The organism is Enterococcus sp. DIV1083b (assembly GCF_051713705.1).
Taxonomy (GTDB): Bacteria; Bacillota; Bacilli; order Lactobacillales; family Enterococcaceae; genus Enterococcus_D; species Enterococcus_D casseliflavus.
In genome coordinates this window covers 2,833,699-2,889,870 of the sequence record NZ_JBIOQJ010000001.1, presented here as the reverse complement: position 1 = coordinate 2,889,870, position 56,172 = coordinate 2,833,699, and the positions used below count along the sequence as shown (strand labels likewise).

Here is a 56,172-nt window from a genome sequence, read left to right as displayed (position 1 = left end):
AAATGTATTGGATTTTATGAAGAAGTAGTGTGTGACGTAGAAGATAAAGAATATTTTATGGCTAGTATGAAGGAACTTGAAAAGCCAGATGCGGTCACAAAAGTTGCGAATACAGTGAGTGAAGAAACAGGGGAGCCAGTCGGTAGTGAAGAGGCAGAGGTGCAAGTTTTTGATTGTATTAATGACAATGAACCGACATTATTGGCAGTTGACGGATCGCTGGTTTAGTCAGTTATCCACCAAAATTGTGGAAATAAAAAAACTACCCTAAAAGAGTAGCAACAGAATCATAAATTATTTTTTTTGGAATCGGAAATTCCGTGTTTAACTGCCAATCTGATGATTCCATAAAGCATAAATCCTATAAAAATATACCAAATAAAAGCTAAAAAAGTTCCCAAAGCAATACCTCCTTTTAGGTATTTTAACATATTTTACATTTTACCAAGTCAGTTATCCGACGAAATAACTAACTAGAAAGGAATGATATCAATGGAATACCACAAAGATACAATTGAAAAACTAAAAGAGATAGTTTTGATGAAAAGAATCAATGAGCTATCAAACAATAGTCTAGTCTTAGTAGATGGTACAACCATCAATTTTGAATGTACTGATGCAGATTGTTGCGCTTCTGCTGACGGTACTTGGGAAACAGCTAAAGCCGATGGTCTTATAACCGATGTGCAACTAATCGATGTGAAAAAAGATGTGGAAGAGTGGGGAGAAACTCAAATGGTCGCGAAGTTAGTAGTAATGCATGATCAAAATCCTATCGCCCAAGCTCAACTGAGAGCAGACAACGGAAATGGGGATTATTATTTCAGTGTTTTATCCGATTTTGTTAACGGAGAAGAGGTAGGGAAGATTTTGGAAAGCTATTATGACTAATCAGCAATCGTCAGCGATAGCAAACAGGAGGGATAAAATGATACCAAAATTTAGAGCGTGGGAACCAGATACGAAATTTATGAACGATCAAGTCCGAGTGACGAGTAACCGATTCGGCGATGGTGAGATTTTGGTAGAGGCTACCGATGGTTTTGGTTGGATAGAAGTGAAACCAGAGTGTCTCATGCAATCAACAGGTTTGAAAGACAAGAACGGCATGGAGATTTTCGAGGGGGATATAGTAGTAATTAAGTATTCTGAACATGGATATCACTACTATGAAAAGATAGTTTTCGAGAATGGAACTTTCACAGCAGGGGATGAGGATTGGCTATATAACATCAAAGATTATTGTGTTGTATGTGGCAATATCTACGAGAACCTAGAACTATTGGAGCCAGCCAATGAAATTTAATCATTATACAGTATTAGCTATGATATCGATACTGCTGACGATTGCAGGGTTAAGTTGGCTATCCTATAAAATAGTTGATCAACAGGAACAAATTGAGCAGCTAGAACAACAGCTGCAGCATGAGAAGATGAAGTATAAGATTATTATTAATGATCCGCTAGTACGAGATGCGATGGAAAGTGGAGGATGATTATGACAATTGCAGTTTTAGGGTTCACAGGATTCGTAATGATAATGGTCATTGCAGTTATTGTCGGAAAGAAGATGGACGATAGAGAAGGAAAATAAAAAAGCCACTACCTTTTGGGTAAGTGACCAGTGACATGATTATTTTACCATAAAGGGGTGGCGATTGTGAGATTTCAATGGCTAAAAGATTATCAGGAATTAGAAAATCAAATTTTATATCTAAAATGGAATCTTAGCAAAAGCAGACTGGAATTAAGCCGATGGATATTTGGAGATTTATCTGATGTAAGACTTGAAAAAAACTCTAGATCATCGTCACTCGAAGAAAACATTGCTAAGATTGAGAACGAGATAGAAATACTAGAAGAGCAAAGGAAAGAAATGCTTGCTATTATTAATTCGTTCAATGGTATAGATAATGAAATAGTTCGTAAGAAATACATTGAAGGTTGCTCATTAGATATAATCGCTGAAGAAATTGGATATAGCTCATCTTATGTGCGCCAAAGACACGCCGAGATAAAAAGAACATTAAATTTCTTAGATCAGTACGAGTCTGAAAAGCAGGATAAGCGAAACAAGGTTAATGATATAGATGCCTATAATAGAGTTGCCAATGAAACAAAGCAAATATCGCTCTTTTAAATGTTCGATAAATGTTCGATAGTTTTAACTATTCAATTATTGATTTAAACGGTTTATATTAATAGCGTAGAAGAAACGAGAGATGGTTGTTGGACTACTCACACTAATCCAAATACCGAAAGGGGGCTAATCCCTCATCGCTTTACTTCTTTGACGGATAAGAAAGACAGCACAATTTTTTGAAGCTAGGCGAAACTCCTTATTTCAGAATTCGCTAGTGCTGTCTTTTTGTAATTGTTTTCATTTCCATCATAGAGTATGCTTATCTTGAATGGAGGTGATAGTATGCAAGTCGTAATGATTTCAAATACGCTTGAAGCAAGTTTTGAATCAGAGTTAAACAAACTTTTAACCGAATTAACAGAAGAAGGTAAAGAAGTTATTAACATTAAGTATCAGACTGCAGCTTTTGTAAGCAATGAAGTGCCACGGGTAAATCATTCCGCTTTAGTCTTTTACAAATAATATTTAGGACATCCAATAGGGTGTCTTTTTTTTGTACATAAAAAGGAGAGATGAGTATGAAAAAACCAAAGAATCATAAAAAGAAATCTGTTCCAGAAAAGCAAAACGACTTCATCAAGATGCTAACTCAGTTGCGAGAAGAGAAGGACATAGATGCTATTGCTGATCTGTTCTGGAAAGTTATTACGGCATACGGACTGAAGGTAGATGAACTTGCAGCATTGAACTACTACATGATGAAGCGATCACTTGAGGCACCTGTGAATGCTACGTTTATAAAAGAACGTATGAATCTTGATGTCACTCAGCTTGGGGTAGATGGTATCTTACAAGTTCAGCGTGCGTTGGTAAATGTTTACGTTGAGCAACTTGCCAAAGATCAATGATACCTGTTGTCAAAACCAAAGCAGATCGAGCTAGGTTTTATGGGTCGACCAAGTGGCGCAATCTAAGGAAACAAATACTTGAGAGAGATCACTACGAATGCTTGTGGTGTAAAGCAGAAGGCAGACTAACTACACAGTATGATTCGATGCTGGAAGTCGATCACATCAAAGAATTGGAAACAAATCCAGAGCTTGCGTTTGATCCAGACAATCTAAGGACGTTATGCAAAGACTGTCACAACAAGCGACACGATCGGATGAACTATCGTGGGCAACCAAAGAAAAGAAAGTGGGATGATGAATGGTGGTAGGTATTTTCAAAAGATTATTCAGCAGACAGAACGACTGGGTTCCTGAACCTATATTGGGTGTGGGAGGTATTAATTACGAGGGAGTGTTGAGATTGAATAGCGAAGACGTTAGCTTCGATTTGAACGGGAAAGTTCCTAAACTTTATATCAAAGGTCGAGAAGTTGGAGTCGTGGTTATGACTAATCATTATGTCACAAAGCACGATAGTGGTGAAGGTGTTAACCTGATCACCTTTGTTTATTTAACGGAGGGTTATTCTGAAGAGAAAGTATTGTCTATCGATCGTATTACTGGGGAGGTATTTAACCAATGAATAAAGATACAAGAGTAAGCAAGAAAGAACTTGATCAGAATTTAATTGACAAAGCTATCGGTAAGTTACAAATGTTGAGAGCAGCAGTAAACGAAGGTAGTATATTGTTGGTTGATGGACGAGTCGAAGACACTTGGAACTTATTGCAGTCTGATGAGCTTGTATGCAATCTACTATCGATTGACATTGATTATGCAGACGTCATTTTCACAGAACCAAATCCCAAAAATGATTAGAAAATCAAACCAAAGTGGGGAATAACATACCCCCGGTCGAATTATTTTGGGGTAAAATCCCAATCTAGGGAACCGGTGGGAGGGGTCAACTGTCCAAATTTATGACTAAAATTTTTTTGCTAGGGGGGTGAGAGCCTTTGAAGATGTCAGATTTAAAGAAACAGTTGCTGAGACAGATTGACGTAAACGATCAGATGGAACTTGAAAAAGTTGAGAGATACCTTGATTTAGTTAGGCTTTATCGAAAAATGGATAAAGCTGTTAAGCAATACGGACCAATTGTCGAAGGCTTCAACGGCACTCAAACGTATCTTAAAACTAACCCAGCAATCGCTCAAAAAGTTACGATTTCTCGTGCAATTATTGCTCTTGGCAAAGACCTTAACCTTGATGATTTGAACGGTAAAGTAGTAACTGATAATCAAGATGATTACGATGAGAGTGATCTAACATGATTCATCAAAAACACGTTGATTACTATATTGAGCAATTCAAATCAGGGAAAATAAAGTTTAATAAAGAGCGAGCAAATTTAATTGAGTATTTAGAACGTGATGTTCTTATTCGGGATGATATTTACTTCGATGATGTGATGATTGATAAGTGCATTGCTTATGGTGAGAAATGGTATTTCCCAATGCAGCCATTCCAAAAGTTCTTAATCGCATTTATCTTTTTTTATTTCAAAAAGAATGACCGGAATGTCTACCGAAAGTTCCTTTGGATGTTTGGTCGTGGCGGTGGTAAAAACGGATTGTTATCAGTCGTGCTGAATTTCCTTCAGACTGAAATGCACGGCATCATGGACTACAACGTTTCGATCGTTGCCAATAGTGAGGATCAAGCGAAAACTTCATTCGAAGAGATATACAATACAATCAAACGGAATAAGACGTTACAAAAAGCTTTCGAATATGGGAAGTCAGTGATCACCAGCAAAAAGACTGGAAGCAAGATAAAATTTCGTACTAGTAACGGCGATACAAAAGATGGGTTGCGTGATGGAGCAGTAGCTTTTGATGAAATCCATCGATACGAATCGAACAAAGATGTAAAAGTCCATATTAGTGGGCTTGGTAAACGTCCGAACCCGAGGGAGTTTTATGTGGGGACTGACGGTTATGTTCGTGAGGGATTCTTAGACAACATGAAAGAAAAAGCAAAAAGAGTGTTGAGCGGTTCAGTCCGTTTCAATGCTCTTTTTCCTTTCATTTGCAAACTGGACTCAGAAGAGCAGGTCAATGATCCTGACAACTGGGAATTAGCCAATCCTATGTTTCATCATCCGCTATCTGAGTACGCGGACAATCTCTACGAAACTGTTATGGAAGAATACGAGGATTTGGAAGATGACCCGAGCAACCGAGAAGAGTTCATGACTAAGCGCATGAATTTACCTGTCACAGACTTAGAGCGATCGGTGGCTAGTCGTGAAGAAATTCTAGCAACAAACAGACCGTTTCCAACGAATCTAATTGGCAAACAAGCTATCGGCGGTTTAGACTATGCTAGTTTGCGAGATTTCGCCGCCTGTGGGCTTTTGTTTCGTGATGGGGATGATTATGTATTCAAGACCCATTCGTTCGTTAGAAAGCAATTTGTGGACATTTATTACGGGTATTCTCGAAAGGCTTCTGAAACTACAAAAGAAAAATTTGCTCCAATACGAGAATGGGAAGAAAAAGGATTGCTGACCGTCATAGACGGGCCCACAATCGATCCTAAAACAGTTGTTGGTTGGTTTGTTGAGCAACGTGAAAAATACGGCATAACGAAAATAGTAGCCGATAATTTTCGGATGGATTTACTGAGACCATTGTTTTTGGAGGAAGGTTTTGAAATCGAAGTGATCAGAAATCCAACAGCTGCAGATAATTTACTAGCGCCAAGGATTGAAGATGCATTCGCAAATAATCACATTATCTTTGGTGATAATCCATTGATGCGCTGGTACACAAACAATGTACTAGTTAAGACTAACGGTGATGGGAATAAATCATACAAGAAGAAAGAAGAGGTTCGTCGTAAGACAGACGGCTTCAAGGCTTTTGAATACTGTTTATGGCGAGCTGACGAGATCATTGACTACGATTATGATGATGCCTTTGATATGTTGGATGAAATCGAATTTTAGAAAGCGAGTGATCTAATTGAAAATCGATTATAAAACTGCAAAAAAAATCGAAAATGCTTTGGGTTTCGAGTTGAGGTACTTTCAAATGCAGTATCTGCTTGGTGAAACAACATTAAATAGTGATTATAGGTATCAAGGTAATTCTACAATCTTCGCTGTTAAGAAATTAATTTGCAAGGAGGGGGAATACGATTTAAACACTAGTGATGTTGGTCTGTTCATTGACTACCGAGGAGGTAGTTTTAGAATGCAAAAAATAATGCGTCCAATGATTAAAGAACTAAACCAAAAATTAATTTCAGCCGGATTCAAAACGTGTGCAATAGGAGAGTGATCATTATGTATAAACCTCAATATCTTAATGTAGAGCGTGTAAAAAATAACGTAATGGCTGGCAACACAGTTTATTTCACTAAAGTAACTACAACGCCTTTGGGTTACAAGAAGAAACCACCTGAACAGATTCAAATTAAATCAGGTAGGCGATTTGCCGGAAAGTGAAGGTGATCCATATATCTAATCCAATTGAAAGGTGGTGAAAATATGTGAGTTTATTTGATGTCTTTAAGCAGTCCATACGAAATGAAGAACCTTCAGACTGGATTCCTGATCTCGTCTATGGTGATGATGAATCCGCTCGAGCGTATCTGAAAATCATGGCTAAGAACACAGTGCTTGATTTTGTAGCAAGAACAATGTCCACATTGGAAGTAAAGTTCAAAAACAAAGATGGTACTGCTGATTGGGAATACATTTTGAATGTTCGACCCAACAATGATATGTCGGCTGCGACGTTCTGGGAAAAGTTTTTCTACCGACTTATGGACGACAACGAAGTGCTGGTCATTTTTACTGAAGATAACCAATTACTGATAGCTGATGACTTCGTTCGTACTGAATATGCTATTTACGATGATGTGTTTACTGATGTTACCGTTAAGGGCTATGTATTTAAAAAAAGCTTTAGTATGTCTGACGTGATCTACATTGAATACAACAATGACAAGCTTGATCGATTTACAAAAGGCTTGTTCGAGGACTATTCCGAATTATTTGGGCGAATCATTGAAGTTGCTATGCGAAACAACCAAATTCGTGGATCAGTATCTATTAATGCAACTGGTACTGCCAATGAAAAGAAAGATGAAAACGGCAAGACTCGAACAGAAAAACTTCAAGAATATGTCGATAAAATCTACCAAGCCTTTAAGACAAAATCAGTAGCGATTGTGGCAAAAGTGAAGAATATTGAGTATGAGGAATATACCAACAAACAAGGGGTTTCCAATCAATCTCTTGACGAGTTAAACAAAATGAAAACATCGTTAATTGATGATGTAGCCAACGCCATAGGAGTTCCTACGGCGCTTATTTATGGTGAAAAAGCTGAACTTGATTCTAACCTTCAAGCCTTCAGGAAGCTGTGTCTCGCACCGTTGATGAAGAAGCTTCAGGATGAGTTGATGGCCAAGATTATTACAAAAAAAGAATACAAGAACGGCGAGCGTATCAAAGTTTCTAAAGTATTGCCTGTCAGCATTCTGGAAAATGCTACTCAGATTGACAAGATCGTTTCTTCTGGAACTTTCTTGCGTGATGAAGTGCGTGAAGTGACAGACTATGATCCATTGCCGAATGGCGAAGGACAGCAACTGATTATGACTAAGAACTATGAAAAAGTAACGAAAGGGGGTGAGAACGAAAATGCCGAAAGTTAAAAAAGTACCGTTTCAATTTACCAATGAGATCCAAAATGGTAAGCACATTCTCACCTTGAGTGGCAATGTCCAAAAGAAATACTGGCGTGATGATGATGTCATTAATGCGAAAGATATCCGAGAATCACTGGATAAAGTCACAGATGATATTGTGATCAAACTGAATAGTCCTGGCGGCGATGTGTTTGAAGGGATTGAAATTTACAACTACCTAAAAGATCACCCATCAAATGTCACTGTCGAAGTAACTGGTTTGGCAGCCAGTGCCGCAACTTTCATCATTGCTGGCGCTGACGAAGTGATCATGAATGTTGGCACTTCATTGATGATTCACGAAGCTTCAACATTTGCTTGGGGAAACAAACAGGATATCCAAAAAACTTTGAATGCATTGGAGACCATCGATGATTCAATTCTGGCAATTTATTCTGATAAGACCGGTCAATCTGCTGACCAATTACGTGAATGGATGAATGAAGAAAAATGGTTCACGGCAGATGAAGCTGTAGAGTTTGGATTTGCTAATTCTGTAAAACGTGCCGAACCTCAAGAAGAACCGCAGGATATTGCATCAATGATTCAAGATGCAGTTGCTGTTGCTATGGCTAATTTAAGCCAACCCGTAACAAATCAAGTGGAACAAGAACCGAAACAAAAATCATTAATCGCACGATTGCGAAAAGGAGAATAAATTATGTTAAGAATTACAGACAAAACTGCAGATGCGAAGAAAATCTTTAACGCTATTTCTGCAAAAGAAGATGCAACACCTGAACAAGTAAACGATGCTTTAGAAGCTTATGTGACTGCGATTGCAGAAGATGCAGGATCTCAAGTTCGTGCTGAGTATGAAGAATTGAAGAACGTCACTGACAACCAAATCCTTCAATCACGTGGCATTCCAGTTTTAACAGCAGAAGAAACTAAATTCTACAATGAAGTAGAAAAAGCCGGTGGTTTCGACAAGGACATTACATGGCCAGTAACCATTTTCGAACGTGTATTTGAAGATCTTCAAAAAGAACATCCTATTTTACGTCTGGTGAATTTCACGCCTACTGTTGGTTTAACTAAAACAATTCGTTCTCGCCGCAAAGGGGTTGCCGTTTTCGGTCCGTTGCATAAAGATCTTGAAGGGCAATTAGATGCTGAATTCGGAGTGGAAGAAGCAACACAGATCGCCTTAACTGCTTTCTTCTTAATTTCAAATGATACATTGCACTTAGGCGCTCGATGGATTAACCGTTATGTACGCCTTTGCTTAACAGAAGCGGTTAAAGATGCTTGGGCAACTAAAATTGTTACTGGTACCGGTAAAGACGAACCGATTGGTTTGTTGAAAGATTTAGATGGAGCCGTTGTTGGTGGGGTTTATCCGGATAAAGCCAGCGTTGGTACTTTGACATTCAAAGACGCACCTTCAATGGTTACTGAATTTGCAGCTGTTATGAAAAAAATGGCTTCTTACAAACATTCAATTGGTACTGGTGACACAAATGCTACTGATGAAACACGTGTGGTTGACGGTAAGATTTACTTAATTATCAACCCAGTCAACTACTACGATATTGTTGCACGCCTAACGATCCAAAATGCAAATGGGGTATTCGTGACGAACATGCCTTTCATTTCCCCAGATCACATTATCCAGTCGGTTGATGTTCCTGTGAACAAACTAATTGTATTTATCGAAAATGGCTATGATGCTACTCAGTCTCAGCCTGAAAAAATTTCTGAATACAAAGAAACCTTTGCGATGAAACGCGCAACGCTTTATGCAATTGACATGTTGGGTAACGGTAAGCCTGTTGATAATTATGCAGCACAAGTCTATGACATTGCTATTCCAACTAGCGGTGGCTCGGGGGAGTAACAACGCCTAACGCTCGTATGGCGACTGTAGACTATTCTAGCCTTACGGTTCCAGAACTAAAGGCGTTGTTAGACGAGCGTGCAATTGATTATGCAAGCAACGCTAAGAAACAAGATTTGATTGATCTATTGGAGGGATGACGAATGAACGAAAAAGTCTTTATTGATGAATTCAAGGAGCGCTTTCGTATTTTTCATTCGTCCGAAGATCTCAGTATTGGCAAACAACTGGAAAGTGGGTTTGCCGATATAAAATCAATCATTGGAGAGTTCGATCCTACAAAGTATGAAAAGGGCAAAGAGTTGGTTTATGAGCGTACTCGTTATTTAAGAAACGAGGCGCTCGAATACTTTTATGACAACTTTCAGATGATGATTATGGATGCTTCGATAGATTTAGTAGGTGATCAAGTTGCCGATTAAAACAAAATATGAAAGACCAGAAATTGTAGCCGGTGATTTGAATACGCCGGTTACTTTTTTTGAAGTAAAACCAAACGATGGGCCTGAACCGGGTGAACAAGAAAACAAGAAATTGTATTACTGCACTTGCTTAGTCTACAATCCTTCTTCTAAGGATAGGGATATTCTTAGCGGCAAAGGAACAAAGAAAGCTGTCACAATCAAGATTCGAGATCCATTCACAGACTATTTGCCAAACAATGCGCATAAAGTAGTCTTGGATGATTTCCGATACAGAGATGATGTATGGGATATTGTAGATTTTGCGCCTGATGTTGAGAATAACGATTTTCTTAAAATCATCTTGGGGGTGACCTCATGAGTGTGTCAGTTAAGGGCGTGGACGAGATACTAAAGAATCTAGAAGCCAAGCTTGGTACGGCAAGAACCAATCGAATCGTAAATAAGTCGCTTAAGAACTATGGGCAAAAATTGCAACAAGATGTGCAAGAAGCGGTATCCAGCTATATGGACACTGGCGAAACGTATAATACAGTAATTTCTTCCGGAGTAAAAAAAGGACCGCCTAAAACGATCGAAGTTGGTTGGGGTCAAGGTTCAAGATGGCGCTTAGTTCATTTAAATGAATTTGGCTATACTCGTTTTGGTAGATATGTCAGTCCTAGAGGAATGGGGAAATTACAAGGGGTTGTTGATAAAACAGAAGGATCTGCATTTGAGGAGATGCGTTCAGAATTGGAGGAGTTAGCACGATGAAAGATATGATGATGGAAGTCTACAATGTTTTATCTGCTGATCCTACGATTGCAAAAGAGGTGACTGCAAAGAACATCAAATTCTATGAAGTACCTGAAAGCTTCGATTCAACCAAACCTTTTATTATCATCGATACACCACTTGGACCGCCAAATAGTGCTTACTATGCTGCCAACAAAGAGATGTCGCAAACGTTCAGTTATCAAATTAACGTTGAAACTCAATCAAGGATTTTGACGAAAGAAATTGCTAAAGCAGTGAAAGCTGCGATGTGGGAATTCGGTTATGTACAGTTAAATGGTGGGCTTGACGAATATTTCCCGGAAACAAAGCGCTTTGTGGATGCAAGGCGGTATAGAAAAAACACACAAATTCATGACACTGATTATTAATCGGTGTCTATTTTATTAGGAGGAATTTACAAATGGAAACTTATGGGTTTGATAAATTATCGGTTCGAAAACTTACCACAGCATTGGAACCAGATACAGCAGCGGAAATTCACGTCTTAGAAGGTAAACAAAAAGAAGGTGGACCAACTGCCTTCGACTTAACTGGTCTATCCAAAGAAGCAGTGAAAGTATTTGCCGGTAACGTTGAATATTACCTGTCCAAAAAAGGTACCGGATCAGTAGCTGCAAACTTCGGTTTACTGGATGTCCCTGTGGAAGTTGAACAAGAAATCTTAGGATTGATCAAAATGGCGGAAGGTATTGACGGTTTCGGTGATGAAACGGATCCTCCTTATATGGCTGCAGTCGCTGAAGCGGAAGATTTATATGGTGAACCAGTTGCTTTTGCTATGGTAGCAGGTTCGTTTAACCGTGATGGTTTTTCATTGGCCACTAAAAACGATGAAGATTTTACACCAGAAGCGGGCGAGTATGTTTACAACGCAATCTCTCGGAAAGTCAAAATTGACACAAATGAAAAGACGGTAAAAGTATTGCGTGCTTTTGGAGAAGAATCAGTTGCGAAAATGAAAACTGCTGTACTTGGTGAGCCTGTTACTCCTCCAAGTGGTGGCGGTGAATAATGAAGGGAAAGGTTAGTCTTCGGACTAGCCTTTTTATTTTTGATTAATAGGAGGAATTATACATGTCAGAAATTGGAAAAGAAATCAGATTGGATCTAATGATCAATGGAACAAGAAAGACCTTCACACAAAGCCACGTACCGTATTCAAAAGCTTTAGATTACACGGATGGTGAAGCAAAACTTTTTAAGAAAGATGACGATGGCAATGAGATTGCTCCTTCAGCCAGAGCGCTTACTGAATTCCGTGCTGAGTTTGTAGCAGGCTTGTTTGATGATAAAGATTTAACAGGAACTGTCCTTTTAGATGGTATCGATGCATGGGACAGAGACTTGATCATGGAAATCATTATGTACCGTGTCTTAGGTTACGAGAAAGACGTGGATGAACCAGATCCAACAGACAAGAAAGACCCAAAAGGAAAAAAGGACGGAAAATAAGTTCGTCCGATCATCATGAGTTACAGCTAGATGTTGTGAGATCTATATTGAAGATTTATCCCAGTTGGACAATCAATGACGTTCTAAATACAGATACGCTGTACCTTTATGAAATTATGTTTAAACAAACGCCAAAAGTAAAGAAAAACAAGAAACGCAAAGAAATTAAGCCGTTGGCTGATTTAGTGAAAGGGGGCGGATGATTTGGCTGGTGCAACTCCATTAGGAAATATGGTCATAAAGCTAGGTTTGGATGATGCTGATTTTGGGAAAGGCGTTGCTAATTCTAAAAAGCAAGTACAATACCTAGCAAAAGAAATGCAAGCAAATATGAAAGTTGCTGACTTGGCAGGGAACAAACTTGGCAAATTAGGCACTCGATACGATGGTTTAACACAGATTATCAAAGCACAAGAAAATCAAGTGACCGCCCTCAAGAAAGCTTATGATGGTTCATTTGTTGATAGTAAAGCTACAGACTCCACTAAGCGGCTAGCTAATCAATTACAAGATGCTAACGGTAAACTGGCAAACTATAAGCTACAGTTACAAAATACCGCAGGAGCGATTGCTGACTATCAAATCAGAAATGAAGGTTTAACTGGTTCAATCAATAAAGCAAGCGATGTTTTAATAAACAACGGCAAAAGACTAGGGGACATAGGGTCTAGTTTGACAAAAGGCTTAACTGTACCTATTGCGGCTGGTGTGACTGCTGTGGCTGCCGCTGCTATTAGTTGGGAATCAGCATTTGCTGGTGTAAAGAAAACATCAGACGAAGTGGTGGATAGCAATGGTAATGTTGTTTATTCATACGATGATCTTGAAGCGAGTTTAAGAAATCTTGCAAATGAACTACCGTCAACCCATAGTGAAATAGCTGCTGTTGCCGAAGCTGCAGGGCAGTTGGGGATTCAAACAGACAATGTTTCTGCATTTACTAAAGTAATGATCGATCTAGGCGAGTCAACAAACATGAGCGCTGAAACAGCTGCTACTGAGTTGGCTCGTTTTGCTAATATTACTCAAATGTCGCAAGATAAATTTAGCAACTTAGGTTCTGCATTGGTTGACTTAGGTAATAACTTTGCAACAACAGAATCTGAAATATCGGCGATGGCATTACGGTTAGCAGGTGCCGGCGCTCAAATTGGCATGTCCGAAGGGGATATCTTAGGTTTTGCGGCTGCTTTAAGTTCTGTTGGTGTAGAAGCAGAAGCGGGTGGATCAGCATTTTCTAAGGTCATGATCAACATGCAGTTAGCTGTTGAGAAGGGAACAGGCGCTTTTGAAGAACTGAAATCTCATGCGGACGATCAGGGTGTATCGTGGGAGCGCCTTGTTTCGGCCGTTCGAAATGGTGGAAAAGAATTAACTGGCGTATCCAAGGAAATGGGCTTTACATCTGCTGAACTCAAAAAGATGTACAAAGAAGCTGATAATTCAAAAACAAGCTTAGAACAGTTTGCCGATGTTGCTGGGATGACGAGTGATAAATTCTCAGATATGTTCAAATCTAATCCTTCTGAAGCAATCATGAAGTTTGTCGAAGGTCTTGGAAAAGCCGAAGAACAGGGATCGTCTGCAATTAGTGTTTTAGATAGCATGGGAATTACAGAAGTTCGACTGAGAGACAGTTTGCTTCGTGCAGCCAATGCTAGTGGAGTTTTCGCCGGTGCTGTAGAAATGGGGAACGAAGCGTTCGGAGAAAACACCGCTCTTGCTGAAGAAGCTGGTAAGCGTTACGAGACAACAGAATCCAAACTTAAGATGCTGAGAAACGAAGCAGTTAACGCTGCGATTGATTTGGGCGGTCCGTTTGTTGATGCATTAAGAGATGGCTTAGAATCTAGCAAGCCTCTAATCAAACAAATCGGTAATCTAGCTGAGGCGTTTAGCAAAGCAGATCCTAAAACCCAACAGATGATCGTAAAATTGATAGCTGCTACTGCGGCCGCTGGCCCTTTGTTATCAATTACCGGAAAATTAAGCGGCACAATTGGAGGGTTAGGAAAATCCTTTATTGATCTAAGTGCAAACATGGCCAAGAAAAAAGCTATCGATGAAGTTAAAAAATCATTTATTGATGGAGATATTTCCGCCAATGACTTTCTAAAAACTTTAGCAGGTGGGTCAGGCACCATGACACAATTTGGAGCTGCAGCCAGTGGGGCGGCAGGATCTGGTGGCATAGGAGCCATGTCGGCTGCGCTCGGTCCATTAGGTCCACTTATTCTTGGTATCGTCGGTGTTGGTGGTGCTCTTGCAGTCGGGTATGGTGCATGGAAATTATTCGGTGAAGAAGCCTGGAATTCTAGTCAACGTGTTCAACGATGGGGAACTGATGTTGGAGAAGCCGTTGATGGCACCTTAACAAAAGTGCAGGATAATACGCAAAAAGCATCAGGGCAATTTGGTTTAATGGCAGATGGATTTGCCACTAACTCTGACTCTATGATCTCAAATTTTGAGAAAATAGGTCAGACCATTGAAGACAGCCTTGTGAAGAAAGTCGAGGGCTTGGATAAATTAATAAAAGAGCTTCCTGAATCTGTTAATTCTTCTGTCAGTGAAATGGTAGAAGACGAAAAAGTTAAGGCGGAATCTGCATTACAAACAGTTCAAGAGAATACCGCAAGAATCACAGAGATAAAGAAAGCAGCTAGTAATAGCAATCGAGAGATTAGTGTATCTGAAGCAAAAATTATTCAAGATCTGGCGAAAAATACAACTCAAGCATATGTTGAAACTTTAGATGTTTCTGCAAACGAGAAGAAAAAAATACTTGCAGCCATGAACGCAGATGTAGCAAATGCAACAGAGGAAGAAGCGAAATTGTGGTTGCAATCTTTAGGTAAGCAAAGGCAGATAGCCCAGCAAAATGCAACTTTAAGTAGACAAGAAAAAGAAAAGTACCTACAAGATTTGGGATACAACTTAGATGGTGAGTTCGCTAAGAAATTTCTGGCGGCTTGGGATGAGATAAATTCAACGACTGTAAAAGGTTTTGATTCTCAAATGGAAACGATTCTTAAAAAATATCCTGAATTACAAAATGAGGTCTCTCTTGCAAACGGGCAACTAATTTCAAGTATGGGTGATTATGCTGATAGTGCAATTGCAGAAAACGAAAAAATCCTAAAGAGCGCTTCTGACTTATCAAGAGAATTGGCATCAAATGCAGAAAAGAATGCGGAAAAAATCTCTTGGACTGCATCAGAATCAAGTAAGGCTGGTAAGAAAGCAGCTCAAACTTGGAATGATTTAGTTTTTGATGAAAAGACCGGAGAAGTTAAATCCAATGTTGCAGAGGTCGTTACAGAAGCTACTAAAGATTCTCTAACGTGGAATAATTTGAAGCTAGTAGTCCATGATGCCGACTTAGATAGTAATGCAAAAGACGTTATCGGTGAAGCTGCAATTGCTAATGGTTGGTGGGACGGTATGGCTTGGTCCGATAAAAAAGCAATACTACAGGACGAATTTTCGATAACAATGTACAAAGCATTAGAAGACTCGGGAAAATGGGCAGAGATGTCATTTGATGAGAAAAAAGCATTCCTTTACTCTAATACTCCTGAAGTCATGGCAGAAACAATGCTTAATTTGGGAATGTGGGAGCAATTTCAACCCCAGATTAAAAATTTGAATGCTGAAAATTATGATCTCTTAAATGCATTAAGCTTTTCGAAAACTTCATTAAACGAGTATAACGCACTAGATCCAGAAGTTAAAAGATTGATAGCAGAAGATCCAGCAACTTTAACGGTTAGTCAATCTAAGAAAATGCTAGAAACATATAACAGTGTTTCTCCAGAGCTGAAAAGATTATTGGGAGACAATACAAATGTAAATAGCATATTGGCAAACTCTAAGAGCAAAATCAATGATTACAATGCTACTGGTGTTGGTGCGAAACATTTACATGCAACAGCAGATTATTCTGAAGTACTAAGAGCGAAGAGTGAAATTGCTCAAGTATATAGCAAAAATGTGGTAATCGATGTTGAGTATCGTGGGAGAAGAACAGGACAAACAGCTATTCCAAATGCCAAAGGAACAAATTACCACCCGGGTGGAGATATGATCGTAAATGATCAATCAGGACCATTATACAAAGAGTTGGTTCAGTTCCCTGGTCAGGCTCCATTTATACCTCAAGGTCGAAATGTGTATATTCCCAATGCTCCTGCAGGAACGAAAGTTGCTCGAGCTAGTATCACCAAATCGATCATGCGGCGCTTGGGCATTCCAAAGTATGCCGACGGCGTGGGTATTCCGGAAGATTCCTCATTGGTTCGGAACTTGAGAAGTATGAGTCCATCTGTAGAGCCAACATCAACTACGATTGTTAATACGCAAGACTATTCGGACAAACTTGATCAATTGATTGCCATAATGTCTTCCTTTGGAAAGGATCTCCGAAACGTGAAATTTGAACTGAATCGTAGAGTTTTAGGCGATGTGATTATAGAGGAGTCTAATCGAAGAGAACGAACACAAATCAGAGGAAGGGGGATAAGAGGTTGATATCAGATGTAACTATAATCTATAGTGGATCAAATTTAACAGAAAAAATGGACTTAGATGAAGCTCCTGATTGGGGCATACTTCCGGAAGTTGAGAATGTCTATGAGGATCAAACCAAAAATGATGGTAAAAAATTTAAGTACAAACGAAATCAAGGGAAATCTATCCCTCTTAGCTTCCTGATGGCTTCCGAAAATTACATTGCCGATCGTGATACTCTAGCCCAGATTTTGAATCAGGAAACACCCCAACAGTTACAAATTTCAATTTTTAAAGATCGGTATTGGAATGCTATTATTGATGGCTCATCATCGTTTGTCAGAGAAATGGATGATAAGAATCAAGTGAGGATTAGTCTTTCGTTTTATGTTCCAGAAGGAATCGCATATGCTACAAAGACTGATATCTATACCACTCAATCAGATACATTCACCGTCAATAATAAAGGGACATACAAATCATATCCAATCTTAGAAGCAACGATGCCAGGAGACAATGGTGTGGTTGCTTTTATCAACAATAGAGGTAAAATCTTGCAATTTGGTAATCCCGATGAAGCTGATGGAGTTGGTTACACTGAATCAGATCGTGTCATTTGGGATACGGTCATGATTGCTTCTGCTGAAGCAAGCCGGGGATGGAAAATAAATGGATACCAGTTTGACGGTTTGTGGAATGGAACGGAAAAACTAAATGCTAACGGTACTAGGAAGTTTGGATCAGATGGCGGCTACGGATTTGTAACGCCGGATTCTTACGGAACTGGCACACAAGGCTTCAAAGGGATCACGTATGGTCGTAAGGTGTCGCCTGATTCACAAGGACATGTCGGGGCAAAAGATTTTGAGTCTCGTCATGGTGTGTGGTTTGAAACTGGAAATATTCGGCAAACAGGTATCTACATTGTGGAACTGCGTGATGCTTCAGGTAAAGCGGTGTGCTCAGTGACTTTTTATAAGCTTTCTTCTTCAAATAATAATGCGAAGATTCGAATCAATGTAAAAGGTAATTGGAAAGAATGGTCCTTTCAACCGACTGCATGGAATTTCTATACCAAAAAAGGCAGAGAGTTTTCGATTGTGAAAGAAGGGAACTTGTTGAGATTCCATGTTGGGGGAGTCGCCAACGGCGGCTTTATCCATTCCATTCGATTAGATGAATTGAAGGACGTTGAAGTGACTGATGTTGTTTATTATATGGGAGTTCCTGTAAATGGCACACCGTTATCACATATGAAACTCACTCATTCCACATTTCGAAAAGATAAAGTTGAGAAGGTTCGAGATGTGAAGAATCTTTTTGGGGAAGCTGATGTTCTGCGAGCAAATTGTAGTACGGGAATTGTCACGCTAAACGGAATCGAGCAAAAAGGCTTGGGCAGTTTAGGGAATGACTGGGAAGAATTCTTTTTGGAACCTGGGATTAATCAAATAGAGTGTATTTATTCCTCTTGGGCACAAGCGCCAAGTTTTAAACTTTACAATCAGGAGGCTTACTTATGATTATCTTTTTTTTCGATCGGTTCTGGAACCCTCTTGGAAAAGCTTCAGCAAAACTGCCTAAAGGTGTTACTTACTATGATGATCACGAAGTCGAAGATGTCGAAACTGGCACTTCGACTTTTGAAGTCTATGTGGGATTTGACGAAGAAAATCGAAATATTGTGCGAGCATATGGTCAGGAAGCAACGTATTTTGTCACTACTGATCAGGAAGGCCATGGAAGACTATGGTCTGTCATTGATGATGAATCAGATGAAGAAGCAATGTTCCACTACTTTTATGGTGAAGATGCGGGTATGGATCTAATTAATGAGATGCTCCCAGCGTGGGGATCGCCGGGCAGTGCTAAACCGATCGTTTATTATATCGAACGAGCAGCAGCAGATTCGGGCTTTGAAATCGGAATTAATGAGATTCCTAATCTGACTCGAACATTGGAGTGGGATGGAGAAGCGACTGGGTTAAATCGACTGCAGTCTATTTTTACGCAATTTGACAACGCAGAATTACAATTTCGCTTTGATATTGATGAAAACACACTTGAGTTAAAACACAAGTATATTGATATCCTAAAGAAACGAGGAAATGATACAGGTATTGAGCTTCGGATGAATCGTGAAGTGAAAAATATCCGGATGAAGCGCAGTCGAGCAAACATGTTTAACGCTTATCGATGTTACGGTGCAACACCTGAGGGAAAAGAAAATCCAATAACTTTAAACGGCTACTCTCTGACCACCGCACAAAAAGAAATTAATCCTGAGACCGGCAAAGCAAGATTTGTTCTGAGTGGAAATATTTTGAAAGATACCGAATCAAATGATAAGTACAGCCGCTATCTTAATCCCTACGAACAAGGCGAAGACGAGGGATACTACACAGGTATCTATAACAGCGAAGCAACAACACAGAATGCTTTGGCCAACGAAACCATTCTTCGGTTAAAGAAGACAGGCTATCCAGAGGTAAATTACGAGGTCGATGTTATTGATGCTCCACGTACCTTAAAAGCTGGTGATTATGTTTCGATCGTCAACGATAAAGATGAACTTTACCTAGAAGGACGTATTCTTAAAACGGATCGTAGTAGGAGTAACGACACTTTTGAAATTACTTTAGGAGATTATCTGATTCGTGATAGTGGAATCGCTGAACAAATTCAAGCGATGGCAGACAAGCTTAAAGGAAAAGATGGAGTAAGCAACTTCATCTTCTATGCTTATGCAGATGATGATAAAGGGACTGGTTTTAGTCTGAGTCCTCAAGGAAAGAAATATACTGGTTTAACGGTTAGTTTAGTGAATCAGCAGCCGAGTGATCCAAGTGTTTACACATGGAGTCTGTCAAAAGGATCGGACGGTCGAGGAATTTTAGGATCTCCCGTTTCTACCTTTGCGAAGTCTAAAGATGGAACAATTCCTCCGACAACATGGTCATCGACAAGACCAAATGTAGAACCTGGGGAGTACTTGTGGACTAGAATCGTTACCACTTATACCGATAACACAACTTCTGAAACTCAGACTCCTACATTAATGGGGGCTGATGGACCTTCAGGTTTAGGTATCAGAGATAAATCAATTAGTTATGCTGTGGGAACAAGCGGAAATACACCACCTTCAAGCGGATGGCAAGTAACAATTCCTATTGTTTCTGCAAACCAATATCTTTGGACTAGAACAACAATCGTTTACACGGATGATTCAAAAACGGATGCTTATTCGGTAGGGAAGATGGGTGCAGATGGTGCGAATGCTAAGTTGCTCTATCTTACAGCTTCAGCTGAGAATATGGCTTTCAATGCCGATGATACTCCGAAGACAACTCAGACAATCAACATATCGGCAAAACTTCAAAACGTCACAGGAACAGCAACATTTACGGCTATTCCCTACATTGGTAACACTGCTCAAACCGCAATCACTCTTGGTGGAACTGGTAACACAAGAACTTTAACAAGTTCGCAGTGGACAAACAAAGATTGGACGCTGATCGCCATTACCGCAACTTTGGATAATTTAAGCGACATACTGAGTATTGTAAAGGTAAAAGATGGAAAAGAAGGTGAAACATACTATCCACATCGTGGATATTTGATGGCAGATGGGATGTTTACCAAGGTTTATCCGAATGAGAATTTACTTTCAATTTCTAGATTCGAAAAAACTGCTTCTAGGGAATTTGTAAATGATTCCAGATGGGATTTAGCTCCGATATTTGAAAAATATGGTATCGGGATCGAATATACAATATCGTTTGATTTGAAATCTGCTGTTTCAGGTCCAATACAAGTTTATTCTCAAAATGGATCTGGAACTAAGTACAACATTGGAACAACTACAGTCCAAGCAACAACTGAATACAAACGCTATAGTGTGACGGTTACTCCACAACTACAAACAGGAACAACTATGACCCAAGCGCTCTTGGCATTTTACGGGGTATACGATAGTGGACGTATACCAACTATTAAGAATGTTAAGGTTGAGTTGGGGAGTCTTTCTACTGTGGACATACCTTCGCCGAATGAGAATTATAGCGAAGCCTATCCAAAATATGAAGGATTCTATTCAGATACGAATCAAGTTGGGTCTGATAATCCTGACGATTACAAACCATGGACACCCTTCATGGGACCGCAAGGGGGACAAGGCCCCAAAGGAGATTCAGCACCACTCATTTCTTTATCAGGTGCAACACAAGCGATCACAGTTGATAAAGATGGAAAGATCACTCCAGCTTCTAGTTTTGCGGTGAACGGAACTGCAGTAAACACTGCTATCTCAAATTGGACGTATAGTCTAAACGGTGGGAATTTTGGTTCAGCTGTTCCTACAGGAGTTACTCGATCAGGTAACATTGTGACGATTGATCCTACAAAAGCTGTATTTGATACGTTTACCATCAAGGCGGCAGATGCGACTGTGAGCGATGTATTCACCATTTCTAGAATCAAAGACGGTGGGGAAGGTACCCCTGGTGCAGATGCTTATACTGTTTTCCTTACAAACGAATCCTACACCTTTGCGGGATCAACAACTGCAGCATTGGCTGGTTCAACTACAACACAAATTGTGATTTACAAGGGAATCAGTAAAATAGACCCTACTGCGATATCTGTCGGAACTATGCCAACAGGAATGACTTCTACAGTTAGCGGACTTGGTACAGCAATCATTACATTTACAGTCACTACGGCTATGACAAGTAAGAGTGGTACTGTGCCAATCACAATCACAGCTGATGGCAAAACATTCACAAAGCAGTTTTCTTACGCTCTATCTTTACAAGGGGCAACAGGGAACACCGGCAAAGGGGTTGCTGCAGAAGAAATCAGCTATTCTATTTCTCAAGATGGAATAACTCCGCCAACGTCTGGATGGTCAGGGACAAGACCCACACCTAAAGCGGGCTGGTATATGTGGACACGTACCAGATTCAAATATACGGACAATACCTACAGTGCTTATTTCTATCTTGTCGCTCAACAAGGCAAAGATGCGATCATTATCTCTGATACAGCACCTGCCAATCCAACAAAAGGAACTTTATGGCAAGATAGCAGCGTTGTTCCTCAGATCATTAAAGTATTTGACGGCACTGCATGGAGTATGTGGGGGATGCCTATTGATAACTTACTTGCTACCAACATTCTTTCTGAGAATGGGGTGTTCAAAAGGTTAGAAGGGGCCGAGATTGTTGGATCTGAGTTTATAAATCCTTACACAAGATCCTACAATGATGGGACTTTTGCACAGGGTACCCAAAGAATTGGATCTGCTGAACTTTATAACTCAGGTGTAATTAAGAACTCTCAAGGGGCAATAACCCAATCATACGAGACTATATTTAGTCACCAGTTCGTGTCGATGGCTAGGTATAGCGGGTCAGCTGCAGGAGATCAAAATGAGTTGATCGCATCTGCTTCACTTTCTTTTGATACTTTGACTCTAAATGACAGAGAAAATGGTTTTTCTGGAATGATACATGCTAGACAACTAACTGATACACCTTGGATTAATTTGTCATATGCAGCTGGTTTCAGGACTTCTGAAAATAATCCCTGCCAGTATCAGATCTCATATAACATGAAGGGAAAGAGAACAATTACCTTCAGAGGGCAGGTTGAGCGAACAAGTGGTGCTATGACAGGGACAACCTATCCTTTTGGGATAGGCACCGTTCCAGCTTCTATCAGGCCGACCGGAAACACATTTAAGCTAGCTGCAGGAGACGCAACAGAATTGCAAACAGTTCGTGTAGCTATGTTGGGGACAGCGCAGCCAAGTATCGGGAATTCTATACAAATCAAGGTTGTTGGAAATTCTCAATACGTTGATATATCGGCTTTAACATACGACATACCATAGAAACGGAGGAATATTTGTGCGATGGACAAGCATTACACCCGAGTATGATCAAGACGGGAAGATTACTAAGTATTATGTTTCAGTTGATAGTCAAAATAAGAATAACGAATCAATTACGGGACAATTAATTATTTCAGCAGATACACTTGATTTAAGTGAAGTTTTAGTAGTTGCAGAAAATAAGATTGTTAATATGTTGACGAAAGAGCAGCCAGAATAGGTTGCTCTTTTAATTTATTGAAAAGTAGGTGGATTATGAAAAATATAATCATACTCAAATGGGATAGTTTAGTACTAAGTGTTGTATCAATTTTATATGGGATGATGCTACTCTTTTATCCGCAAATTCTTCAAGGTTATAGAGTATACGATTTAATCGATGATATTTTTGATAACCAATTTATAGGTGCAGTCTTTATCATTTTAGGATGCTTAAAGCTTATTGGAATTTGGGTGAATAACAAAAAAATAAAACACGGATCACTCATTTTGTTGGCAACTGTTTGGTCAGTCTTTTCAGTCTCTTTTTTACTAACACCGCCACCGAACACTGTGTGGACTTTTTCGCTTGGAATGGCTGCTCTTGCTTTTGGAATAGCCCTAAAGGAGGGCTAGCATGGATGCACAGCAAATTACGCTAATCTTGGTAGCACTGGTTACTTCAACTGGTACCTATCTTGCGACCAAATCAACAAACAAAGTCAGCTTGCAGAATGAGAATGTCAAGAATGCAAAAGCCCTATATGATCAATATGTTGCGATAAACAAAGAGCTGCAAGATAAAGTTGATAAGCTAGAAAAGAAAGTAGAGCAGTTGCAAGAAAAATATGAGAAGGAAATTGCATTTTATAAAGAGGAAATTGACCGTTTGGAAGATGTTATTGATGTTTTGGAAGGCGAAAACGAAACATTAAAAAATGAGAATAAAATTTTGAAAGGTGGAATTTAATATGGAACATATTTTAACAGCAGCAACAGTAATCGTAGGGGTAGTTATGGCAGTGACGGGATTAGTAAAGAAAATGATCCCAGATAACAAATTATTGCCGGTCATTAATATTTTTTTAGGGACAGCAGTCGGGATCGTTTACGCCGCAACAATGGTACCAGATCAATTGATTGTGTTTGGTTGGGCAGGATTCTTGTCAGGATTGGCCGCAGGTGGATTTTATGACTTAGGCGCTGGATTTATTAAAGATTCCAACGCTAAACCAGACTATGGTGATGGGCAGGAGTTCACAGAAAAGAAAGAGTAGCCAATAGGTTGATCTTTTTAACTTGAAGGGATGATGAACATGAGAAACAAAGAGAAATTTATTAATGACTTTGAAAAAGTTGCTAACGAACAAGCACTTCAAACGGTCGATCCAGTAGAAGATGCTTCACATGCAATGAACCAATCAAATGAACTTAAATATGTACTTCCAAATGAGTTCAGCAAAACAGGCAAGGATGAATCCTTCATATTCGAAAAGAATCTGCATGAAAAGACGGGTTCTGATTTAGGGGAAGTATTAGAAGATTATTTTTATGTAGGAAGAGGTGAGTAGAATGGCGTTTAAAGATTCGCATGGTGGTCATTGGGGATTAAATATGATGGATCCTGGCGCTTTAGGCTGCGGATATAAAGAAGCTGAAATCGCACATAAAATAAATGAGCTGATGCGCTCTTATACTGGGGTACCTGATACTTCAGATTATAAAGCGACCTCAGTCAATCAAAACTTAGGTAATATTGTGACGAATATGAACAACTTTCCGGGAGATTATCATATTAGCAATCACTTGAATGCTTTTAATGGTACTGCGAACGGTGTCGAAGTTTGGTATTGGGCGGGCGATGAATCGGCTAGACAAATGGCAGAAAAAGTCTCTGCTACTATCGCCAAAGTAACTGGGCTATTTAACCGAGGTGCAAAAGCAACTACTAGCTTGTATGTTATTCGTAACTCAAATGGGCGCACATTGCTTATTGAATGGGGCTTTATTGATAATCAGGGCGACATGAATAAGTTGCTTCCAAATCTTGATAAAGCAGTTCAAGAAGTTGTTAAATTATTTGGATATACGATCAATTCAAATAATCAAGAATCAGTAATCAAGGATACACCAGAAATCGAAAAAATCTTAGGAGGAATTGGTATGTTTATTTATTGGCAACCACAAGCAAAAGGAAATATCAGTGATGGATATGGTGTATGGGGGAATAAACGATTTCATCTGAACAATGATGAAAAAGTCAAACACTTTAGAGCGATGGTGCGTAATGCAACAGGTGCAGCTTGCAGGGAATATCGTTGGCCTCGTGGGAGTGAACAAATCAAAACTGTAGAAAGTTTTACAGAGCTTCAAAAAACAGTAGTTTAAAAAATAACCCGCTTCGGCGGGCTTGTACATAGATCATATTCATTTTACTTGCAGTAAATAAGTTTATACTATAAATTAGTAGGTGCGTGCAATACTTTATGAAGAGTAGTTAGGCGGTGAAAACTTGGGGAAGTGCGCCTAACACTCTTCTTTTTTATTTTATCATTATTTCAACGTAATAGATATTATTGATTAGAAATCTCTTATATATACTCTAAGCTCTAAAAATTTGACCACTTATATTAATTATTGTATTAAAATTAGTATTTTATTAATTAAACATATTGATAGAAAGTTAAGAATGATGTAGATTTGTATTAGAGGTGATTCTATGAAAGTTGATAAACTACATTATAGAAAAGTAATTAACAGCGCAAGACACCTAGAATACAATTCGATACGCTATTTTCAATCTTCGTCTGATCAAAGCAACCTCGAGACAATTAATGAAGAATTAGACTATTTAATAAAAAATGATGTTTATCACAAGATAGCACGTACATCTCGTAAGTCATTTTTAAGAGATAAGATAATAATTAGAAAAAATCTTGAGCAGGATTTTAAACTTTTGGAGAAGTATACAGCTTTTTTTGACCAGCATGAAATGTGAAAAACAATATTCATTAAAAAAATTTTTTTATTTAATTATGTTACTCCTCTATGGAGATGGTTGGTTTATATAAATACATAGCCCGCTTCGGCGGGCTTGTAAAAATATTTAGTTAACCGCTAGATCTTTTGTAAAAAATTAATAAGATTTTCTGCATCTTTCATATTATCCAACTCATAGATGCTTTCTGCATCATCGGTTTTTACTGTGACAAAATTTCCATAAAAAGTATAGCTAGTAATTATCTTGTCATTTTCAGATAAATCTAGCGCATAAGTATTAGCTCCAACAAGTCCATCATAATCTTTTACTTTGTTCTTATCTGTAAGCTCTAGTTCGGATATCATATCTTGAACCTTTGAAATTATTTCTTGATCCAAACTTTTCTTATTTATATCTTCAAATTGATAGATACTTCCGTTCATAACTTTAAAATGAACTTCATCGATATTATTCGAATCAGAGTTTTTACTGGCTGATGCACAGCCACTTAAAACTAATATTAGCAATAGTCCACCTAAAATTTTTCTCATGACGGTCCTCTTTTCTTTTTTTCAGTATATCAGAAATTTATTTAAAAATGTCTGAAAAAAGAAAATCTTAAAAAAGGGTAATTGTATCCAAATAAGGCTATAGTATGTAAATAACTAACCAATTTAATTTTTCATTGTTTTACTTATTTTGATCCACTCTATCATAACTAGGGAGGCTTTTTTGTTGAAATAAAAAATATTACTTTGTAAAATGGAATCATAGCCTTGACCGGGGCTATTTCATTTTATATCTTTTTTCAGGCCCACTCTCCTTGAGGGTGGGTTATTTTTGAGCAGAAGGTTTGAATAAATTTTAGATCGCTCATATAATTAATTTACCATATAAAAAAACTTTTTTATCTAATTGTGCCACTCCTCCCCGGGAGTGGTTTTTTTGCAAAAAAAGCACAGCATATTCTCATATGCCGTGCAAGTGGAACTATGTTCCGTCATCATAATAATCATCATATAGTAATTTACTTAATAGGAAAAGTAATACGCTTATCGAACATTGATATTTTCAAATTCAATCATGATCTTCGTTTTGCCAATGACAGTATACTTCTTCACAACAAACTGTTTGCGATCGTTATACTCACCAGCAACCACAATCTGCATTCCCTCATCCACATCGGCTAAGAAGTTCAAACTATGCCCCGCAATTAAACAATTCACTCTACCAATCGAGAACCGCACCAAAGGGGTCTTGCTCATCTTCAACACACGTATCTTCGATGCATGACCTTTCATCGTTTTCATAACAATCGCCTCCGTAATCTTGTAAATAATAGCGACAATCCGTTTTACCTAAAGTGACAGCGACATAAAACTCGACGCATCTTGCGCCGTATAAAGCTTCCTGAGATTCAGAAATACTGTACGGAAAACCATTTATAAACTCAGAGAAAGATAGGTAGCCCTGCTCATATTGACTGATTATGTTCATATCAGTTACCGCCGGGCTTATATTTTATATTCGGATCGTATTTTCGGAGAATCATGTCTTGTGTCCTAACATGATCAAAGAGATAGTTGTCGCCGTCTTTTTTAAACACAAAAGCCAGTTCTTCCAAATAACCACTGTAGCTTGAGGGAACGGTAAAGTAGGGCTTTCCGAAATTATCCATGGTTCTAACGAATTGATCGTATAATAGATGAGCTGGGCCCATTCTTTCGATAAATTCGTAGTAGTAGCGTTCAAAAGCATATGTCCGTTGGTGCGCAAGTGGTATTTGCATATCAATCACTCCTTGCAAGAATTATACGAACGTTTGTTCTTGTTGTAAAGCGAACAAAAGGTAAAGAAAAAAGCCTAATACAGGCTTTGAAAACTATGTATGTTGGTTCGTATCATGCTGGCGGATTGACTACCCCTTGACTACCCCTAGAAGAAAACAAGGGAATTTATAGAGTATATTGCAATACTAAAAAAGCTGAATTTAAGCTAATTGAGAAATACTAGAACTTATTAAAAAATTCAAAGATATGAAATACGGTCTCAAAGACAACAACGCTGCAGAATAAGACAAATAACTGCAAATGTTGTTTCGACAACATTTCAGAGGTTTCCCTTTTACGAGGGAAACCTTTTTTTATTTTTATTGGTAATAGACAATCAACTGCTAAAGCGAAAGAAACCATTCAGAATCTGTTACAAGTAAAGTAAGAGGACTCAATAGATCAGTAAGACAAGAATGTGGAAATTAGCACTATAACGAATCCTATCTAGAAATTTTTTTAAATGAAGCAGTGATCAAGAGTGATTTGATTAACCTTCGATTGTTATTGAATATTCAAGCTTCAATTGACTTTTAGCTTAAATAAAATTATCATTAAATTAATAATATCCCTTTATAAGTTTCTTATTTTGACTTATTTCACCGAATTCAAACGTTTTTTTGAGAAAAGTAGTTATTTCCTCTCTTTAAAAACCAGTTTTACTCTACATAATTAAAGACCACTTACTAGCTAAGCTTTAACTAATCACATCCAAAACAATCAAGAAAGGAAGAGACATGTTTTCATTTAAGAAAAAGAAAGAAGTTATTAATTTACCAGAACTAAGCAACTTTAATGAACGTACATACCCGAAAAAATTGAAAAAGATTGTGGCTCAATTAGAAACCTGTAAATCGGAGGATTTGAATTATATTGCTGAATGTATTTTACAAAAGATGGGATATACCGTCCAAAACATCGATGGTTACAAAGATGGTGGTATTGATGTGTATGCTTTTTCTAATAATAAAAAGGCAATAGCGGTCCAATGTAAAGCTTGGAATCCGCAAAAGACGACGGAGCGGATCAGTAAGCCACTTGTTGCCGCATTTAAAGGGATTTTTCCAGACAAAGGGTTTCCCAATGGGCTTTTCATCACTACACATTTTTTTACAGATCAAGCATTAGAAATAGCCGGTGATAATCTACTGTTGGTTGACAGAAAAAAGCTGATTGAGCTGCTTGCGCATTTTTATCCAGAAATGATCAGTGAGTTATTTTATTATAAAACCTTGACTGAATTAGAAGAATGCAAGAGTTGTAAAAATGGGAAGAAGTTGAAACTTTATAATAAGAAGAAACGCAACTATTACTATATCTGTGAAACATGTGGAGAGTATAGCTCGTTTAATTATTCATCATGAAAAAAGAACAAGAGAAAAGCGTAATGAATGAACGGATATCCGTTATTCATTACGCTTTTTTCGCGACTTATGTCACAGTCATTTTTTTCTCAAATAAATTTTAACAAATGTGTCCTATACGTCGGGTGTAATGACTAAAACAGCCTCGTTTGTTTCGGTAGGTTCGTAGCCAGCTTCCCGTGTTTTTGACGACTTAAAGTGTATTTGAATAGAAGAAAACGTAAGATATGGCAATCAAGCAAACCAACAATAAACCAGAGAGTGACAGAAAAAGCAGCATGATTCGTTTCTTCTTCAATCCAAGTACAAGTATCACTACATTCAATAGAAAGAAAACAAGTAAAATCGCTAAATATTCCATAACTGGTCCTCTTTTACGTTTTTATTTATCTTACCAGAGATTGGCTGCTTTTCCTAGCAGAAATTGGCTGAAAATGGCTTATTCAAGCGTCTTTCAAAATACTGTAAGTTAAATGAATGAAGGAAAACCAAGAGAACTTTTATGGCTCTGAGACGCTTGCGGCTTGTTTTTGCCAAGCATCATATTTTAACAATAAGTACTCGATCACAAAGAAAAGTGTGGCGGTCGTTTCAAAGGGAGCGATCGCATTTTCGGTTGACTGGATCTCTGGATTTAAAAAGAAAATCGTTTCAGAACAGAGTTTAGAAACCGTTGAGTTTCTCAGCTTCGTGATCCCGATCGTGTTGATATTGCGCTGTTTCAGTTGCTTTGCTAGTTTGACAACGGTGGGTGACTCACCGTTTAAAGTAATCAAAATCACTAAATCATCTGGCTCGATGATGCGATAAAATTGTTCATTGACTGAGATCGCACCAAAATCGTAGACAAGTAGTCCATTAGGCAAAAATAAGAGTTTCATATAATTGGAAACAAGGTTTTGAATGTCCCCTGAACCATAGACAAAGATTCGTTTGGCATGAGCCATCATCTTGCACAATGCTGTAAAATCTTTCTTTTTTAAATTTTCAATCGTTTGAATATGATTGTCTAGAATTTCGCCTTCAATCTCAGAGAGTAGGGCATTTTCTTGTTGTACCTCGTTCTTTAAATGGTATTTGAATTCTGAAAAGCCATCAAAGCCGATTTTTTGACAAAAGCGCATAATCGTCGTCCTAGAAACGATGCACTCCTTGGCTAAATCATTGATGGACATTGCCAAGCAGTGCTTTTTGTGAGTGGTGATGTAGGACCAGATCAAAAAGTCATTCTCGGTTAATCTTGACTGGTAGGTAGTGATACGGTCTTGCAGCATAGGCTATCTCCTCATTTTATCTCTCCATTGATTCTGTGTGACAATTCACATTTTATGTGAAAAAAACCTTTCAAATGTGAGAAACTTTTAAACAACGGAAAAGGGTTTCATAGCATCATTTTAATAGTAAAATGAGAATCAGTAAAGCGCTTAACTAAAAAACGTGAAGGACGAAAAACTATGATGAAAAAAATTCAAAGGTTCGGCGGAGCGATGCTGGCACCGGTCATGCTGTTTTCCTTTTTTGGGATCGTTATCGGCTTTTCTCTGCTATTTTCGAATCAGACGATTATGGGGGATATCGCAGCACCAAATACCCTCTGGTTCAAATTTTGGAATGTGATCGCAGCAGGAGGCTGGACGCCCTTCTTCCAATTACCGCTTTTATTTGTAGTAGGGCTGCCGATCAGTCTAGCTAAAAAATACGCCGCTCGCGCTACGATGGAGGCACTCGTTACTTATATCGCTTTTAATTATTTTGTAAATGCAATTTTAACTTTGTGGCCAGAATCATTTGCGGTAGATTTAGCTCAAGGGGCAACTGCTGGTTCTGGGTTGACCTCGATTGCAGGAATCATCACCTTAGATACCGGCATGATGGGCGGCTTGCTGATTTCGGGAATCGTTGTCTATCTCCACAATCGCTTCTATGAAAAAGAATTGCCAGAAATGCTATCGAATTTCAGCGGCTCAGTTTTTGTAACCATGATTTCCTTTTTTGCCATGGTTCCTTTGGCAGTACTCATGTGTTTTGTCTGGCCAGTTATCCAAGAGGGAATGAGAAGCATGCAAGGCTTTTTCATTGAATCAGGAAACTTCGGTGTCTTTATTTATCAGTTCTTGCAAAAAATACTGATTCCAACAGGCTTGCATCACTTTGTTTATGCACCGTTCGCCTATGACAGTGCGGTTGTCGAAGGGGGAATGGCCGTTTATTGGGCCTCCCACATTGGCGAGTTCCAAACTACTGCATTTTCGCTGAAAGAACTCTATCCGTTTGGCGGTTTCTCACTATCAGGAATGTCGAAAGTCTTTGGAACGGCAGGTCTGAGTTTAGCGATGATCCAAGCGGCTCGGCCTGATAAAAAGAAAAAAGTGATCGCATTGATTGCACCGGCAGCATTGACGGCTATTTTGACCGGAATCACTGAACCAATCGAGTTTACTTTCTTGTTTGTTGCACCAGCATTATGGTTCGTTCATGCTTTACTGGATGCTTCGATCGCCACAATCTCCTATGCTTTCGGGGTTGTCGGGGACTTTGGCGGCGGATTGATCAACTGGTTAGGTCTAAATTGGCTGCCCTTGTGGAAATTTCACAGTTCAACTTATATTACCCAAATCATTATCGGGCTGATTTTTACCGCTATCTGGTATTTTGTGTTCTCCTTTATGATCAAGAAGTTCAACTTAAAAACGCCTGGACGTGAGGATGATACTGCAGCAATGCAGTTGTATACAAAAGCAGATTATGACAACAAAAAGCAAGATGAAAAATTACCAAAACATGTGCGGCAAGCACAGGCCTATATGCACTTGGTAGGTGGGAAAGACAATGTCATTGATGTAACGAATTGTGCGACACGGCTGCGTTTGACTGTTAAGGATGCCGACAAAGTTGCAGATAGTACGCAGTTTCAAGAAGCAGGTGCCTCAGGATTGGTCAACCCTGGAAATGGCGGCATTCAAATCATTGTAGGATTAACGGTACCAACGGTTAGAGAATCATTCGAAGAACTAATGGCCGAATAAAACAGAATCACAAGGAGGAACAAGTACCATGAGTAAGAAAAAAAGTTCAATTTTAATTGCAGGTGGCGGAAGTACCTATACACCATCGCTAGTTATGATGTTATTAGAAAGTCAAGAGCGCTTTCCAGTTAGAAAAATCAAATTTTATGACAACGATGAAAAGCGACAAGAAACCGTAGCAAAAGCTTGTGCGATCATTATTGCCGAGCGAGCGCCAGAAGTACAGTTCGAATATTCAACCGATCCAAAGGAAGCTTTTACGGATGTCGATATCGTAATGGCACAGCTTCGTGTCGGCAAATATGCTATGCGGGAACAAGATGAGAAAATTCCTTTCAGGCATAATGTTGTCGGACAAGAGACCTGCGGACCTGGTGGTTTAGCTTATGGCCTGCGCTCGATTGGACCGATCTTAGAACTAGTCGACTACATGGAAAAATACTCGCCAGATGCCTGGCTTTTGAACTATTCCAACCCAGCAGCAGTCGTTGCCGAAGCGACCAGAAGATTCCGACCAAATTCAAGAATCATCAATATTTGTGATATGCCAGTTTGTTTGGAAGATATCATGGCGCGAGTGATTGGGTTGAAGGATCGGAAAGAATTTGAGACGAGCTATTTCGGCTTGAATCATTTTGGCTGGTGGACCAGCATCAAAGACCATGACGGCAATGACTTGATGCCACAAATCAGTGCGCATGTTCAAAAGTACGGCTACACCGAACAAACACAAAAAGGCCAGCATAAAGAAAGCAGTTGGCTGGAAACGATGTGGGCGGCTAAAGATCTGCACGAAATTGAACCAGAATTTTTATCGAATACCTATCTGAAATATTATTTGATGGCTGATGAAACGGTGGCTCATGCGGACAAAGAGTATACCCGTGCCAATGAGATCATTGACGGACGAGAGAAGTATGTGTTTGATGAATGCCGACGAATCGTTGCAAACAACACAGCAGTTGATACAACATTTGCCTCAAACGAACATGCTTCCTTTATTACAGACCTTGCTTGCGCACTAACCTTTAATACGAAAGAACGTATGATTCTTATTGTTGAAAACAACGGCGCAATTGCCAACTTTGCCCATGATGCAATGGTGGAACTGCCTTGTCTAGTTGGAAAAGATGGCTACGAAGTCTTGTCGATCGGTGATATTCCAACATTCCAAAAGGGATTGATGGAGCAGCAGATCGCATCTGAAAAATTGGCAGTTGATGCTTGGGAACAAGAGTCTTACCAAAAATTGTGGCAGTCCTTTACTATGAACAAAACTGTACCAAGTGCGAAAGTCGCCAAAGAAATATTAGATGAAATGATTGTGGCGAACGAACCATATTGGCCAGAACTTAAATAGGTTCAGCAGGTAAAAAGGAAAGGGATCGGCTGAAGGAATTTCCTTCAGCCGATCATAAACAAAGAATGGAAATCAAACACAAATTTCAAGTAATCTATTTTGTTCAATATGCAACGATGGCGATTTTGATGACACAAATCGTTCCTTTTTTAACTGAGCAAGGCTATGATGCGCTTGAAAGAGGCTGGTTTTTAGCCTCCTACAGCATCACGACAATTCTTTTTCAGTTAGTGATCGGCTATTATTCGGACAAGAGCAAACGATTAAAACGTATTTCGATGCTTCTGATGATCTTTCTGGTTTTCTTCTCCATTAGTTTTTATTGGTTAGGAAAAGACCACTGGCTGATCCATCTTCTGGTATTGGCTATTGCGGGTGGATTAGCCAATACAACAGCAACGGTGCTCGATAACTGGGTATTATCGGAGTCCAGTACTTCAAAAAGAATTGCTTCAATCAAAGCAAACGGCTCTTTAGGGTGGAGTATGATGAGTGTCTGCGTGCCATTCTTTTTATTTTCCAATAATTATCGCTGGTTTAGTTTGCCGCTGCTCCTCTTTTTGCTTATCAATTATACATTTTCACGAACGATCCCAGAGAAAAACGCCTTACCGCAAAAGCAAGGAACAGCAACAAACAGCGGTGTCTCGCTGGCAGACATTCTTCTGTTATGCAAAGACCGACGCTTTTTGGTTTATACGGGACTGTTCTTTCTCTTGTACTTGACAATCGTTGCGAACAATACGGTCGTTATCGACAAGCTGATTACAATGGAAAGAGGCAGTGAATTTGTTGGTCTGAAATGGTCGATCCAATCCTTTTGTGAAATTCCAGCGTACCTTTTGCTGAATCGCATGATTGCTAAATGGAAAAATGAGCGCTTGATTTTGATTGCAGGCATATTTTTAACCTTACAATTTTTTGTCTATTGGCTTGCTAGTAGCCCATTCTTACTTTTGGCAGCCAGTTTTCTGCAGTTTTTCACTGTACCGGCATTTACCATCGGCAGTCGAATGATTATCAGTGCTATTACACCGCCAGCTGTTTTTTCTTCTGGACAACTGATATCGATCAGTGTGTACATTGGTGCGGCATCGTTTCTTTCGCCATTAGCTGGCGGCTTTCTTTCGCAGGTGCTGTCCCTCGATACTGCCATCTTTATCTTTGGTTTATTGCCCTTCGTAGCTTTTCTTATCTATTCTAGCTGTCAGAGAACACTGTCGGCAATCTAAGGAGGAATTACGGATGCTTTTTAAAAGAAAAATAGAAATCTGTGCACCGGTAACAGGCCGACTGCTACCGATCGAAGAAGTACCAGATGAGGTATTTTCGTCTAAAATGATGGGAAATGGATTTGCCGTTTCTCATCATCACGGAAAAATCTATGCACCAGCAGCCGGGACGGTTCGAACGATTTTTCCAACACAGCATGCCTTAGCCGTTGAGTTGGTGGATGGCCGTTCCCTTTTGATCCATATGGGAATTGAAACAGTGGCGTTAGCAGGGGAGCCCTTCACGATCGCGGTCCAAGAAAACCAGTCAGTCACGACAGGTGAGTTGCTGGCAGAAATGGATGTAGCAGCAGTTGAGGAAATGGGCAAAGAGACCATGGTGATCGTTGTCTTCATGGAGGAACAAGGCGGGAAGTGCCTGCGAACAGACGGCGATATTCAGCAAGGAGAGGCTGTTTTTCACTTGAAATAACCGAATAAAAAAGGAGCGCATTCTCTTAGTTTCAAAGAGAGGCGCTCCTTTTTATTTACGAACCCGTAGAAATATAGTTCTTCAAACCTACTCGCCAAAAGAAGAAGGCGGGAAAGGCAAAGAGTAGACAAACCAAGGGTGATAAGATCCACCAAGGATTAGTTACGCGACCAATGACATACAGAAACGGATAATACTGAAACCAAGCCATCGGCACGACGTAGGTCAATAAACGCAAGACGTGTTTTCCGTAGATACTGAAGGGGTAGCGGCCGAATTCGCGGGCACCATCGGTAAAAATATTCATAAATTCAAGTCCTTGGATCGTAAAGAAGGAAATGGCGGCATACACTAAGAACAATAGGGCGAAAAAGAGGGCGCCACAGACGATCATCAGAAAAAGAGTCAGGACATTTCCAAAATGCCAAGCAATTCCACTATTAGGAATCGCATAAGCAAACAACAGCAAGGCTTGAATAAAACGGCCGAGACGCGAGAATTCCATTTTGGAAGCTAAGACTTGAAAAATCAAGGAGCGGGGGCGCACGAGTGCTCGATCGAACTCGCCATTACTGATCATTTGCGGAAAAAGATCGAACCCGCGAAAGAAGCATTCCGCAATCGAAAAGGCAAACAAAACCGTCGCAAAGGAAAGCAGGACTTCCTCAAAGGTAAAGCCATCCACTTGATGAAAGCGGGTAAACATAAACCAAATGCCTAAAAAAGCAGTAAAGGAACCTAGAAATTGTCCCAAAGCGGTTAACACAAAGGAAACTTTATACTGCATCTGACTTTTGAGATGGATACAAAAATAATGCCAATAAACCATATTCCTTAACCTCCTTGCACAACGACACGTTTGAGCGCCTGCTGCAGCCAAATTTTTCCGATCACGATCAAAAGTACGAGCCAAAAGGCTTGTAAGAGCAATGCTGAAACCAGCGCCAAGTCAGTCAGATCCCCGTTGTAAATTCGCAGCGGGACGTTTTGCATGGAAGCAAAAGGCAGTAGTTCCACGAATTGGCGAAAAGGCTGCGGAAAGAAAGGCAGAGGAATGACCCCACCAGCTAAAAATTCACCGATGGAGCTGATGACGACCCGCACCCCGATGGAGGATAATGTATAAAAAGTCGAGATGTAGACCAGCTGCGACATAGCGATCACTACACCTAAACTCAGCGCCATAGACAAAAGAAACAAGAACAGGGCAACGATGTTTGCTGGCAGAATTAAACGATAAGGTGCTGGCAGTAAAAAGGCAATCACAAAAATCGGTCCGCAACGCAAGACGGCTTTTGCTAAGCGATTGGCAGCCGATTGGCAAAACCAGCGATTGTATAGATCCATCGGCCGCACAAGTTCATAGGCGATCGACCCTGTGGTGATGGTATTGAAAATTTCTGCCTCAAAGAACCACAACATAAATAAAGACAAGAAGGCTTGCTGGAGCCAAACATAGGAGACGGTTTGTTGAAAGGTCATGGGAAAGGCACTAGGATCTGCTTGGTAAAAGGCGTGGAATGCCAGAATTTCCATCAAGCCCCAAGCTAGTTGCGTAGCCATCCCGGCAATTGCCGCCGAGCGGTATTGCAAGGTATTGATAAAGCGGATGCGGAAAAATGCCTGATACTTCCTCATATCTGATACTCCTGATACAGCTTGGCGACCATTTCTTCGGCGGTGATACTGGCAACGGCCAAATCGGTGATCTCGACTTGACTGCTGAGCAGACTGAGCAGCTGAGCGACCGACACTTCTTTGGGATCAAGCTTCAGAACAAGGCGACCGACGTCTTTTTGAAGAAGTTGGACATTTTCTGGCAGATGGGGCTCATTCCCTTGATAGTCGACCTCCAGCGTTTTGACATCAGAAAAACGGTGCTTTAGTTCATCGAGGCGACCATCTAGCAAAATTTGCCCTTTGCCGATCAACAGAATTCGTTGTGTCAGCGCCTCGATATCTTGCATATCGTGGGTCGTCAGGATGACTGTGGTACCTTTTTCTTGGTTTCTTTTTTTGATGAACTGACGCACGGCGATTTTTGACACAGCATCTAAACCGATGGTGGGTTCATCAAGAAATAAGATTTTGGGGTCATGGAGTAAGGAGGCTGCGATCTCACAGCGCATACGCTGACCGAGACTTAAGGAACGAGCAGGGGTTTTTAAGATCTCACCTAAATCTAGTAAGGTGACTAATTCTTCTAGGTTGCGTTGATAACTAGCAGCGTCGACTTTGTAGATATCACGAATCAAATCAAAGCTGTCATTGACGGGGACATCCCACCAGAGTTGACTGCGTTGCCCGAAGACGACGCCGATGTCTTTGACATGTTGAATACGTTCTTGCCAAGGCGTACGACCATTGATGTGACAAACGCCTTGATCAGGGGTCAAAATCCCGCACATGATTTTGATGGTGGTACTTTTTCCAGCACCATTAGGCCCGATGTAGCCAACCATTTCGCCTTCATTGATGGTAAAGCTGATGTCTTGCAACGCATGGACGGTGGTGGTTTCACGAGAAAGAAAGGCTTTGGCTGCTTGGCGAAAGCCGCTTTTTCGCTTGGATACTTGGAAGGTCTTGCTGAGGTGTTCTACTTGGATCATTTGGATTCACTCACTTTCTTTTGACAAACGCGACAAAAAGAGCATTCGAAATCGAATACTCGCAACGAGTTGGTCCAAACGAACATGGTTGGGGCAGCGGTTCGTCAGCCAAACAAAAGTAGGAACAGTGTAGCATAAGAGAGCGCTTTTTTCAAACATTACTTATATTTTTTTTGAAAAGAATGGGAATGAAAAAGCGTGGTTTATTCGATAAAATGAGCAAAATAACTATTTTTATTTTTTATTAGTTGTAAATAATGAGGAAACTAAGTATCATTATAAGCAGCCGATAGTGGCTGAGCATTTTCTGGAAACATGGGGAACCAAATGATGGGCTGTGTCATGATTTGTCGTAACCCAATCCTGAAAAATGCAATGAGCAAATAATGGAGGAGAGCATGAAAGCAGTAAAGAATGTCTTTATTTTGATTGGCTTATTCTTACTTAGTCAAGTAGGGATGACCGCATTTAGCGTGGTAAAAATCTATTATTTGGAAGCAGGAGAACCGACGATTCCTGCGATGATCAGCTATGGGTTGATTGCCTTGCTTTTGGCAAACATTGGTCTACTGATGTTTTTGGCTAAAAAGTTAGGACTTGCCACCTTTGACTTTGGCTGGTCAACGAAGAAAAATTGGCTATGGATCGTCGGAGGGTTTGTTTTAGGTCGAGTCGTTGCAGTTGGCGGAACGCTCTATCTGCAGCATATATCCGATCAAGAGGCGACCGCCAATGATGCATTGTTAGGGGAACTGTTTACAGGCGAAAATCCGCTTTTGATCTTTTTATTGATCGCTGTTGCTGCGCCAATTATGGAAGAGATCGTTTTTCGTGGTGGGTTTATTGGCCTTTTATTCGAGAAATACCCAATAGTCGGGATCATTTCAAGTGTAGCAGTTTTTAGTATCATCCATTCCGTCACCAATCTGGTCGAATTTTTGATTTATGGTGCTATGGGACTGATCATGGCGTTGATTTATGTAAAAACTAAGCGTCTAGAAACAGCCATCGCCATGCATTTTCTCAACAACGCCTTGGCGGCGATCGCAATGATCTTGCTAGGATAAGAAAGTCAGCAAAAAACCACCAAATCAAAACGATTCGGTGGTTTTTGTTTACTCTGGCAGCTGTCCTTGTTCAAAGGGCAATTGCGCCAGTTCTTCTGCAGTAAAGAGGAGGTCGCCTTCATCTTCGATAGAAAATGCGACACCAGCTGCAGATTTTTGATAGACGCGCGCTTTATTCATATTACGAAGATAAAGATCCTTGCCTGCATTTAATTCTGGTGCAGCTAAATTGTCTTCGCGATTGCTGCGAATGACGATTTTGCTTGTTTGCGCGCCAAAATGAAAACCGCGATGACCCAAAGCCGTTAATTGGCTGGCATTTTCGCTGCTGTATTCTTTATAACCCGACAGACGATCCGTTTTTACCAGCGGCCGATCGATCGTATAAGTGATCAAGTATTCCGTATCTTCAGGCAGCTGAATCACTTGTCCGGTTTCCTGATTCGTTATCTCAGTGGCAGGCAAGTGGTACTTTTTAATAGAAGTGATCGTTAGGTCTTCTTTTGTGAAAAAGACTGGATCGATCCAAAATCCTGCCAGCAAAATCGTACTTAAGCTAATACTGAGAACAGTCAAAAGGGCGATCAATACGAGGCCAATTCGTTTGCGGTGGGTGGTCAGATTGAGTTCTTGGACCATCTGCTGGTCTTCTTTTAATAAATAGTCCAAGGTCAATTCAAAATAGTTGCTCAACTTGACTACTTGGTCTAGATCAGGATAGCTCTTGCCGTTTTCCCATTTTGAAATCAGTTGCCGAGTGACAAAAAATTCCTGCGCCAATTGTTCTTGTGTGAGATTTCGTTTGGTGCGTTCTTCTTTAATAATTTTCCCAATATCCATGTGTCTGTTTTGCCTCCATCATTCTTCTTATATTATAGCAAACTCTTTTCTATGCGAACGAGGATCTTTGAAATTAGCGATGCAACAAAGGGTAACATCTTTATTTATCAATGTTTCTACTTGTTGCGCTGCCTTTCTATCTTGGAAGCTTTCCGTGCTGGTCACAAAAAGAAAGGACCAGTAGAGTGAAGTATGTTTGATCAAATTTGACGGAGAAAGGAGAAACGATCGAATGAAGACAAAACAACCTATGGTTCCAATTGGCTACATCCAATTCATCGCTTCCTTATTGGTGATTCTCATTCATTGTGGCCGACTGGCAGAAAACAACGGGCTTCATTTTTTGTTAAAGAGTCTCTTATGTCGTTTGGCGGTTCCTTTTTTTCTGCTGCTGAATGGCTATTTTTTTCAAAAGAGTACCTGTTCATGGCAGCAATGGTGCAAACGACAACTCAAGCTTTACTTGCGTTGGTCGATCGTGTATCTTCCCTTAGGCTGGTTTTATTTAGGGCAGCAAAATCTTGCTGATTCATTACGGGTCATCGGCTTGGCTACTGGCTTTTTTACAGTAGGGGTCTGGTACCATCTTTGGTATTTTCCAGCGTTGCTCTTTGGCATGTGGTTAGTACGAAAAACTCGCTTTCTTGGCTATCGGCGGCAGTTTTTACTGGCGATCAGTTTGTATGTGATTGGCTGTCTTGAAACGTACAGCAGTTATTTAAGTGGACCTTTATTGGTATGCTATCAAAGCTATCGGACACTATTTTTTACAACGAGAAACGGACTCTTTTATGGGTTTTTATTTTTATTGTGTGGGGTTTGTTTAAGAGAACACCAAAAACACCCTTTTTTTACGAAGCATCTTGGTAGAAAACTCGCGGTCTCTCTTTGCTTATTAGGCATTGAAGGTCGACTGGTGTATCTCAATCAGGGGGACGATAAGAATTTCATGCTGTTTTTTGTGCCGACGACTCTTTTTTTCCTTGCTTGGCTGATCAAGCAGCAACCCCCAAAGCGGACTTGGCAAGCAAAACAAGCAGCTGAGGCTAGTCGATTGATCTTTCTGAGTCACCCGCTGTTTCTAGAAACCGGGAAGGTCTTTTTTTCACTCGCAGGGTTTCCGTTGTTCTTTTATACGATAGCTTTAACGGGAGCCTTTCTTGGTTTGAGGAAAGTGGGCAGCCGTTTGAAATCCTATACTGTTGGTTTTGCTAAAAAAACAGTTGATGAAAAGAAAAGCGTCTAAAGTATTGCTGTACCAAGGATAATACCAAATTGCGCCTTTTTTAAATAGCAGTAGAGTTCTAAGTTTTTCTTCATTTCAGACTCTAGACGTAGGCTTTGCAAGAAAACCTATAGTACAATAACAGCAGTAAGAGGGAAAAATCCCTGAAAAAGAGATCAACACTTGGAGGAGATAGTGATGAAAAAACAGACTCGAAAACCAGCGATGATTTTAGCGACTCTCTTGGTATCTAGCCAAGTTTTATTAGCAGCACCACAAGTTTTTGCTGACGAAACCAATTCAACGACCAGCAGTTCCACTGCAACGAGCAATTCTACCGCAACGACAGCCACTACCGACAGTCAAACAAATACCTCTGACAGCAGTTCAGATCGTTTGCAAGTCAATGCCGTGGCGATCGGAAATGCCTTGACGAAAGCACAAGAAGACTACACACTTGAACGCCTGGGCATTCAAGGCGAAACACCGATTTATACGACAAACGGTACTGACTTGATGAAATACATTCCCGATGGTGGCTTTACCGCAGATTGGGCGGTCTATAGCTCGGTCAGAATGCAGACGCAAGAAAGCGGAGCAGGAATCACTGTCGATATCGCGACACCAGATAACATTACCCGCATCACCGCAGCCCAATATCAAAATGCAGCGCTGACGGCAGGGATCACTGATGCGAAGCTAACGGTCGCTTCTGCTGTACCAATCGACGGTTCCGGTGCTTTAGCTGGGGTATACAAAATCGTTGAAGAATCAGGCGGCGTCATCAATCAGAATCGAGTAGCTGTAGCTCAAGATGAGATGGATGTGCTTTCGACGATCACCGAAGAGAACAAAGACAAAGAAGGCTATTCCGATGAAGCATTGAATGCAGCACAAGAACAAGCGAAAACCGATTTGGCTGCTCAAACCGCAGATGGTACGGAATTAACCCAAGCAGATATTCAAGAGACAGTAGAAAAAGCCTTGAAGAACAATGGACTGGAAGGAATCGTTACGGAGAATCAAATTTCTGAATTGACCTCTTTAATGAGCGACATGCGAGACAACAATATCTTCGATGACTTCATCAAAGAATTGGATCTATCAGAAGCCCGCAAGCAAATCGAAGAAACCTCTAAGGGACTTTGGGAAAATATCAAGAGCTTCTTTAGCGGCATCTGGTCTTCGATCACCGGTGTCTTCGGAAATGACTCAAATGAGTCTAACAATAGCAGCGAATCAACCGTTGATTCTGGGCAATAAGCATTTTACAAAATAACACATTTCGCTTGTATTAAGAAAAAAGAGAAGCGGAGCATCAGACGATAGCGCACGTCTGAGTGCTTTCGATGTCCCCTGCTTTCTTTGCTAAAACAGGAGCAGTCTTTATTAAAAAAAGAAGGAGGGCAATCAGATGAATTTTTTAGGCAACGTGATTTGGTTTGTCTTTGGCGGCTTGATCGGTGCGATCTCATGGTTTTTGGCTGGGTGTTTATGGTGTATCACCATCATCGGCATTCCCATTGGTCTGCAATGTTTTAAGTTTGCGACGTTGTCACTCGCACCATTTGGGAAAGACATCGTTTACCGTGGCGGTGGCGTGTCCATGATTCTAAATATTTTATGGTTGATTTTTTCTGGTATACCACTGGCTTTAGGCCATTTAGCTAGCGCAGTCATTCTAGCCATCACGATCATCGGCATTCCATTTGCGGCGCAATCATTGAAAATGGCGCGCTTAGCGTTGATGCCCTTTGGAGCAGAGATTGTGTCTAGTCGTTATTGATTTACCTAAAAAAGATAGTCTTAAAAAACCACATTACAGAGCGGATAGCTTTGTGATGTGGTTTTTTTGCGAACATTAGCAAGAGTAAGGGACAAGATTTTTGGCAGGCTCAGCGCATTTGAGATTCAGAACTGAAAAAGTTGATAAGAAACCAACGAAGAGTACAGAAAAAACGCACAAGTTTTTTTGCATATCAACTGTGATTCACAAAAGAATTAGCGAAACGCAGAAAAATGTAAGTTTTTTCTTCCCTTCTCAGGGTTCTTTGATTTTTGAAATGGAGCGTCGAATTTTGGCAATCGATTGTTGCGCTTTGTCTCGATTAATAAACATTAAGATGACATAGAGGGAATCCATGATGCTCAGTTGAGCGATTCTGGATGCCAATGCCTCTGAGCGAAACTCAGTTTCTTCGGAAATAGAGATGAAAACCACGTCGCCGAGTTTGGCTAAAGGGGAAGCAGCATGGCTAGTAATGACGATAATTTTGGCACCATTGTTTTTGGCAACTTGAGCTAGTTCAATGGTTTCTCTTGATTTTCCAGTATGAGAGATAAAAATGCCGCAATCATCTGGCGTCAACAATGAAGCCTCCATCAGTTGGATGTGATAATCACTGCTGTGAAAAACAGTGATCGGCGAGCGCAAAAATTTGTGATAGGCATCGGTTGCCACGATCTCTGAACCACCAACGCCGAAGAAAAAAAGTCGTTTAGATTGATTGATCATTGCAGCAGCAAGCTTTAAATCTTCTTCTTTCAAAAGATTTTTGGTATCAGTCAATGTGGTCATATTGGAATCAAATACTTTTTGAGCCATAGTCAATTCATTATCAGACTTCTGGATATTTTCATGGATCGAAATGGCAGAAAAATCATTTTCCTGCATCAGCATTGCCATTTTGAAGTCTTTAAATCCGTTGTAACCGAGTTTTTTTGTGAATTGAAAAAAGGTCGAATCAGCGATGCCTAATTCATTGGATAAATCACTGATTGAACTGTGGCTGACTTTACTAGGATTTTCCAAAATGTAGTCGGCAATCGCTTGTTCTTTGAGACTTAAGTCTTTATAAAGCGTTTTTATTTGCAGGCGAATCGAAACAGTCAAAGACGGTTACCTCCTTTATATGAACATTATTATCTTTGTATTGTTACGTTACCTCTTTTAAAGAAAAAAAGCAAATAAAAATTATTTTTATTTTTTATGTTTACAAAAAAATATTTTTTTGTATAATGAAAGTATGAAATGGAGGCGCTGTCATGGAGATAGGAATTATCGGACTTGGAAAAATGGGATTGAACTTGGCCCTCAATTTAAAAGATCAAGGTTATCAAGTAAAAGGGCTGGATCTTTCGATACATGCGCAGAAAACAGCGCAAGAAGCTGGAATTACACTCTATCAAACGCTAGCTGATTTGACGAATTCTTTTAGCGGCCGACGGGTTTTATGGTTCATGCTTCCTGCGGGAACTGTGACTGAGGGGATTCTTGAAGAACTATGGCCCCTTGTATCAGCGAAAGACATCGTGATTGAAGGCGGAAATTCTAATTACAAAGATTCGATTCGCCGAGCAGCCTGGTTTAAAGAAAAAGAGGTGCATTACTTTGATTGTGGGACTTCTGGTGGGGTTTCCGGAGCTAGAAAAGATGCATGTTTGATGATTGGCGGGAATGAAATCGCTTTTTCAGAGGTGGAATCTTTGTTTGCAGATGTGGCTGTTTTAGGAGGCTACCTTTATGCAGGGGAATCAGGAAGCGGTCATTTTCTAAAGATGGTCCATAACGGTATCGAATACGGAATGATGCAAGCCATCGGTGAAGGCTTTCAATTGATTGAACAAAGTGCCTATGACTTTGATTTGGCTTCCGTCGCAGAGGTATGGAATCATGGATCGGTTATTCGCAGCTGGCTGATGGAAATCGCAGCGGCCCAATTTAATGAGAGCCCTAAGTTGGAGGAATATCGCGGGGTTGTTGCAGCTTCTGGTGAAGCTAGGTGGACAGTGGAAACGGCTTTGGAGATGAATGTTGCTGTACCGACGATCGCTATGAGTTTGTTTATGAGAAATTTGTCCCAAGAAGAAGACAGTTTCTCAGCGAAAGTCGTCTCTGCGCTAAGGAATGGTTTTGGTGGTCACGAGATTGTTGCAAAAGAGTAAGGAGGAAGAATATGGAACAGTTTAAGATCGCTATAGTGAATTCCAGCAGCTTTGGAAAAATCTTTCCGCAACATATCGAGCGGTTGAAAGCAATCGGAACTGTCAGTCATTTCACGTTCGATAGCGAAATCAATGGGAAAGAATTGGCAGAAAAGCTTAAGGGATACAACATCATTATAGCAAGTGTTACCCCATTTTTTACCAAAGAGTTTTTTGAGTATAAAGATGAATTGCTACTGATCACACGCCACGGGATCGGCTATAACAATATTGATTTAGAAGCAGCGAAGGAGCACCAAACGATTGTTTCGATCATTCCAGCTTTGGTCGAGCGAGATGCAGTAGCAGAAAATAACGTGACCAATCTATTGGCGCTTCTGCGCTGTACAGTTGAATCGAATACAAAGGTCCGCGAAGATAAATGGGAAAAACGAGCGAACTTTGTCGGACGCGCACTATTTAACAAGACAGTAGGCGTGATTGGTGTCGGCAATACTGGAAGTTGTGTAGTAGAAATATTGAGAAATGGTTTCCGCTGCGAGATTTTGGCATACGATCCATATAAGTCCGCTTTGCATATTCAAAGCTATGGCGGAAAAAAAGTCGATCTAGACGAGCTGCTAGCAAAATCAGATATTATTTGTCTATGTGCTAACTTGACGGAGGAAAATTATCATATGATTTCCTTTGAAGAAATTTCAAAAATGAAAGATCAAGTGTATCTCTCCAATAGTGCCCGTGGCGCACTTTTGAATGAAGAGGCAATTGTAAGCGGATTAAAAAGTGGGAAAATCGCTGGTCTTGCCACCGATGTCTTAGAGGAAGAGCCTGGTCATAAAGATCATCCGTATTTAGCTTTTGAAAATGTAGTTATGACACCGCATACATCAGCTTATACTATGGAATGCTTAGAAGAGATGGGAAACAAATGTGTAACGGATATTGAACGAATCGTTAAGGGACTGCTGCCAGATCGTGCTGTTCAAGCGGAAAGTCGGTTTTTAGCTGTATAAAGGAGAGTGAAGCTCGTGCTAACGGATTTAAAAGTAAAGGTTGGACCGCAAGTTTATCGTTATCATGAAGACGCGATCGACTATGTGCCGGAAGTATTAAAAGAGTACAAAGTAAAACGACTGCTGCTCGTACATGGAACGGTTTCTTGGGAAAAAGCGAAACCAAAATTACCTTTTTTAGAAGATGCGCATTTGGAAATTTTTTATCATCGCTACACAGGAGAATGTAGCTATTATGGCGCTGGACTGATTGCTGATCTTGTTGAAGAACTGGCGATCGATTTTATTCTGGGGGTTGGCGGCGGGAAGTTAGCTGACTTAGTGGGATATGCAGCACATGTAGTCAATCGACCCTTTGGACTGATCCCAACATTGGCCAGTAATTGTGCACCATGGACACCCTTGTCTGTCATGTATAAAGAGTCGGGAGAATCTGAAGGGAAGTCGGAACACTATTTAAGACAGGCTGCTTTTTTGATTACCGATCCGACGTTAGTGATCGATGCACCAGTCTCCTACTTTATCGCCGGTTTAGCAGATACGTTGGCAAAGTGGATTGAATCGGAAGCAATCTTAGCCCAACCACATTTGAAAAATGAGCCTTTCTTGCAAATGGCAGGCTATACAGCAAAATTATGCGAAACAGCCATTTTGACACAATCGAAACAAGCGATTGAAGATATGAAGTGGCAGGAAGTGACAGACGCCTTTTGTCATTTGTCGGAGATCGTTATTGCAGTTGCTGGAATGGTAGGCGGGCTAGGCGATAAATATGCCCGCAATGCAGCGGCGCATGCGATGCATGATGCCATCAGTAAATATCTGCCTGAGAGTCATCGTTTTCTTCACGGGGAAAAGGTTGCCTATGGGATGTTTTATCAATTAGCGCTTGAAGAAAAATGGACGGTCATCGATCAGTTGATCCCCTTTTATCAAGAATTGCACTTACCAATGAGTTTACATCAAATGGGTATTTTTCCTGAAGATGCACAAGTCATTGATCAGTTGGTGCAGTTCATAGATTCAAAAGAAAAAGTACACTTGATTCCAGTCTTAATCACCAAAGAACGCTTGAAAGAAGCTGTTCTTGATTTAGAAAACTATTTGAAAGAAGTTTAGGAGGAGGAAAAATGGATACATTAAGTGTTACACAAAGTTTACTGATTGCGCTATGGGTTGCAGCAGTCATGTCTCGTTGGCTCGGCGGAGGCGCCACACTGACTTTACGTTTTTCACCGTTGATGACGGGATTAGTTGTCGGACTGGTGATGGGAAATGTGCCTCAAGCCATGATCGTCACTGCCGCTTTACAAATGATTTACATGGGGGTATTTTCTCCCGGCGGATCCATGCCGGCGGAACCTTCGATTGCAGCGGCGATTGCCGTACCGGTAGCTTTGCTAGGAAATCTGCAACCAGAAGCAGCGATTGCTGTTGCCGTACCTGTTGGTTTGCTAGGGAGTTATTTGTATCAGTTCCGTTTCTTTATCAATACCTTCTTAGGAAAATATACGGATAAAGCAGTGGAAGATCTTAATGACAAAGCAATGACGCGTTCAATTATTTTATACCCAACGCTGGCTTCATTTATTTTATTTGTTCCGCTGGTATTTATTGCACTTTATTTAGGCGCTCCACTGATTGCTGATGTCATCAATGCTCTTGAGGGGACAGTCGTTATCCATATTTTAGAAGTAGTCGGCGGCGGATTGGCAGCGATCGGGATTGCAACTACCGTCTATGTGATCGGTCGAAAAGATTATATGGTCTTTTTCTTCTTGGCCTATTTCATGAGTGTAGTTTTCAGTTCGCTAGAAATTACCATGGTCACCTATGCGATTTTTGGTATTTTGATCGCGTTGATTTTTGTTCAGTCACAAAAAGGAAAATTGGCCCCAGCCCCAGAAACGAATACAGCATCACCATCCTTCGATGATGACGATGACTATGATGACGGGTTCTAATCGATAAGGAGGAGCAGTAATGACCGAAATAATTCAAAAAGCGCAAGGCGCACCGGAAGAAATCACGAAGAAAGATGTCACAAAAGCATACCTAAGATGGCATTTCGCCAATGAGATCCCGCATTCGTTTGAACGGTATTTATCACCATCGCTTTTATACGCCATGATGCCGATTTTGCGCAAACTTTACAAAGACGATGAGGCACTGAAAGCTGCCTACAAACGCCAACTGTTGTTTTTCAATACCCAGCTGAGTTGGGGTGGTGGTGTTATTACTGGGCTGATGTCATCAATGGAACAACAGCGGGCCGAGGAAGAGCATGAGAAAAAAGAGATCTTGATGCAGGATGATCTAATGTACAACACGAAAGCTGGTTTGATGGGTGCTTTAGCAGGAATCGGGGATGCCATCGACTCAGGAACCGTTCAATATATCTTTATTGCGATTGCCGTCCCTTGGGCACAGCAAGGAAGTCCGCTAGGTGCGTTGTTTCCGTTCATTTGCTTTGCACTGTATCAAGTTTCTCTAGGAATGTTTTTTGCCCGCCAAGCGTTCTCAATGGGACGCAACGCAACTGGCTTGATGCAGAGTACAGGTGTTCAAACTGCCATTGAAACACTGTCGGTTCTCGGTTTGTTTATGATGGGGGTTCTGGCTGGAAACTATGTCAAAGTCAGTTCTTCGCTGCAGTTTGATATTTCTGGACGAGAATTTATTATCCAAGATATCCTTGATCAGATTGTACCAGGGATCTTGCCGTTAGCAGTTGTAATGGGCGTCTACTGGTTCTATACAAAGAAAGGATTAAAAGTCACGCAAGCATTACTATGGCTGACCTTGATTCTGATTATTTTAGCCGGTGTCGGTATTTTATAAGAAAAGGAAGTGGAAAAAATGGGTGTAGTAAATTTAGCACGAGTAGATGAACGATTGATCCATGGGCAGGTCATGATGACCTTGTCACAAAAAAGCGGAGTCAACTCGATTTTTGTAGTGGATGAGGTAGTAGCTAAGGATAAGTTCATGCGGGAATTATACAAAAATGCCGGTAGCCGCACAGGGCAAAAAACGATCGTCGTTACACCAGAAAAAGCCAAATTTTACTGGGATGAATACAACTTCAAAGATTACAACTGTATTTTGATCGCTAAAACCGTCAGTGTGATGTACGACTTAGTCAAACACGGCGTGCCAATGAAAGAATTGAACATAGGCGGTATCGCCCAAAAAGATCCCGAGAAAGATCTCTTGGTAACGAAATCTGTTTATTTAAATCAAGCTGATGCGCAAAAACTCAAAGAAATGAACGAAGCGTACGGTGTGGAATCAATCTATTTTCAAGCAACACCTTCTGCACCGAAATCAACGCTTAAAGATGTGTTGAAGCAGTTCAATTTGTAATCATTGAGCGCGTTCGTCATCTGTTGAAGAGGAAGGCGGAGGATTTTATAAAAATAGAGTTCCTCCTTCCTTGTCAGTAATTTGTGAATAGGAGAATTCGCCATGAATCAAACAGAAACATTTCGTGATTGGCTTTTTCGTTATCGGTATGTCTACCGATCGCGTTCCACGGATAAAAGCAAACAAAGATTTTTGAAGGCACTCATCGCGGATATCATTCCATTTCGCAAAGACCTTCAGGTGATCGAGTATGATCACACGAAAAAAAACGCCTCACGCAATTTGTATGTTGGTGATCTGACCAAAGCAAAACGGATCATCTGCACATATTATGATACACCGCCAGAGCATTTCGGCGATTACCATTTTTTTGATCGGCAGGAGCAAGGCCGTCAAACAAATCAATTTATTCTGACTGCTTCAGCAGTGATGATTCTTTTAGGGTTGTTGGGGACTTGGCTTTATATCCACTTTGCCTCAGGGAGATTTCCCTTATTGTCTTGGCAAACAGCGCTTTTTGCTTCAGGGGTCGGTATTTATTTTCTGCTATTAAATCGCGTAAGCCACGGGGCAGGATTTCAGCAAAATCTAACCCGCAATACCTCCTCTATCTTAGCGCTACTGTCACTGATCAGTCAAAACAGTCAAACAACGACGGCCTTCGCATTTCTTGATGAAGGAAGTTACGGAGAACGCGGGTTGGAAGTGTTACGTGATTCAGTAGGGCCGAATGCGAAGATTTATTATTTAGATTCTATCGGCGCCGATGCTCCGGTTCGAGCTATCGGCAAGCAATTCAATGAAGGGCAACTGCAGCAGCTGGCGATCGAACACAGTAGTGAAGCGATGGGCAGCATCAACTATCTGTTTTGTGCAGAAAAGCAGCAGGATCAGACGTATGTGTTGCGTAGAAAACAATTAAAGCAAAAAGAGCTGAATAGTAGGAATATGCAAAAAGTCCTTGCGTTATTTGGTTAGGAAGCGAAAAAGGAGGAACAACATTTGTTAGGAATCGTATTGGCAACTCACGGACAGCTGAGTACTGGTTTTAAAGATGCTGCAGAGGTGATCATGGGCAGTGTCGAAAATATTGCGGTCGTTAATTTGAACCACGGAGAGGATATTCAACTTCTGGGAAACAAAATCCATGAAGCGATCCACGAAACAGATCAAGGGGACGGTGTAGTGGTGTTTGCTGATCTATTGAGTGCGAGTCCCTACAATCAGTCGGTTGTAACGATCAATCAATTAGAAGAACCTCTTCAGGAAAAGACGTATGTGATCGGCGGAGTGAATCTGCCGATGGTATTAGAAGCGATCAATCACCAATTTTTGGCGACACCGATTGAACAGGCGGTAGCAGCAGTGATCCAGCAAGGAGAAAATAGTGTAGCGCTTTGGCACAATTCTTCAGCAGGTGATAGTAGCGAAGAAACTGATGAGGAAGATGATTTTTAAAAACGAAAGGATGACAGCAAATGCAATGGGGGTTTCGATGGTACGGGGAAGGGGATACGATCCCGTTAACGAATATTCGACAAATTCCAGGAATGCACGGCATTGTAGGAACACTTCTGAATAAAATGCCCGGAGATGTCTGGGAGATTTCCGAAATCAACGCACTAAAAGCATCAATTGAAAAAGAGCATCTTTCGCTATTAGGGATTGAGAGTGTGGCGATCCACGATGCGATCAAAGCTGGAACAGAGGAACGGGATCACTACATCGATCAATATATTCAAACAATTCGGAATTTAGCAGCTTGTGATGTACATATGATCTGCTATAGCTTCAAACCAATCTTCGGCTGGGCCAAAACAAATCTATTTTATCAAAACGAGGATGGCAGCTTCTCCTTGCTCTATGATCAAGCCGTTGTGGATGATATGGAACCTAGTGAGATGTATACGCTGATCCATAGCCAATCAAAAGGCTTTCAATTGCCAGGTTGGGAAGAAGAACGACTGAAAAAGTTCCAGCGATTGATGGCAACTTATGAAGGGGTCACTCAAGAGATCCTCTTTGATAACTTAAGCTATTTCTTAAAGCGGATCATTCCTGTGTGTGAAGAAGTAGATGTGAAAATGGCGATCCATCCCGACGATCCACCTTGGGAAATTTTTGGCTTGCCACGAATCACCAAAAATTTAGAGGACTTGAAAAAAATCATGGCTATCGTGGATTCGCCTTATAATGGGGTGACGTTGTGCACCGGTTCGTTAGGTGCCGATTCAGAAAACGACATGGTGGAGATCGTTCATGCCTTAAAGGGACGCATCAACTTTGTTCATTTCCGCAATGTGTTGTTTATGGGGGAACGTAAATTTAAAGAATCCGCCCATCTATCCACCGAAGGATCATTAGATATGTATGCCATCATGAAAGCCTTGGTTGAGGTCGGTTTTGATGGCGTCATCCGTCCAGATCACGGGCGGACGATCTGGGGGGAAGTGGCGATGCCAGGCTATGGTCTGTATGATCGTGCGATTGGGATCAGTTATCTTCAAGGTCTTCATGAAGCCGTCTTGAAAGAACAAATGCAATCGAAGGAAACGAAGGGAGGGAAGAGTGTATGACACTCTATGAACAATTGGCAAAAACAAGGGTATTGCCTCTTTACACTGCAACGGATCTTACCTATTTGCCAGTAGTAGAATCACTGTTGATCGAACATGAACTACCCTTTATTGAAGTGACATTCCGCAGTGACCTTGCTTTAGCAGCGATTGAAAAACTCTCTCAATCAGGCAAATTGATCGTCGGCGCAGGCACGGTGCGCACTTTAGAACAAGCGAAAGCAGCAGTTGAGAAAGGGGCGCGCTTTATTGTTTCCCCTGCTCTTGTACCTGATGTGGTGGAATTTTGTCTTGCCGAAAACATTCCAGTGTTTCCAGGAACAGCTACCCCAAATGACATTCAACGAGCAGCGGCTTATGGCTTATCAGTTGTGAAATTTTTCCCCGCGGATATCTACGGGGGCTTGCCGGCGATCAAAGCCCTCAGCGGTCCGTTTTATGATATTCGATTTGTCCCAACTGGTGGAATCAACCTCGAAAATATGCAAGACTATTTATCTGATCCGCAGGTGCTAGCAGTTGGCGGCTCCTTCATTCTTTCAGAATCACTAGTAAAAGAAGGTCGGGAAAAGGCTGACAGCCATTTGGCGCATGTAAAATCATTGCTAAGTTGAGCAGTCAGCTGTAAATAAACAAGGTGAAGCAATGGGTGCCAAAGGATTTTGGTACCATTGCTTTTTTATTCGCAGAAAAGTAAAGGAGGCTATAGGATGAAAAAGATAAAACTGGTGATTTTTGATATGGACGGTTTGATGTTTGAAACAGGTCGTCTAGCTTACCGCGCTTATTTAAGAGCCGCGGAGGAATATGATTTTGAAGTTTGCCAAGAAGTTTATTATTACCTGACTGGCAGAACGGAAGCAGATATTCGTATAGGGATGCAGGAACTTTATGGCAATCAAGTACCAACGGATCGGTGGCGAGAAGCGATGAATCGTCAGAAAGAAGTGATTTTAGCTGAAGAAAAACGGGTGTTCAAAAAGCCCGGCCTTCTTGAACTGTTGGAAGCATTAAAAAAACAAGATTGCTTGATAGCCGTGGCATCCTCTTCATCGAAAGAAAAAATCAAGGCGTACTTTGAAATGGAACAGATGCCAGATTGGTTTGATACGGTGGTTTCTGGGGATCAAGTGCGAAAGGGCAAACCTGATCCAGAAATCTTTCTAACAGCTTGCCAACAATTAGGCGTAAAGCCTGAAGAAGCCTTGGTATTAGAAGATTCTCTAGCTGGCATAAAAGCCGCAAAACAAGCCGAGATCCCAGCTTTTCTGATTGCGGATGATTTGAGTGCTTTGCCAGTCAAGAAAAATGGGAAGTATCCTTTGCTTAAACAGCCAAAACTTGAGCAAGAAGTAGCTGCACAGGTGAAAACTTTTTCTGATCTGACGGAAGTCAAAGACTGGCTCGTCGCGAATCATTTTTCTTGGGATTGATCGATATTCCAAGAAGTATCGACAAAGCAAAAGGGTATGAAGCAAGAATGTACGGTGTTTTAAAACAGGCATAGTTTTGTGGAATCAGTAAAACAACAAAGGTTCATTTTGGCAATTGGTTTTTTCCTGCTCATTTCTCTATGAAGAAGGGGGAGTTAGAGCGTTTTTCACTATTTTCTGGGAATGAGGCAAAAGGATGACTAGAAAAACGAGTAAGATTGTAGCAGCTCACTTTACAGCTAAGTGAAGCTGCTTTTTTTACGCTATTCCTTCAGCAACGAAAAATGCGCATTGTGTTTTAAACGGTATTCTTTTGGCGTCAGTGAGGTCAATGCTTTGAAATTTCGATTGAAGGTTCGCACATTTTGAAAGCCTGCTTGTTCTGCTACTTCCGTAATCGGCAAGAGACTATGGGTCAGCAAAAAAGAGGCATGGCGTATTCTTGCTTGATTCAAAAGCCGAGGAAAGGTGCTTTTCAATTTATCGGTGATCATTCTGGAAACGTAGACGCTGCTATAACCGATACTGCTGCTTAGTTTTTCGAGCGTCAGTTCTTCTTTGAAGTGGGATTCGATGTAAACAAGTAGCTGGATCAGGATATCCTCTTGATTTTTGGCTGGTAATAAAGTCGTTTGGTGTTCAAAAAGGTAAAGGACTTGATACAGTGCCGATTTTCGTAAATAGAGGGAATCCGTTTCAAATAAAGGATAGTAGAGCTGCTTGGCAACAGAGGAATCAATGGTGATCACCGGATCTGACAAAGCGAAATCTTTCGTTTTGGCGTAAAAATCTGGAATATACTCAGGTGAAAACACAAGAATATGCAATTGTGATTCCTTAGGGGTTTCAATCGCATGAGTCTGATAAGGCATGACTAATAACACTTGGCCTGTCGTAAGGACATAGGGACTTTCTTCGATTTTGACAACCGCTTCGCCATCACTACAAAAAAGCAATTCAAAGGAACGATGAAAATGTTCCATGTAATTAAGCGAGTAGGGATGGTAACTGGAAACGCCTAGGTATTCGCCGAAATGGTATTCTTCTAAAATGGTCACGCGATCTATCCTCCATTTTTTGTCTATCGATGTGTGGAAATCGTCCTGTGAATGATAGCGATTTCATTCTATAATTATGACAGTTCAGCTGAAGAAAGTAAATAGAACAATGATTAGTGAATATTTTTAAAATGAGCTGCAGCAGCAAATTTCTTTTTTTTGTTAGGTATATTAGTAAAGAAAACTTACTAACTGAATGAAGCTCATTCCTACTGACACTCAGCTGAATCACAAAATGCCAAAAAGGGAAAGAGGGGGAAATTTTTTTGATTACCAATCCAATACTAACAGGCTTTCATCCAGACCCGAGTATTTGTCGTGCAGGTGAAGATTATTACATTGCTACGTCGACCTTTGAATGGTTTCCAGGTGTGCGCATCTTCCATTCGAAGGATTTGAAGAACTGGCGCTTGATCAGTACACCAGTCAATCGTGTCAGTCAGTTGAATATGCTAGGAAACCCAGATTCTGGGGGCGTTTGGGCGCCAAACTTAAGTTACAGTGATGGTCGTTTTTGGTTGATTTATTCAGATGTCAAAACACAATCTAATAGTTGGAAAGATGTGAACAATTATTTGATCACCTGTGAAACCATTGATGGGGATTGGTCAGAACCAATTTATATGAATTCTTCTGGTTTCGATCCCTCGTTATTTCATGACGACGACGGCAAAAAATATTTTCTGAACATGGTTTGGGATTATCGCCCGACAAACCATTCCTTTTATGGGATCGCTCTCCAAGAGTTTGATTGGCAAGCCAAGAAATTGGTGGGGCAGCCCAAAATCATCTTCAAAGGAACAGAGCGCAAATTGACGGAAGCACCGGTCATGTATAAAGTGAACGGCTATTATTATTTATTGACGGCAGAAGGCGGCACCAAGTTTGAACATGCAAGTACCATCGCTCGTGGGACGCACATCGAAGGGCCTTATGAAGTTCATCCTCAAAACCCTCTGATCAGTTCCTGGGGACAGCCAGAGATCCTGCTACAAAAAGCTGGCCATGGTTCATTTGTGAAAACGCAGACCGATGAATGGTATTTTGTTCACTTAACAGGGCGAGCGCTGAAGTATCCCGAAACGCCCCTCTTAGAAAATCGCGGCTATTGCCCGCTCGGACGAGAAACAGCGATCCAGTCTGTTTATTGGGAAAATGATTGGCCGTATATCACAGGCGGAAACTTTCCAAAAGAGGAAGTCCCACAGCCACAGCTGCCCGAACATCCGTGGGAAACAGAATCAGGCTTTGATGATTTTGAAGAGGCGTCGTTGGCACCAGTGTTTCAAACCTTGCGGATTCCTTTTTCTGAGGAAATCGGTAGTTTGACCGCACGACCAGGGTACTTGCGCTTGTATGGGCGAGAGTCGTTCAATTCCTTGTTCCATCAAGCACTAGTGGCAAGAAGATGGAGCGATTTTCGTTTCGAAGCAACGACTGCCGTCGAATTTTCACCGACCTCGTTTCTACAGTTGGCAGGCATGACGAATTACTACAATACACAAAACTGGTCGGCGATCTACATCACTCATGATGAGACGAAAGGCAGAATCATCACTGTATTGGCAAGCGAGAAGGGCCAACTGAAGAGTCAAAAAGCACCAGAAGGTGTGATACCAGCCGATGTACAAACTGTCTACTTCAAAACGATCGTTAATTATGCCCACTATCAATACGCGTACTCGTTTGATCAAAAAGAGTGGCAGGTCATCGATCAGCTATTTGACAGCTTGCAATTGTCTGACGACTATGTAGCAGAACATTACGGTGGATTCTTTACAGGGGCTTTTGTAGGGATATTTGCGATCGATACGACCGGCAATCGTTTGGCGGCTGATTTTGATTCATTTGACTATCAAAAAATCGAGGAGGAAGAAAGATGAAAAATTGGAAACGGGTCTTACAAACAGCGTCAGTAGCGGGCTTAGCAGCTTTTATGCTTAGTGGCTGCGGGAATGGTTCTGGAAACAGCAGCTCAGATAATAGCGCAACGGGAAGTAGTGGCAAGGATGAACTCGTGGTTTGGACCTTTACTTCAGAATTATCAACGATGATCAATGATTATTATTTGCCGGCGCATGACGACTTGGCCTATGACATTCGGATCGTGGAGATTCCTTCTGACCAATTCGAGACCAAGCTCGATCCGATTCTCGGTTCCAAAG

At 40.6% G+C, this 56,172-nt stretch carries 67 protein-coding genes (2 of these 67 cut by a window edge); 57 read left to right on the top strand and 10 right to left on the bottom strand.

Translation table 11 applies throughout. The annotated features are described in order from the left end of the window. From IGI69_RS13545 to IGI69_RS13380, 34 genes are all read left to right on the top strand, one after another. A protein-coding gene (locus IGI69_RS13545) for a hypothetical protein (protein ID WP_438741181.1) crosses the window boundary here: on the top strand, positions 1-228 show its 3' portion. It extends 60 nt beyond the left edge of the window; only the last 228 of its 288 coding nucleotides appear in the window; the start codon falls outside the window, past its left edge; the stop codon is at positions 226-228. Positions 229-492: 264 nt separating this feature from the next. Continuing rightward, entirely contained in the window at positions 493-891 is a 399-nt protein-coding gene (locus IGI69_RS13540; protein ID WP_438741179.1) for a DUF7448 domain-containing protein, read from the top strand. A 37-nt stretch (positions 892-928) separates the two neighbouring features. Continuing rightward, positions 929-1,306, top strand: a complete 378-nt coding sequence (locus IGI69_RS13535; protein WP_438741177.1) for a YopX family protein — start codon at positions 929-931, stop codon at positions 1,304-1,306. Next, positions 1,296-1,496 carry a hypothetical protein gene (locus IGI69_RS13530; RefSeq protein WP_270792306.1) on the top strand — a complete coding sequence of 67 codons (201 nt, stop codon included), beginning with the start codon at positions 1,296-1,298 and terminating at the stop codon, positions 1,494-1,496. Before IGI69_RS13535 ends, IGI69_RS13530 begins: the two co-directional genes overlap by 11 nt. A gap of 164 nt (positions 1,497-1,660) precedes the next feature. After that, entirely contained in the window at positions 1,661-2,140 is a 480-nt protein-coding gene (locus IGI69_RS13525) for a hypothetical protein (protein ID WP_270792305.1), read from the top strand. A gap of 285 nt (positions 2,141-2,425) precedes the next feature. Further along, a complete protein-coding gene (locus IGI69_RS13520) occupies positions 2,426-2,605 on the top strand; it encodes a sporulation protein Cse60 (protein ID WP_438741175.1) in 180 nt (59 codons plus the stop codon). Positions 2,606-2,661: 56 nt separating this feature from the next. After that, positions 2,662-2,991 (top strand): hypothetical protein, encoded by a 330-nt coding sequence (locus IGI69_RS13515; RefSeq protein WP_438741173.1) that lies wholly within the window; start codon positions 2,662-2,664, stop codon positions 2,989-2,991. Further along, complete coding sequence (locus IGI69_RS13510) at positions 2,988-3,302, top strand: HNH endonuclease (protein WP_438741171.1); 315 nt, start codon at positions 2,988-2,990, stop codon at positions 3,300-3,302. Before IGI69_RS13515 ends, IGI69_RS13510 begins: the two co-directional genes overlap by 4 nt. Then, entirely contained in the window at positions 3,293-3,616 is a 324-nt protein-coding gene (locus IGI69_RS13505; protein WP_438741169.1) for a hypothetical protein, read from the top strand. Before IGI69_RS13510 ends, IGI69_RS13505 begins: the two co-directional genes overlap by 10 nt. Then, positions 3,613-3,852 (top strand): hypothetical protein, encoded by a 240-nt coding sequence (locus tag IGI69_RS13500; protein WP_438741167.1) that lies wholly within the window; start codon positions 3,613-3,615, stop codon positions 3,850-3,852. The genes IGI69_RS13505 and IGI69_RS13500 overlap by 4 nt, the downstream gene beginning before the upstream one ends. 143 nt (positions 3,853-3,995) lie before the next feature. Further along, complete coding sequence (locus IGI69_RS13495) at positions 3,996-4,307, top strand: P27 family phage terminase small subunit (RefSeq protein WP_010736761.1); 312 nt, start codon at positions 3,996-3,998, stop codon at positions 4,305-4,307. Continuing rightward, a complete protein-coding gene (locus tag IGI69_RS13490; RefSeq protein ID WP_438741165.1) occupies positions 4,304-5,986 on the top strand; it encodes a terminase TerL endonuclease subunit in 1,683 nt (560 codons plus the stop codon). The genes IGI69_RS13495 and IGI69_RS13490 overlap by 4 nt, the downstream gene beginning before the upstream one ends. A 16-nt stretch (positions 5,987-6,002) precedes the next feature. Then, a complete protein-coding gene (locus tag IGI69_RS13485; protein ID WP_003127790.1) occupies positions 6,003-6,320 on the top strand; it encodes a hypothetical protein in 318 nt (105 codons plus the stop codon). Positions 6,321-6,325: 5 nt separating this feature from the next. Then, positions 6,326-6,487, top strand: a complete 162-nt coding sequence (locus IGI69_RS13480) for a hypothetical protein (protein WP_438741163.1) — start codon at positions 6,326-6,328, stop codon at positions 6,485-6,487. A gap of 44 nt (positions 6,488-6,531) precedes the next feature. After that, the gene (locus IGI69_RS13475; RefSeq protein WP_438741161.1) at positions 6,532-7,704 is read left to right on the top strand and encodes a phage portal protein; all 1,173 of its coding nucleotides are present in this window, start codon (positions 6,532-6,534) and stop codon (positions 7,702-7,704) included. Beyond that, the gene (locus IGI69_RS13470; protein WP_438741159.1) at positions 7,691-8,395 is read left to right on the top strand and encodes a head maturation protease, ClpP-related; all 705 of its coding nucleotides are present in this window, start codon (positions 7,691-7,693) and stop codon (positions 8,393-8,395) included. The genes IGI69_RS13475 and IGI69_RS13470 overlap by 14 nt, the downstream gene beginning before the upstream one ends. A gap of 3 nt (positions 8,396-8,398) precedes the next feature. Next, positions 8,399-9,577 (top strand): phage major capsid protein, encoded by a 1,179-nt coding sequence (locus IGI69_RS13465; RefSeq protein WP_438741157.1) that lies wholly within the window; start codon positions 8,399-8,401, stop codon positions 9,575-9,577. A gap of 17 nt (positions 9,578-9,594) precedes the next feature. Further along, positions 9,595-9,717: a HeH/LEM domain-containing protein gene (locus IGI69_RS13460; RefSeq protein WP_071859285.1), complete on the top strand. Its 123-nt coding sequence runs from the start codon at positions 9,595-9,597 to the stop codon at positions 9,715-9,717. A gap of 3 nt (positions 9,718-9,720) precedes the next feature. Continuing rightward, positions 9,721-9,999 (top strand): phage gp6-like head-tail connector protein, encoded by a 279-nt coding sequence (locus tag IGI69_RS13455; protein WP_213356746.1) that lies wholly within the window; start codon positions 9,721-9,723, stop codon positions 9,997-9,999. Beyond that, positions 9,989-10,360, top strand: coding sequence for a phage head-tail adapter protein (locus tag IGI69_RS13450; RefSeq protein ID WP_270266939.1), 372 nt, complete (start codon positions 9,989-9,991; stop codon positions 10,358-10,360). The genes IGI69_RS13455 and IGI69_RS13450 overlap by 11 nt, the downstream gene beginning before the upstream one ends. Continuing rightward, positions 10,357-10,755 carry an HK97 gp10 family phage protein gene (locus IGI69_RS13445; RefSeq protein WP_270266940.1) on the top strand — a complete coding sequence of 133 codons (399 nt, stop codon included), beginning with the start codon at positions 10,357-10,359 and terminating at the stop codon, positions 10,753-10,755. Before IGI69_RS13450 ends, IGI69_RS13445 begins: the two co-directional genes overlap by 4 nt. Next, positions 10,752-11,147, top strand: a complete 396-nt coding sequence (locus IGI69_RS13440; RefSeq protein ID WP_438741153.1) for a hypothetical protein — start codon at positions 10,752-10,754, stop codon at positions 11,145-11,147. Before IGI69_RS13445 ends, IGI69_RS13440 begins: the two co-directional genes overlap by 4 nt. 32 nt (positions 11,148-11,179) lie before the next feature. Continuing rightward, entirely contained in the window at positions 11,180-11,791 is a 612-nt protein-coding gene (locus tag IGI69_RS13435; RefSeq protein WP_438741150.1) for a phage tail protein, read from the top strand. Positions 11,792-11,853: 62 nt separating this feature from the next. After that, the gene (gpG, locus tag IGI69_RS13430) at positions 11,854-12,231 is read left to right on the top strand and encodes a phage tail assembly chaperone G (protein ID WP_270266943.1); all 378 of its coding nucleotides are present in this window, start codon (positions 11,854-11,856) and stop codon (positions 12,229-12,231) included. Positions 12,232-12,435: 204 nt separating this feature from the next. Further along, positions 12,436-16,761, top strand: a complete 4,326-nt coding sequence (locus tag IGI69_RS13425; RefSeq protein WP_438741148.1) for a phage tail tape measure protein — start codon at positions 12,436-12,438, stop codon at positions 16,759-16,761. Next, the gene (locus IGI69_RS13420; protein ID WP_271812032.1) at positions 16,758-18,263 is read left to right on the top strand and encodes a phage tail domain-containing protein; all 1,506 of its coding nucleotides are present in this window, start codon (positions 16,758-16,760) and stop codon (positions 18,261-18,263) included. The genes IGI69_RS13425 and IGI69_RS13420 overlap by 4 nt, the downstream gene beginning before the upstream one ends. Then, complete coding sequence (locus IGI69_RS13415; protein WP_438741145.1) at positions 18,260-22,633, top strand: phage tail protein; 4,374 nt, start codon at positions 18,260-18,262, stop codon at positions 22,631-22,633. The genes IGI69_RS13420 and IGI69_RS13415 overlap by 4 nt, the downstream gene beginning before the upstream one ends. A gap of 16 nt (positions 22,634-22,649) precedes the next feature. Then, positions 22,650-22,853: a hypothetical protein gene (locus IGI69_RS13410; protein WP_074536831.1), complete on the top strand. Its 204-nt coding sequence runs from the start codon at positions 22,650-22,652 to the stop codon at positions 22,851-22,853. Positions 22,854-22,888: 35 nt separating this feature from the next. Beyond that, on the top strand, positions 22,889-23,248 hold the full coding sequence (locus IGI69_RS13405) for a hypothetical protein (protein ID WP_074536832.1): 360 nt from the start codon (positions 22,889-22,891) through the stop codon (positions 23,246-23,248). A gap of 1 nt (position 23,249) precedes the next feature. Then, positions 23,250-23,582, top strand: a complete 333-nt coding sequence (locus IGI69_RS13400; protein ID WP_074536833.1) for a hypothetical protein — start codon at positions 23,250-23,252, stop codon at positions 23,580-23,582. A gap of 1 nt (position 23,583) precedes the next feature. Beyond that, on the top strand, positions 23,584-23,889 hold the full coding sequence (locus tag IGI69_RS13395; RefSeq protein ID WP_074536834.1) for a hypothetical protein: 306 nt from the start codon (positions 23,584-23,586) through the stop codon (positions 23,887-23,889). A gap of 39 nt (positions 23,890-23,928) precedes the next feature. Continuing rightward, complete coding sequence (locus tag IGI69_RS13390) at positions 23,929-24,183, top strand: DUF5960 family protein (RefSeq protein WP_074536840.1); 255 nt, start codon at positions 23,929-23,931, stop codon at positions 24,181-24,183. A gap of 1 nt (position 24,184) precedes the next feature. Continuing rightward, on the top strand, positions 24,185-25,000 hold the full coding sequence (locus IGI69_RS13385) for an N-acetylmuramoyl-L-alanine amidase (RefSeq protein WP_081343909.1): 816 nt from the start codon (positions 24,185-24,187) through the stop codon (positions 24,998-25,000). A 331-nt stretch (positions 25,001-25,331) separates the two neighbouring features. Continuing rightward, the gene (locus tag IGI69_RS13380; protein WP_142967367.1) at positions 25,332-25,610 is read left to right on the top strand and encodes a hypothetical protein; all 279 of its coding nucleotides are present in this window, start codon (positions 25,332-25,334) and stop codon (positions 25,608-25,610) included. 119 nt (positions 25,611-25,729) lie between these two features. On the opposite strand, the gene IGI69_RS13375 is transcribed toward IGI69_RS13380, so the two are convergent. The 3 genes from IGI69_RS13375 to IGI69_RS13365 form a co-directional block, all read right to left on the bottom strand. Next, positions 25,730-26,143: a hypothetical protein gene (locus IGI69_RS13375; protein ID WP_074536836.1), complete on the bottom strand. Its 414-nt coding sequence runs from the start codon at positions 26,141-26,143 to the stop codon at positions 25,730-25,732. 501 nt (positions 26,144-26,644) lie between these two features. Next, on the bottom strand, positions 26,645-26,902 hold the full coding sequence (locus IGI69_RS13370; protein ID WP_074536837.1) for a hypothetical protein: 258 nt from the start codon (positions 26,900-26,902) through the stop codon (positions 26,645-26,647). A gap of 188 nt (positions 26,903-27,090) precedes the next feature. After that, complete coding sequence (locus tag IGI69_RS13365) at positions 27,091-27,381, bottom strand: DUF5960 family protein (RefSeq protein WP_271812279.1); 291 nt, start codon at positions 27,379-27,381, stop codon at positions 27,091-27,093. A gap of 777 nt (positions 27,382-28,158) precedes the next feature. Here IGI69_RS13365 and IGI69_RS13360 point away from each other — a divergent pair. Both IGI69_RS13360 and IGI69_RS13355 read left to right on the top strand, forming a co-directional pair. Then, entirely contained in the window at positions 28,159-28,785 is a 627-nt protein-coding gene (locus IGI69_RS13360) for a restriction endonuclease (RefSeq protein WP_005228410.1), read from the top strand. A gap of 227 nt (positions 28,786-29,012) precedes the next feature. Then, the gene (locus tag IGI69_RS13355) at positions 29,013-29,258 is read left to right on the top strand and encodes a hypothetical protein (RefSeq protein WP_016608418.1); all 246 of its coding nucleotides are present in this window, start codon (positions 29,013-29,015) and stop codon (positions 29,256-29,258) included. Positions 29,259-29,285: 27 nt separating this feature from the next. On the opposite strand, the gene IGI69_RS13350 is transcribed toward IGI69_RS13355, so the two are convergent. After that, complete coding sequence (locus tag IGI69_RS13350) at positions 29,286-30,059, bottom strand: MurR/RpiR family transcriptional regulator (RefSeq protein ID WP_010749961.1); 774 nt, start codon at positions 30,057-30,059, stop codon at positions 29,286-29,288. Positions 30,060-30,239: 180 nt separating this feature from the next. Here IGI69_RS13350 and IGI69_RS13345 point away from each other — a divergent pair, with 180 nt between their 5' ends. From IGI69_RS13345 to IGI69_RS13330, 4 genes are all read left to right on the top strand, one after another. Then, positions 30,240-31,811, top strand: a complete 1,572-nt coding sequence (locus IGI69_RS13345; RefSeq protein ID WP_016608417.1) for an alpha-glucoside-specific PTS transporter subunit IIBC — start codon at positions 30,240-30,242, stop codon at positions 31,809-31,811. A 28-nt stretch (positions 31,812-31,839) separates the two neighbouring features. Then, positions 31,840-33,171, top strand: coding sequence for a 6-phospho-alpha-glucosidase (locus IGI69_RS13340; RefSeq protein ID WP_010749959.1), 1,332 nt, complete (start codon positions 31,840-31,842; stop codon positions 33,169-33,171). A 65-nt stretch (positions 33,172-33,236) separates the two neighbouring features. Next, positions 33,237-34,403 (top strand): MFS transporter, encoded by a 1,167-nt coding sequence (locus IGI69_RS13335; protein WP_010749958.1) that lies wholly within the window; start codon positions 33,237-33,239, stop codon positions 34,401-34,403. A 13-nt stretch (positions 34,404-34,416) separates the two neighbouring features. Then, positions 34,417-34,875 carry a PTS sugar transporter subunit IIA gene (locus tag IGI69_RS13330; RefSeq protein ID WP_016621670.1) on the top strand — a complete coding sequence of 153 codons (459 nt, stop codon included), beginning with the start codon at positions 34,417-34,419 and terminating at the stop codon, positions 34,873-34,875. A gap of 55 nt (positions 34,876-34,930) precedes the next feature. Here IGI69_RS13330 and IGI69_RS13325 read toward each other — a convergent pair whose 3' ends face one another. From IGI69_RS13325 to IGI69_RS13315, 3 genes are read right to left on the bottom strand one after another with little or no spacing between them, the layout of a single operon-like run. After that, positions 34,931-35,704 carry an ABC transporter permease gene (locus IGI69_RS13325; protein ID WP_005228413.1) on the bottom strand — a complete coding sequence of 258 codons (774 nt, stop codon included), beginning with the start codon at positions 35,702-35,704 and terminating at the stop codon, positions 34,931-34,933. A gap of 5 nt (positions 35,705-35,709) precedes the next feature. Next, positions 35,710-36,513: an ABC transporter permease gene (locus IGI69_RS13320; RefSeq protein ID WP_010749956.1), complete on the bottom strand. Its 804-nt coding sequence runs from the start codon at positions 36,511-36,513 to the stop codon at positions 35,710-35,712. Beyond that, positions 36,510-37,484, bottom strand: coding sequence for an ABC transporter ATP-binding protein (locus tag IGI69_RS13315; RefSeq protein ID WP_015510305.1), 975 nt, complete (start codon positions 37,482-37,484; stop codon positions 36,510-36,512). Before IGI69_RS13315 ends, IGI69_RS13320 begins: the two co-directional genes overlap by 4 nt. A gap of 398 nt (positions 37,485-37,882) precedes the next feature. Here IGI69_RS13315 and IGI69_RS13310 point away from each other — a divergent pair, with 398 nt between their 5' ends. Then, positions 37,883-38,551, top strand: a complete 669-nt coding sequence (locus tag IGI69_RS13310) for a CPBP family intramembrane glutamic endopeptidase (protein ID WP_060791459.1) — start codon at positions 37,883-37,885, stop codon at positions 38,549-38,551. A 48-nt stretch (positions 38,552-38,599) separates the two neighbouring features. Here the strand turns inward: IGI69_RS13310 and IGI69_RS13305 are convergent, their stop codons facing one another. After that, the gene (locus IGI69_RS13305; RefSeq protein ID WP_438741138.1) at positions 38,600-39,391 is read right to left on the bottom strand and encodes a helix-turn-helix domain-containing protein; all 792 of its coding nucleotides are present in this window, start codon (positions 39,389-39,391) and stop codon (positions 38,600-38,602) included. Positions 39,392-39,623: 232 nt separating this feature from the next. Between IGI69_RS13305 and IGI69_RS13300 the strand changes: the two genes are divergently transcribed. From IGI69_RS13300 to IGI69_RS13290, 3 genes are all read left to right on the top strand, one after another. After that, positions 39,624-40,637: an acyltransferase family protein gene (locus IGI69_RS13300; protein ID WP_270266633.1), complete on the top strand. Its 1,014-nt coding sequence runs from the start codon at positions 39,624-39,626 to the stop codon at positions 40,635-40,637. Positions 40,638-40,814: 177 nt separating this feature from the next. Continuing rightward, positions 40,815-41,879, top strand: a complete 1,065-nt coding sequence (locus tag IGI69_RS13295; protein ID WP_438741136.1) for a DUF1002 domain-containing protein — start codon at positions 40,815-40,817, stop codon at positions 41,877-41,879. A gap of 151 nt (positions 41,880-42,030) precedes the next feature. Then, entirely contained in the window at positions 42,031-42,402 is a 372-nt protein-coding gene (locus IGI69_RS13290; protein ID WP_270266635.1) for a YccF domain-containing protein, read from the top strand. A gap of 255 nt (positions 42,403-42,657) precedes the next feature. Here the strand turns inward: IGI69_RS13290 and IGI69_RS13285 are convergent, their stop codons facing one another. After that, positions 42,658-43,509 carry a MurR/RpiR family transcriptional regulator gene (locus tag IGI69_RS13285; RefSeq protein WP_005228428.1) on the bottom strand — a complete coding sequence of 284 codons (852 nt, stop codon included), beginning with the start codon at positions 43,507-43,509 and terminating at the stop codon, positions 42,658-42,660. A gap of 152 nt (positions 43,510-43,661) precedes the next feature. On the opposite strand from IGI69_RS13285, the gene gnd reads away from it, so the two are divergent. The 11 genes from gnd (at position 43,662) to IGI69_RS13230 (ending at position 52,949) form a co-directional block, all read left to right on the top strand. Further along, positions 43,662-44,561, top strand: a complete 900-nt coding sequence (gene gnd, locus IGI69_RS13280) for a phosphogluconate dehydrogenase (NAD(+)-dependent, decarboxylating) (protein ID WP_270266637.1) — start codon at positions 43,662-43,664, stop codon at positions 44,559-44,561. An 11-nt stretch (positions 44,562-44,572) separates the two neighbouring features. Further along, entirely contained in the window at positions 44,573-45,574 is a 1,002-nt protein-coding gene (locus IGI69_RS13275; RefSeq protein WP_438741133.1) for a D-isomer specific 2-hydroxyacid dehydrogenase family protein, read from the top strand. Positions 45,575-45,589: 15 nt separating this feature from the next. Continuing rightward, positions 45,590-46,693: an iron-containing alcohol dehydrogenase family protein gene (locus IGI69_RS13270; RefSeq protein WP_438741130.1), complete on the top strand. Its 1,104-nt coding sequence runs from the start codon at positions 45,590-45,592 to the stop codon at positions 46,691-46,693. Positions 46,694-46,704: 11 nt separating this feature from the next. Continuing rightward, a complete protein-coding gene (locus IGI69_RS13265) occupies positions 46,705-47,538 on the top strand; it encodes a PTS mannose/fructose/sorbose/N-acetylgalactosamine transporter subunit IIC (protein ID WP_008380575.1) in 834 nt (277 codons plus the stop codon). Positions 47,539-47,557: 19 nt separating this feature from the next. Then, entirely contained in the window at positions 47,558-48,415 is an 858-nt protein-coding gene (locus IGI69_RS13260; RefSeq protein WP_008380577.1) for a PTS system mannose/fructose/sorbose family transporter subunit IID, read from the top strand. A gap of 18 nt (positions 48,416-48,433) precedes the next feature. After that, positions 48,434-48,940 carry a PTS system mannose/fructose/N-acetylgalactosamine-transporter subunit IIB gene (locus tag IGI69_RS13255; RefSeq protein WP_005228434.1) on the top strand — a complete coding sequence of 169 codons (507 nt, stop codon included), beginning with the start codon at positions 48,434-48,436 and terminating at the stop codon, positions 48,938-48,940. Positions 48,941-49,042: 102 nt separating this feature from the next. Then, positions 49,043-49,918, top strand: coding sequence for a hypothetical protein (locus IGI69_RS13250; RefSeq protein ID WP_438741126.1), 876 nt, complete (start codon positions 49,043-49,045; stop codon positions 49,916-49,918). Positions 49,919-49,942: 24 nt separating this feature from the next. Beyond that, positions 49,943-50,398 carry a PTS sugar transporter subunit IIA gene (locus IGI69_RS13245; protein WP_151195121.1) on the top strand — a complete coding sequence of 152 codons (456 nt, stop codon included), beginning with the start codon at positions 49,943-49,945 and terminating at the stop codon, positions 50,396-50,398. Between the two features lie 20 nt (positions 50,399-50,418). Next, positions 50,419-51,516: a mannonate dehydratase gene (gene uxuA, locus IGI69_RS13240; protein WP_151195122.1), complete on the top strand. Its 1,098-nt coding sequence runs from the start codon at positions 50,419-50,421 to the stop codon at positions 51,514-51,516. Continuing rightward, positions 51,513-52,130, top strand: a complete 618-nt coding sequence (locus tag IGI69_RS13235; RefSeq protein WP_151195123.1) for a bifunctional 4-hydroxy-2-oxoglutarate aldolase/2-dehydro-3-deoxy-phosphogluconate aldolase — start codon at positions 51,513-51,515, stop codon at positions 52,128-52,130. Before uxuA ends, IGI69_RS13235 begins: the two co-directional genes overlap by 4 nt. A 96-nt stretch (positions 52,131-52,226) precedes the next feature. Next, the gene (locus tag IGI69_RS13230) at positions 52,227-52,949 is read left to right on the top strand and encodes an HAD family hydrolase (RefSeq protein WP_438741123.1); all 723 of its coding nucleotides are present in this window, start codon (positions 52,227-52,229) and stop codon (positions 52,947-52,949) included. Positions 52,950-53,212: 263 nt separating this feature from the next. Here the strand turns inward: IGI69_RS13230 and IGI69_RS13225 are convergent, their stop codons facing one another. Further along, entirely contained in the window at positions 53,213-54,007 is a 795-nt protein-coding gene (locus IGI69_RS13225; protein ID WP_005228440.1) for a helix-turn-helix transcriptional regulator, read from the bottom strand. 266 nt (positions 54,008-54,273) lie between these two features. On the opposite strand from IGI69_RS13225, the gene IGI69_RS13220 reads away from it, so the two are divergent. Further along, positions 54,274-55,890 (top strand): glycoside hydrolase family 43 protein, encoded by a 1,617-nt coding sequence (locus IGI69_RS13220; protein ID WP_270266641.1) that lies wholly within the window; start codon positions 54,274-54,276, stop codon positions 55,888-55,890. Beyond that, a protein-coding gene (locus tag IGI69_RS13215; RefSeq protein ID WP_270266642.1) for an ABC transporter substrate-binding protein crosses the window boundary here: on the top strand, positions 55,887-56,172 show its start. It continues 1,040 nt past the right edge of the window; the window shows 286 of its 1,326 coding nt (coding positions 1-286); its start codon is at positions 55,887-55,889; its stop codon lies off the right edge, out of view. Before IGI69_RS13220 ends, IGI69_RS13215 begins: the two co-directional genes overlap by 4 nt.

Bases quoted from the DNA above. Each gene is read 5' to 3' on its own strand.
- IGI69_RS13540 (WP_438741179.1), top strand. From the start codon at position 493: ATGGAATACCACAAAGATACAATTGAAAAACTAAAAGAGATAGTTTTG.
- IGI69_RS13535 (WP_438741177.1), top strand. From the start codon at position 929: ATGATACCAAAATTTAGAGCGTGGGAACCAGATACGAAATTTATGAAC.
- IGI69_RS13530 (WP_270792306.1), top strand. From the start codon at position 1,296: ATGAAATTTAATCATTATACAGTATTAGCTATGATATCGATACTGCTG.
- IGI69_RS13520 (WP_438741175.1), top strand. From the start codon at position 2,426: ATGCAAGTCGTAATGATTTCAAATACGCTTGAAGCAAGTTTTGAATCA.
- IGI69_RS13515 (WP_438741173.1), top strand. From the start codon at position 2,662: ATGAAAAAACCAAAGAATCATAAAAAGAAATCTGTTCCAGAAAAGCAA.
- IGI69_RS13510 (WP_438741171.1), top strand. From the start codon at position 2,988: ATGATACCTGTTGTCAAAACCAAAGCAGATCGAGCTAGGTTTTATGGG.
- IGI69_RS13505 (WP_438741169.1), top strand. From the start codon at position 3,293: ATGGTGGTAGGTATTTTCAAAAGATTATTCAGCAGACAGAACGACTGG.
- IGI69_RS13500 (WP_438741167.1), top strand. From the start codon at position 3,613: ATGAATAAAGATACAAGAGTAAGCAAGAAAGAACTTGATCAGAATTTA.
- IGI69_RS13495 (WP_010736761.1), top strand. From the start codon at position 3,996: ATGTCAGATTTAAAGAAACAGTTGCTGAGACAGATTGACGTAAACGAT.
- IGI69_RS13490 (WP_438741165.1), top strand. From the start codon at position 4,304: ATGATTCATCAAAAACACGTTGATTACTATATTGAGCAATTCAAATCA.
- IGI69_RS13480 (WP_438741163.1), top strand. From the start codon at position 6,326: ATGTATAAACCTCAATATCTTAATGTAGAGCGTGTAAAAAATAACGTA.
- IGI69_RS13470 (WP_438741159.1), top strand. From the start codon at position 7,691: ATGCCGAAAGTTAAAAAAGTACCGTTTCAATTTACCAATGAGATCCAA.
- IGI69_RS13465 (WP_438741157.1), top strand. From the start codon at position 8,399: ATGTTAAGAATTACAGACAAAACTGCAGATGCGAAGAAAATCTTTAAC.
- IGI69_RS13460 (WP_071859285.1), top strand. From the start codon at position 9,595: ATGGCGACTGTAGACTATTCTAGCCTTACGGTTCCAGAACTAAAGGCG.
- IGI69_RS13455 (WP_213356746.1), top strand. From the start codon at position 9,721: ATGAACGAAAAAGTCTTTATTGATGAATTCAAGGAGCGCTTTCGTATT.
- IGI69_RS13445 (WP_270266940.1), top strand. From the start codon at position 10,357: ATGAGTGTGTCAGTTAAGGGCGTGGACGAGATACTAAAGAATCTAGAA.
- IGI69_RS13440 (WP_438741153.1), top strand. From the start codon at position 10,752: ATGAAAGATATGATGATGGAAGTCTACAATGTTTTATCTGCTGATCCT.
- IGI69_RS13435 (WP_438741150.1), top strand. From the start codon at position 11,180: ATGGAAACTTATGGGTTTGATAAATTATCGGTTCGAAAACTTACCACA.
- gpG (WP_270266943.1), top strand. From the start codon at position 11,854: ATGTCAGAAATTGGAAAAGAAATCAGATTGGATCTAATGATCAATGGA.
- IGI69_RS13415 (WP_438741145.1), top strand. From the start codon at position 18,260: ATGATTATCTTTTTTTTCGATCGGTTCTGGAACCCTCTTGGAAAAGCT.
- IGI69_RS13405 (WP_074536832.1), top strand. From the start codon at position 22,889: ATGAAAAATATAATCATACTCAAATGGGATAGTTTAGTACTAAGTGTT.
- IGI69_RS13400 (WP_074536833.1), top strand. From the start codon at position 23,250: ATGGATGCACAGCAAATTACGCTAATCTTGGTAGCACTGGTTACTTCA.
- IGI69_RS13395 (WP_074536834.1), top strand. From the start codon at position 23,584: ATGGAACATATTTTAACAGCAGCAACAGTAATCGTAGGGGTAGTTATG.
- IGI69_RS13390 (WP_074536840.1), top strand. From the start codon at position 23,929: ATGAGAAACAAAGAGAAATTTATTAATGACTTTGAAAAAGTTGCTAAC.
- IGI69_RS13385 (WP_081343909.1), top strand. From the start codon at position 24,185: ATGGCGTTTAAAGATTCGCATGGTGGTCATTGGGGATTAAATATGATG.
- IGI69_RS13380 (WP_142967367.1), top strand. From the start codon at position 25,332: ATGAAAGTTGATAAACTACATTATAGAAAAGTAATTAACAGCGCAAGA.
- IGI69_RS13375 (WP_074536836.1), bottom strand. From the start codon at position 26,143: ATGAGAAAAATTTTAGGTGGACTATTGCTAATATTAGTTTTAAGTGGC.
- IGI69_RS13370 (WP_074536837.1), bottom strand. From the start codon at position 26,902: ATGAAAACGATGAAAGGTCATGCATCGAAGATACGTGTGTTGAAGATG.
- IGI69_RS13365 (WP_271812279.1), bottom strand. From the start codon at position 27,381: ATGCAAATACCACTTGCGCACCAACGGACATATGCTTTTGAACGCTAC.
- IGI69_RS13360 (WP_005228410.1), top strand. From the start codon at position 28,159: ATGTTTTCATTTAAGAAAAAGAAAGAAGTTATTAATTTACCAGAACTA.
- IGI69_RS13355 (WP_016608418.1), top strand. From the start codon at position 29,013: ATGGCAATCAAGCAAACCAACAATAAACCAGAGAGTGACAGAAAAAGC.
- IGI69_RS13350 (WP_010749961.1), bottom strand. From the start codon at position 30,059: ATGCTGCAAGACCGTATCACTACCTACCAGTCAAGATTAACCGAGAAT.
- IGI69_RS13345 (WP_016608417.1), top strand. From the start codon at position 30,240: ATGATGAAAAAAATTCAAAGGTTCGGCGGAGCGATGCTGGCACCGGTC.
- IGI69_RS13340 (WP_010749959.1), top strand. From the start codon at position 31,840: ATGAGTAAGAAAAAAAGTTCAATTTTAATTGCAGGTGGCGGAAGTACC.
- IGI69_RS13335 (WP_010749958.1), top strand. From the start codon at position 33,237: ATGGAAATCAAACACAAATTTCAAGTAATCTATTTTGTTCAATATGCA.
- IGI69_RS13330 (WP_016621670.1), top strand. From the start codon at position 34,417: ATGCTTTTTAAAAGAAAAATAGAAATCTGTGCACCGGTAACAGGCCGA.
- IGI69_RS13325 (WP_005228413.1), bottom strand. From the start codon at position 35,704: ATGGTTTATTGGCATTATTTTTGTATCCATCTCAAAAGTCAGATGCAG.
- IGI69_RS13320 (WP_010749956.1), bottom strand. From the start codon at position 36,513: ATGAGGAAGTATCAGGCATTTTTCCGCATCCGCTTTATCAATACCTTG.
- IGI69_RS13315 (WP_015510305.1), bottom strand. From the start codon at position 37,484: ATGATCCAAGTAGAACACCTCAGCAAGACCTTCCAAGTATCCAAGCGA.
- IGI69_RS13310 (WP_060791459.1), top strand. From the start codon at position 37,883: ATGAAAGCAGTAAAGAATGTCTTTATTTTGATTGGCTTATTCTTACTT.
- IGI69_RS13305 (WP_438741138.1), bottom strand. From the start codon at position 39,391: ATGGATATTGGGAAAATTATTAAAGAAGAACGCACCAAACGAAATCTC.
- IGI69_RS13300 (WP_270266633.1), top strand. From the start codon at position 39,624: ATGAAGACAAAACAACCTATGGTTCCAATTGGCTACATCCAATTCATC.
- IGI69_RS13295 (WP_438741136.1), top strand. From the start codon at position 40,815: ATGAAAAAACAGACTCGAAAACCAGCGATGATTTTAGCGACTCTCTTG.
- IGI69_RS13290 (WP_270266635.1), top strand. From the start codon at position 42,031: ATGAATTTTTTAGGCAACGTGATTTGGTTTGTCTTTGGCGGCTTGATC.
- gnd (WP_270266637.1), top strand. From the start codon at position 43,662: ATGGAGATAGGAATTATCGGACTTGGAAAAATGGGATTGAACTTGGCC.
- IGI69_RS13275 (WP_438741133.1), top strand. From the start codon at position 44,573: ATGGAACAGTTTAAGATCGCTATAGTGAATTCCAGCAGCTTTGGAAAA.
- IGI69_RS13265 (WP_008380575.1), top strand. From the start codon at position 46,705: ATGGATACATTAAGTGTTACACAAAGTTTACTGATTGCGCTATGGGTT.
- IGI69_RS13260 (WP_008380577.1), top strand. From the start codon at position 47,558: ATGACCGAAATAATTCAAAAAGCGCAAGGCGCACCGGAAGAAATCACG.
- IGI69_RS13255 (WP_005228434.1), top strand. From the start codon at position 48,434: ATGGGTGTAGTAAATTTAGCACGAGTAGATGAACGATTGATCCATGGG.
- IGI69_RS13250 (WP_438741126.1), top strand. From the start codon at position 49,043: ATGAATCAAACAGAAACATTTCGTGATTGGCTTTTTCGTTATCGGTAT.
- uxuA (WP_151195122.1), top strand. From the start codon at position 50,419: ATGCAATGGGGGTTTCGATGGTACGGGGAAGGGGATACGATCCCGTTA.
- IGI69_RS13235 (WP_151195123.1), top strand. From the start codon at position 51,513: ATGACACTCTATGAACAATTGGCAAAAACAAGGGTATTGCCTCTTTAC.
- IGI69_RS13230 (WP_438741123.1), top strand. From the start codon at position 52,227: ATGAAAAAGATAAAACTGGTGATTTTTGATATGGACGGTTTGATGTTT.